Here is a 57671-nt window from a genome sequence, read left to right on the forward strand (position 1 = left end):
GCTCGATGGAATCGATGGCTTCGGAGACTAATTTGACCACAATGCCTAAGTTGAACAAGAACAAGGTGAGCAAGCCCGGTAGGGCGCCAACACCAACCATTGCCACCAAGATGGTTGCATAGACCAAGTCCGGTACAGAGCGCACCACATTGATCACGGTGCGGATAATGCCCCGGCCCCACCGACTGCTATTAGTTGCCTCTGCGGCCCACAAGGTCAATGGCACGGAGATTATCGCGGACAACACCGCACCCACCAAAGCCATTTGTAGAGTTTCCAGCATAGGAAGCCAAGTGCGCGGAAGAAAAGCGAAGTTTGGTTGCAGCATCTGCACGAGCTTGTCTGCACCATTGCGCCAATTAGCAGCGATGGAAGCAAAATCTAGCTCAATGCCACCGAGCGCAGGGCTTGCTGTAGCAATAGTCAAGGCCAGCACAGCCACACAAATTAGATATGTCTTAAATCCGACACGAGGTTTTGCAGGTATGGATAAAGCACTCATTCACGCTCACCCAACAAATCCTTCGCCTGAATGGGACGGCCATAAATAGCCTCAAAATCCGCATCAGTGGCATCAGCGACAAGACCGTCATACACCAACTTCCCGGCGCGCAAACCAATCAACCGTGTGGTGTACTGGCGAGCCAAATCAATTAAGTGCAAATTCACCAGCACAGTGATGCCCTCAGAGTTGTTGATATGTTCCAGGTCGCGCATCACCGAGTGCGCTGTAGGGGGATCCAAACTTGCCACAGGTTCATCAGCCAGCATGACTGAAGGGTCTTGGGAGAGGGCGCGAGCAATAGCCACGCGCTGCTTTTGTCCTCCTGATAAAGCATGTGCACGCACCCATGCTTTATCTAAAATGCCCACTGCATCAAGTGCGTGGAAAGCAATTGATTTATCCTCCGCGGTGGGACGGCCAAGCAGGTTACGCCACCACGCGGTGTGTGCAAAGCGCCCCACCAACACATTGTGGAACACGGTACTGCGTTCAGACAGGTTAAAGCCTTGGAAAATCATGCCTATTTGGCCACGCGCTGTGCGAAGTGTTTTCCCAGACAAGGCATTGATCTGATGTGGCCCCACCGTGACGCTGCCTGCTGTCACCGGAACCAGCCCATTGATCGTGCGGATCAACGTGGACTTTCCAGATCCAGACAAACCAACTATCGCCACCATCTCACCCGGATTAATCGTCAGCGAAATATCATCCAGCGCTTTCGTTCCGTTGGAATATGTCACCGACACGTGATCGAACTCAATAGCCCAAGACCTCGTTGCCACAGGAAGAGCCGAAACATCAGATTTCATGAACGCACACCTTGATCGTTGTAAATGAACTAGTTAGAGAACTTCTTTAAGATCTCGCCATAACGAGTGATCTCATCTTCTGCGGTTTCAGCAGTCCAATCAGACAAACCCACCATGTCGAACATGACGTCCTTGGCTTCTTCAGAAGAATCTGCGTAGTCATCCATCAAGGTAGAAAGCTTTGCCACTAGATCATCAGGGAGAGAATCCGATGCCGCAACGCCACCATTAGGGATCATCTCGGTGTAAGCAAAAGCCACCACCTCTTCTGCAGCTTCAGGAGCCTCTGAAAGCACAGTGGAGCGAGCATCCCAGAAACCGAACGATACTTCTGCATCACCATTGAGTACTGACAACACCGCATTGTTGTTTCCAGATACAGGAACCTGCACAAAAGCAGAATCCGTATCCATACCTAGATCCTGCATGGCAACAATGGGGTACTGGTACCCCGCAGGGGAGGTAGCTGCCTGAAGCGCAACCTTGTCCTCAGCACTAATCTTGCTCAACGCCTCGACTCCTGCAGGGCCTTCTCCTACAGCAGGCTGGTCTTCTTCCTCAATACCATTGCAATACAGCATCTCTACATCAGAGGCCGCATAAGACGCCGCAACCGGCTCATCCTCGCAGTACTTATCCGGGTTGTTGGTATAAGCAACAGCAGAATAAGAGGTGGCACCAAAACGAACGTCGCGGAGAATCAACTCAGCATCATATTGCTCAATAGCGTTATACAAAGAACCCGCATCAGTGATGATCACCTGAGCTTGATCTGCACCCAACGCCTCAACAGTGGCCGCATAATCAGAAGCCACCACACCGTTGACCTCAATGCCCAAATTCTCAGACAAATAATCAGTCAACGGAGCCAAAGCCTCTGCAAGATCTTCACCCTCCGTAGAAGGCACCAAAGACAACGTTATAGATTCTGGCCACGCATTATCAGCCCCAGAAGCTGCAACTGAATCACTATCAACAGAAGAACAACCAGCGAGCGCAAGCGCAGAAACAGCCACCGCAGAAACAGCGGCACACAAAGACTTCGACGGAGTAAACATAAAAACCAGAAAACCTTTCACCAACACGAATGTGACTTTAAGAAATGGACGCCCAGGAAGAAACCCAGGACAGGAGAGGAAGATCAGCGATAGAACGCCCACGCATGGACACCTTCGCCTCTGACGTAGACACAGTCGCACCAACAAGCGCAGTATCCGCACCCAATTGCACTGCAGGCGCTAAATCAAACTCATAAATATCGCCAACAGCCAACACAGGGCCATCCTTTTGAAGCTCAGAAATAATCGGCAACAAACCCGCAGGCTTACCAACCACAAAATGCAACTGATCAAAAAACTCAGCAATACCCCACTGACGCAACAACTCAATAACGCCAGCTGCTGGAGCATTAGTAGCAAGCACCAATCGCGCATGCCCCTTTAACTGAAGAAAAATATCCTCAATACCCCGGACATGCTCAACCGGAGCCTTCTCCGATCCAAGAAGCTCCCGACTACGGCTATACGCAATCGACATCGCACCATCATCAACCCCAAGTTCCGCAGCAAGCTTGGCAACAATGTCATAGCCATCACGATAAGGACTCTGACCATCATCAAACCGCCGAAGCTCTCTTTCCACTCGAACCAGAAAGTCCTTTCCCCCCTCCGGCTCTACACACAATGCATAAGCAAGAACAGGACCATGGCCGACCGCAAGCGTGCCATCGAAATCAAAAACAATACTGGGTGTCACAAAAAGATCCTTGACTAGGGAAGAAATGGACGATGCGTCCACAATAAAACCCAAACATGAACGCAACGTCCAACTTTAAGTAAACTATTCCCAACACCTTCGTAAACACTTAAAGAACCACAACACAAACGCATGAAAAAGCGCGCCGGGCCCTCCCTGCATTTCACAGAGGAAGAGCCCGGCGCGTGCGTATAACTGTTATCTAGAGCCAGTTGTAGCGTGTTGCCTGGTCGAAAAATTCACGTTCATGAACAGATGCGCTTAAAAATGCACGGGCCGCATCAACGCGCTGCGTGTGGCCTGCGTTTTCTAGTGCACGTTCTAAACGTGCGATGGCAGCTCGGGTGCCTGCGATAAATTGTTCACCTGAGTAGGTGTTGAGCCATGCGTGATAGGGATGATCTGCATGGTTTTTCTCTGCAAGCATCAATCCGATTTCCGCATAGAGCCAGTAGCACGGCAATACTGCAGCTACGCCGCAGACGTAATCTTCTGAGTAGGTGCGTGCGATGAGGAAATCGGTATACGCCATGGTGATGGGTGAGGGGGCGGAAGTGTGGCTACCTGCCATATAGGAGCGGTGAAGTTCGGCTTCCACCACAAGGCATTCTGCAGCACTTTGTGCCCATTCCACTTGTGCGATTGATTCCGGGGCGATGGAAGAGAGTCTGGCTAATGCACGTGAATATTGGGCGAGGTATTGAGCATCTTGGTCGATGTAGAAATCGAACTCAAGACGCCGGAGGGAGCCGTCGCCAAGCATGGTGATGAAGTCTGAGCTGTTGATGCTCGCGATGATATCGCCGCTTGCTTCCCACAGCGCGCGCGTGAATGGTCCGGCAGGTTCAATGCGTGGAGCTGGACTTGGCGTTGTGGCGGGCTGAATGAACTCTTCTGGTGAGGCGCCGCTCAGGCGTGGTGCCAGGAGGTGTGTCCAGGGGGTGGTCTCTGCTGCGGCAAGCATGCGCCGTGCCACATGACTGTGATCAACTGGGCCATTTCCGGTGCCCACGGCTAGTTGATCTGCGTGGCGTAAGGCTTCGTTGAGCCACCGGGTGGACCATTCTAGGGCCTTTTCTACGGTGTGGCCGGCCGCCATTCTGGTGGCCAGTGCTGCAGAGAGCGAGCAGCCAGTGCCATGGGAATTGGGCGTGTGTACGCGGAGGTTGTCCACGTGGTGCACTGAGCCATCTGGGCGCACCACCGCGTTGTCTGCCATAGAGCCAGTCAAGTGTCCACCTTTGACAATGACAATCGTGTTGTGGGTGTGGGAGAAATCTCGTGCCTGTGCGATCGCTTCATCCAAAGTGGTGGCAGCGGGGCTCTCACACAATACGGAAAGCTCTGGAATATTCGGTGTCACAACATCGACATGTGCAGCTAGTCGGCGGAGGGACTCTTCCGCATTTGCATCAAGAAGCCGGTCTCCACTGGTGGCGATCATGACAGGATCAAGCACCACCGGACCATGCGCATGCGAGCTTAACCACGCGGAGACAAGATCAATGGTCTCTGCGGAACCCAACATGCCAAGTTTGATGGCATCTACTGTGACATCGGAAAATACTGCGTCAAGCTGCTGTTCTAAAAATTCTAGAGGAGACGTATGGATAGCGCTCACACCGTGCGTGTTTTGTGCCACCAGGGAAGTCACCACACACATGCCGAAGCCGCCGCCGGCAGCAATTGATTTTAGATCAGCTTGCACGCCGGCACCACCGGTGGGATCCGTGCCGGCAATGGACAAGACACGTGGAACTGCGGGGCGTTTCTGAAACGCAGACAGTAATTGCTGCGCTGCTTGGGCAGGTTGGGCTGCGGCCATAATTTCAGAGACCACGCACAATCCATCAATATCAGTAGCTGCAAGTTCAGTTGCATTGTGCAGGCCCACGCCACCAATGGCGACAGAGGCAATACCGTGTTTTTTGGCCACCGCGGCGATCGAAGCGATTCCTGCAACCCCCAACGCAGGTGCTGCATCAGGTTTGGTCTGAGTAGCAGTCACTGGCCCAATACCAATCACATCAGGTAAAGCCACATCTGACACGGCACATTGAGCAATCACCTCATGCAGCTGTCCGAGATTTTCAATGCTCAAACCCAACTCCAGTTCTGCCGGAAGTTGTTGGCGTGCCTGCACATAGGGTGTATCACCTTGGCCAATATGTAGATTAATACCTAATTCCTCGGCGAGATCTAGATAATCATTGATCACTAGTGATACCCCGCGCGCCTGACAGAGCAGTTTCAACTCTTGTGCCGTAGCACGAATCGCGTCCATGGATCCATCTTTATCGCGCAATTGCACCACAGAGACACCACCGTTAATGGCTTCTTCGACAATGCGTACAACACGGTCTGCGCCACCGCCAAGCGTGGGATCAGTAACCAAGTAGAGAGAATAATCCGTCATGTTATGCCTCATACACTTCTACTAAAGAAGCGATCATGTGCACATCAACTTCGTATAACGCATCAATTAAAGCCACCGCATAACTTCCAGGAGCAGAGGCCTGTTGAGCAGCAAGTTGACCTGCCGCGCCCAGATGAGCATGTGCTGCGAGCACCGCATCGTGCGCAGAAATATCTGTTTGCGCTGTCGCACCAAGATACGCCGCAGTCAGCGCACCCAAGGAACATCCAGTGCCAATCACCAGCTGCAGCATCGGATCACCAGAGCGCAACCAGGTAATACGGTTGGTGGACACAATAAGATCTTGTTCACCCGACACCGCAACCACGCCGCCAGTAGCTCGAGCCAACAACTGCGCTGCTTCCAATGCAGCCTCCACAGAATCAGTCGCGTCTACGCCGCGACCACCAGCACCAAGGCCTGCAAGCGCCACGATTTCTGAGGCGTTTCCACGAATTGCGGCCGGCTGCTTATCGACGATTCCCTCCACGAACCGGGTTCGCTCCGACAACCCACCCACGGCAACTGGGTCCAACACCCACGGAGTTCCCGCTTTGTTAGCACCCTGGATTGCCTGAGTCATACCCAAATACTGCTCTGCAGATGGCGTTCCCACGTTGATCAGCACGCCATTGGCTACTGCTGCAAATTCTGCAGATTCAGTTGGAGTATCTGCCATCGCAGGTGTTGCTCCTGCGGCCAACAACACATTGGCTGTTACTTGCATGACCACCGAATTGGTCAAACACTGCACAAGAGGAGTGTTTTGTCGAACAAAAGTTAAAGAATCTAAATACGAGTTAGCCATGTTAAGGCCATCCCTTCGCTAGTACGAGCTAGAGCAGGTTCAACGGGTATGATCTCAGCCATTTCAAGTGGCACCCCGTGCCTGTTAGACACCCTAGCAAAGAAGAGGCTGGGCAAATAACGAGAGCCTGGCTTGGCTTATGTTGTGCCGAAAACAGCACAATTGATGAGCTACTTTTACTGGCTTGAACAGTGCGTGAGTTGGTTACACGCTCGAGGTAGGCCCCGGCTTGCTTAAGATGCAAATTCTCGTTCGATTTACCAAGATTACCGAGGGCGGATTCAATCGGTGGATGCACCAGAATCTCACAGGATTCCCAATAGACCCATATGCACCAAAAATAACCACCCCCAGAGGCCAGTCTAAGCGCTTAAGGGGCACTGTTTGATACCGAATATGCCCATTCTAGATATTCAATCCCTTAAATCAACACAGAGCCATATTGTTAAGTAATTAACTCTTATTTAGCTCACACGAGTGCTATATGTGACATGTCCATGTAAAAAAAACTAAAGCGTGACTTCCTCAGGTGAGGAAGTCACGCTTTAGTTATACGTGCTCCAGGAAATTACTTTCCTTCGAAACGAATGTTATCGCGCAACTCGATTGGAAGATCTGCAGCTGCTTCTTCCAACTCATGGGTGTACTTGGAAAGAGCGGTACGAGCGTGAAGCTGCTGGCGAGTGGTCGCCAGGTTCCAACGTTTACGAGACATTGCGTTCAAGCCCCAGCTAATACCGGAAACGAAGCGGTTGCGGAAGCCAACGAGGAACATGATGTGAACTGCCAACCACAGCACCCAACCAACGAAACCAGTGACCTCAACCTTGCCCATCTTCACCACAGCGGAGAAGCGGGAGATGGTTGCCATGGAGCCCTTATCGAAGTAATCGAAAGCCTCGCGCTCAGTGTTGGAGCGTCCTGCGACCTCTGCTGCGATCTGCTCTGCAACGTACTCGCCACTCTGGATTGCTACCTGAGCAACACCTGGGAGGTTGTTGTAGTTCATCATATCGCCGACAACGAAGACGTTCTTGTTCTCGCCAACAGAAAGGTCTTCGTTAACCATGACGCGACCAGCGCGGTCGGTCTCAACACCAGTTTGCTCTGCAACAAGCTTGCCCAGTGGGGAAGCTGCAACACCTGCGGACCAAATCTTGCAGAAGGACTCGATGGTGTGCTCTTCGCCGTCCTTGGTCTTGTAGGTAACGGAATCAGCATCGACGTTGGTAACCATGGCGTTCAGACGAACGTTGACACCGATCTTTTCCAGGGTGCGCTGTGCATTGCGGCCCAGACGCTTTCCGAAAGGAGGCAGCACCTGTGGAGCACCATCAAGCAAAATGATCTTTGCAGAGTTGGTGTTGAAGTTCTTGTACTCACCGGCAAGGGTGCGGTGAGCAAGTTCTGCCAACTGACCTGCAAGTTCAACACCGGTTGGGCCGGCACCGACGATGACGAAAGTAAGCAGACGCTCACGCTCAGCAGGATCTTCGCAGATTTCTGCACGCTCGAAAGCGCCAATAATGCGAGCGCGTAGCTCGAGAGCATCATCGATGGACTTCATTCCTGGTGCGAATTCAGCAAAGTGGTCGTTACCGAAGTAAGACTGACCTGCACCAGCACCAACCACCAAGGAGTCGTACTCGAAGACGCGAGTGTAATCACCGAGGGAAGCAGAAACTGTCTTGGACTCGACGTTAATGTCGGTCACTTCACCCTTGATGACATTGACGTTTTCCTGAGAGCTCAGGATCTGTCGGGTGGACGGCGCAATTTCACCGGAAGACAAGATACCAGTTGCCACTTGGTAAAGCAGTGGCTGGAAGAGGTGGTGGTTGGTGCGGTCAATCAGAGTGACATCGACGTCTGCCTTGGCCAGGTTCTTGGCAGCAAAAAGGCCACCAAAACCAGAACCGATGACGACGACGTGGTGACGGCCGCCTTCGGGGCGGGTTGGGTTAACTGACATGTTTGTCAAAGTCTCCTGATCGTGGATCTAAAAGCTTCTGCGGTCTGCCCTAAATGCGTGCAGCCGTTTGAGCGCTGTCGTGTTGTGCACGTGTACGCGTTAAACAATAGTCCTTCTAACAGAAACAAACAGGATCGGGTCTTACTTTCTTGTCCGTTCGGAGAAAAACTTGCGGAATTCGCGCCCACTTTCAACAAGTATGCACGTTAATATGGCATATGTCACGTCATATGGAAGATCTTTTTAATCCGTCCCAATAAGCTGTTCTTCGACGCGCCTGCGCCTCCTAGGTACCCCACACACGTACACTGCATTTAGAGTTAGAGCAGCCGAGTATTACGTCGTATTTTTCTTGGCCCAAATCCCACCGGAGGTGCATAAAACGCATGGCAGAGGCACGGTTGCGCCATCTTGAACCTATTGATGTGGAAGAGTGGCCTGGGGTGGCCACAGTGCCAAATCTTGCCTTTTCTGGCGCACGCGCAAAACAGGCAGAATTTCGCTTCGCGAAGGCGTGCAGCAATGCTGGTCTCGAACTGGTGGGCAATGACCCAGATCTCATCATTGATCAAGAAGAATTATTTTCACGTTTAGCCGCATCTGGGTGGTTGGGGCTAGCTGAAAGCTACATGGCCGGCGAATGGCGCACGGATAATCTCGCCGATGTTTTAACAGCTCTTTTGGGTTCAGGATACAAACCTCGCGGAAAACTAGCGAGTGCCTTCACACTGCCCGGACAAGCAGTAGATACTGGCGGTGCGCTACCCAATGAGTTAATTCGGTTAAGTTCTGGTGACGGCATGAGCGCTTTCGGAGGTATCTTTGCCTCTGGTGTTCCCACAACGTTGCGCACTGCCGTAAAAAGTTATGTTGCGGGTGCCGGCCGAAATCGGGAACCCGCTTCTCATTTTGTCGATATCACGAAGATCTCTGAACCCGTTGCAGTGGAACGAGAAGATCTTGGCGAAGCCCAACGACGAGCTGCATCGACATTATTGGATAGCGCAAAAGTCAAAGCGGGAAGCCATGTGTTGGAATTTCCTAGCAGTGGTGGCGCAGTGGCAATTTTGGCTGCACGCAGACAAGCCACAGTAGATGCGCTCACTGCAGATCCAGCACAGGTTGCCGGTTTGCAGGAAACTTTTGTCCTGGCAGGCGTGGAAGAAGATATTCACATTCAGGTATTGCCACAAGCAATTCCTACGCAGCGTGAATGGGGCGGAGCATACGATTCCATTATCGCCATGGAAAAACTTGAAGTGGTGGGCGTTCATGGTTCCAAACGTTTCATTAAAGCAATTGATCGTTTGCTTGCCACGGGAGGCAACGCCGCATTCCAATCTTTAGTGGCCACCGATCAATGGGGACAAGTAAGCACTGAAGCGATCTCCATGCTCAAGGCTTATATTTGGCCAGCACTGCAGTACCCAACCGTTGATGAAGTGCATCAGTTAGTCGACCGGGATTCCTCATTACGCGTGGTGAAAGAGACTCATTTTGCTGGACACTATTTAAAGAGCGTGCAGTTGCAAAAAGAGATTTTTGAGGGTCAGCTACGCGAAGCGGCGGCAGATGGCTTTGATGCCGTCTACCGCCGCATGTGGGTTTATCATTACGCCCTGATCGAAGCCTTGTTACGCCTTGGCTGCCTCAACGCTGTGCAATTTTCCTTGACAACAAGAAACCGAAGGGGGCGTCGATAAGCAAAAATCTTTTAGACCTCTCGGAGGTCGTGGTTTTTGTTTTCCTTCATGGTCAACACTGCAACGAAAGTAATCGCGGTGACAATGATCAGGTAATAACCGACATAAGCCACGGAATACTGGGAAACCAACCAGGTGGCAATAAATGGTGCAATCGCAGCGCCCAAGATAGATGCAACATTGTATGCAATTCCAGAACCCGTGTAACGCACGTTGGTAGGGAAGAGCTCTGGCAAGATCGCAGACATTGGTCCAAAGATCAGACCCATGATGCTCATACCGACCATAAGGAAGATGAAAACGGTGGTCTTTGTTGCAGTTTCTGGATCAAGCAAGAAATTGAACACGGTACCGAACAGCAGCAACAACACAGAAGCTAGAGTTAGCGTGTTTTTACGTCCCCAGACATCGGCTAACCAACCAGAAACTGGCACCATGATGGCGAAGAAAACAATCGTGAGAAGCTGCAATTGCAGGAACTCGAAATAAGGAATGGACAGACCAGTTCCCGCACTGCGGTTACCGATACCGTAGGACAAGATCCATGTCGTGACCAGGTAGAACAAGGTGTAGGTAGACAGCATGATCAGTGTTGCCTGTACCACTGGGCCTGGAGAAGTCTTAAACAGTTCCTTCAGCGGAGACTTAACCTTCTTACCCTGATCAACTGCCTGCTTGAATACTGGGGTTTCCTCCAAAGAGAAACGCACCCAGAGACCAACAGCAATCATCAACGCTGAAGATAGGAATGGCAGACGCCAACCCCAGGTCATGAAAGCTCCATGGAGATCTCCATCTTCGTGAGCAAGTACAGCAACCAAGATCAACATGAAGCCATTGGCTAGGAAGAATCCGAAAGGAGCACCAAGCTGAGGCCACATAGCAGCACGCGCACGGTGGGTAGGCTCAGCATTTTCACCAGCTAAAAGTGCAGCACCAGACCACTCACCACCAAGACCAAGACCCTGGCAAAAACGCATAAGAGCAAGCAACGCTGGTGCGATAATTCCCACCTGATCATAAGTGGGCAAGAGGCCAATCAGAATGGTGGCAATGCCCATCGTGAGCAATGAGCCAATAAGTGTTGCTTTACGACCGACACGATCGCCGAAGTGTCCAAAAACGATAGATCCCAGAGGGCGGGCCACAAAGGCCAAACCGAAGGTAGCGAAAGACGCCAACAAGTTAACTGTCGGGTTGTCGTTGCTTGGGAAAAATAGGCTAGGAAAAACAACAACAGCTGCCGCAGCGTAGGCATAAAAATCATAAAACTCGATTGTTGTGCCAATCGTGGACGCTGCTGCAACCCGACGTTTAGTTTTCTTGTCAATCACAAGAGCTGCTGGCTGGCCGTTCGTTTCAGATGCCGCTAAACCTGCAGAGTGATCAGTTGTGGTCACGAGTCTCATCGCCTCACACAAAATAGATTCCAATAAATACCTATGCGATGTTTCCATAGCCATTTCCCAGAGTCAATCTCACATGTTGGAAATAATTCCAGAATGATTCCATATATTGAGACAATGGAGGGTATGGTTATGGATATAGTGTTGAGTTTTTGAGGGAAACCAAAAATTTTAGGAATGTTAGATAAGCGCTTTGGCTGGGCAGTTTTTCTAGGTAGCTGCACTGGAAAAGCAAAAAGTGCTGCTTACCGAGATGATAAACAGCACTTCAAGATGAAAAATTATTTAGATGGCTCCACAGGAGGCAGAGAGGACCAAGGGAAGTTGATCCACTTATCGGTCTCGCGCCACACATACTCTGGCTGGAACACACTGTTTGGTTTGTGGTAAATAACTGCAGTGCGTACTTCTTCTACCTGATCACCAAGGAAGTCACGAACTAACTCAAGGGTCTTACCGGTATCTGCAACATCGTCTGCAACAAGCACACGCATGCCAGAAAGATCGATAGCCTTTGGAGTTGGAGGCAACATCATTGGTTCTTCCAAGTGCTCGCCGATGTCAGTGTAAAACTCAACATTAATCACCGATACATTCTTAATTCCCAGTGCATAACCAAGTGCACCGCCAATTAGAAGACCACCGCGTGCAATGGAAAGCACACAATCTGGTTTGTAGTCATCGATGATCTCTTGGGCCAGCTCCCGCATAGCTGTTCCGAACAATTCATAGGTCAGGATCTCGCGTTCCTCTATCATGTTTACATATCCTAGTCGGGATCCTCATGGATTCTGCAATATGATCAGTGCTTACTTGATTTCTGCGTAAGTGTATATAGAATCGACTAAGCCCAGACGTTGTATCAGTTTGGTGCCATCACTTCCATTTCGAAGGGGAGTAGTTCCATACAAAGGTGAAAAATCGTTTTTGTGTGAGGTATGTTCGACATACTGGAGTGAGATTTTTGCTCACACCCGGCATACCACCTGAAGCTTTTAGACTGTTTCAGGCGAGCGAGACCTTCGGCGTACACTTCGCCGGGGTCTATTTTTCTGCCCCAGGCACGGCTCATAGGAGAACCATGCCCTTTGCACAAATAATGCTGCTTTCCATTGGTGTTGCCGCCGATGCGTTTGCCTGTTCAGTTGTTCGTGGCACTGTCATCAGAGTAAATCTTTTTAAACGTGCCCTGGTCCTAGCTGGTATTTTTGGGGTCTTCCAAGCAGTAATGCCGTTAATTGGATGGGTAATTGGCCGTTTTTTCGCAGAGATTACATTCATCGCAGAAATTGACCACTGGATCTCATTTGGCCTTCTAGGTGCCGTGGGCGCAAAAATGATCTGGGATGCATTTCATCTTGAAGAAGACGAAGCCATTATTGACGATGGAAGTATCCAATTCAAACCAGCCATTATTCTTGGCTTAGCTACCAGCATTGACGCTTTAGCTGTTGGCATGGGACTTGCCTTTGTAGAACTGTCCATTGCTCAAGTAGCTTTCGCCATGGGAATTGTGACGTTCATCTTGTCACTTGTCGGCGCCTGGATTGGTCACCATGGCGGCGGAAAATTCGGAAAATGGGTCACTGTCTTGGGTGGCATCATCCTCATTGGAATCGGCGCAAGTATCGTCTTCGAGCATTTGTCCGCATAGCTATCCATATAGGTTAAGGTGCACGAAGTGGGAAAAATTGTTGAAATATGGGATCGCTTTCAGATCCCGTTATATATTTTGGCACTCTCAATTGGAGCTGTAGTGGGATTGCAGTTCCCTAGCGCTGCTTCTGTATTTGAAGCTGGAATTAACCCAACTTTGATGGCTTTGCTCTACGCCACCTTTTTGGGAATTCCCCTGACGAGAATTCAGGAGGGCCTACAGGACTTAAAGTTTCTTGCGCTATTACTTGCCGTGAACTTTTTAGCAGTACCACTCGTAGCCTTTGTTTTAAGCCGTTTTATTGCAGCTGACGAGGCACTCCTCATGGGCTTTTTGCTTGTTATCCTTGCGCCTTGTGTGGATTATGTCATTGTATTTTCGGGGCTGGCAGGTGCAGCGCACAGCAAGTTACTTACTGCTACGCCAATTTTAATGCTTGCCCAGATGGTGCTGATACCGATCTTCCTCACGCTTTTTATTGGCCCAGAAACCCTTGGCGCCATAACGCTTGGCCCATTTTTTGAAGCGTTCCTTCTTCTAATCATCATTCCGCTTATTTCAGCTGCTATAACGCAGTGGATAGCAGGGAAGTGGCAGGTAGGACGAGGTATTACCTCGGCTAGTGAATCCTTGATGGTCCCTTTGATGATGCTGACACTATTTCTCGTGGTGGCCTCGCAGATAGCTACATTACGTGGACAATATTTTCACATCATGCAAGTAATCCCGCTGTATGCAGCATTTTTATTAATAATGCTCCCCATTGGTATTGGCGTATCTCGATTGGGCGGTTTGGGGGTTGGAGAAACTCGAGCGCTGGTATTTAGTGGAGCCACGAGAAATTCTTTAGTGGTACTGCCTTTAGCATTATCACTCCCGCCAGGCTTTGAAGTAGTTCCTGTTGTGATAGTTACTCAAACGCTCGTTGAACTTATCGGAATGGTTATCTACGTGCGTTTTATTCCCTTGACTATCCAAGAACCTAGACCTATAGGTAACTCTCAGGAATAGGGTAGTCCTAGAGCAGAAGATCGGGATAGAGTGGCATAGTCATTTAACACATAAATACATCATCAAGAAGGGTGGAGGACCCGAGCACGTGAGTCTTTCAAGCAAAGCTAAAGGAATAGTTGCAGCAATAATCGCTGTCTGGATCGTTGCAATGGCAGGAATAGTGGCACTGGCCGCTAGCAATAATGCCGACAAGACCTTCCCGACAGCAGGTGCACTCGAACAAACTGTTGCAACATTTGATCAACAAGGCTTAAATATCTCCGCCGTCGCATTATCGGACATTTATGGTGAAGAGTATGTCTCTGCAGCGATTCTTTGTGAAGGTACGCCTACAGCAGCTCTTGAGCAATCAATTGGAGTTGATCTTGCAGAACTCAACCTAGATGAATCTGGAGTTCCAGCTGGAGTGTCCTATCTGGCATTAGCTAATCAGTCTGGGGAGATCGTCTTCGACAAGATCGATCGTGCAAATCTAGATCTGTGTGCAACTCCGCTTAATGGTGCATTTAGCGCTTATTCCTTAATGCCTGTGGCCAAGGTCGGCGAAAACTCTTGGGCGCTTGCTAGTTAATTTTTATAAGTAAGGCATCGTAATATCAAGCCCGAACCGACAAGAGATATTGTCTGTTCGGGCTTTTCCGTATCCCATTCACTGACATAATTTTGTCAATGTGACGATATGGGGTGGAGTGGTGTTGCATGTCTGAAATGGCCGTGAAAGGCGATAATTGGGCTCTAGGTGCATTCCGGGAATAATTAGCTGGATATTTCGTCACATTCCTGATTCGTCACAGAAGCCTTTACGTCACAAGTCCAGATTCGTCACATGCGCAGATTGCTGCCGAGATGCGAATCCTTGAATGTGTTGTGAGAGGCTCGGGGATTGAGAATCTTTGAAGCATCGCTCTTAAAATTCTTGGAGAATCTGCGTGCCAATATTTTGCGGTGAGGTGAATCTGCGCGGGAATTTTTTAATCGTGCCACGCATGCCTGAAATCTTTCGCGGCGGAGATGCCGGGCGAGAAAACTAACCATGAAATATTGCCGACGTAGGGCAGAGCCCCTTCCCGGCAAAATGACATAATGTACATTATCGGACAATTGTTAAGATTATTCAGATTGGCGGGGCTTGGTCGGGTTTCCTGGGTTTCCGTATGTTTCCAAGATTTTCTCCGGTGGTAAGTTAAACCGCATGACCTTAACGCTCGTGAAATCAACTCTTGCAGCACTTCAAGACCTTGAGGATCCAAAGATCTTGGCGGTTAACCAACGCCACGGTGATGATCATGCGGTTAATCTCACTAAGCTTCGAGCAATCGCTAAAGATCTGAAAAAGGATCAACCTTTAGCTCGCGAGCTTTGGCGTACAGATAATTCAGCCGCACGATTGGTCTCATTGCTAATTTGCCGCCCTAAAGAATTTGATGTGGATGAGCTTGATCTGATGATCCGCCAGGCACAGACACCGAAGGTTACAGATTGGCTGATTAACTATGTTGTTAAAAAACATCCACTATGGAATGAGCTTCGACTCCGATGGTTGGACGATGAATCGGACAACGTTGCCGCTGCCGGCTGGGCGCTCAATACCCATGCCGTTATTACTAAACCGGATATCCTGGACGATTCGGCAATTCTTGACACTATTGAATCTTTCATGAAAAACGCTACACCTCGCACTCAATGGTCCATGAATGAATGTCTAGCTCAAATAGGTATTCATCGCCCTGAGCTTCGTGCTCGTGCACTTGATATTGGTGAGCGGCTTGAAGTGCTGAAAGATTATCCAACACCGCCTAACTGCACGTCTCCATTTGCTCCAATATGGATTGAAGAGATTGTTCTTCGGCAAAGCAAATAGACCTATTCCCTACCTTTATTTCGTCACATTGACATAATATCCCCGGTTTGTGGGCACCCAAAACACCAGCTAACCTTGTATTTCCTACCCGCGTGATAAATCTGCACTAAACCTACTAATGCACAACACGCATGATTAGCTTGATTTTCCTTTAGCACCCTAAAGACTCCTTAAAACCCTAACGATCATCAAAGGGTTCTTAAAATATCACTGGCATTCGAGGATTTCGGATGTTTCATCAATAGACGTTAAAAGAGAGATTTTCGTGTCACAGACAGTTTCCGCCACTCAACAAGAGCCGTTGAGTCCCACCGGCGTACTGGCTTCATTTAAATTCGCATTGAGCAGTCCGCGTAGATTCCGGACGGAAGTTATAGCCGGTTTAGTCGTTGCACTGGCGCTTATTCCAGAATCCATTGCTTTTTCTGTCCTGGCTGGCGTTGACCCAAAGATGGGTCTTTTTGCTTCGTGCATCATGGCCATCACCATTGCATTTACTGGTGGCCGTCCGGCTATGATTTCCGCGGCTACGGGTGCCGTGGCGCTAGTTATCGCACCCGTTGTTCGTGATCATGGCGTGGAGTATTTCCTGGCCACAGTAATTTTGGCCGGTATCATCCAGATTGGTTTGTCAGTACTTGGCGTAGCAAAGCTCATGCGTTTTATTCCGCGCTCAGTAATGTTGGGTTTTGTTAATGCTTTGGCGTGCCTCGTGTTTTTCGCTCAACTCCCCCATTTGTTTAATGTTCCGTGGATGGTCTATCCGCTGTTTGCCGTGGGTATTGGAATCATGGTGTTGTGGCCGCGTATCACCACTGTGCTGCCTGCTCCGTTGATTGTTATTGTCGCGTTGACTGCGATTGTGTGGATCTTTGGAATTTCTATCCCTAATGTCTCTGACCAGGGAGAACTTCCTTCTTCTTTGCCGGAATTCCTGATTCCTAATGTGCCATTCACGCTGGAAACGCTGCAGATTATTGGTCCATATGCTTTGGGTATGGCACTTGTTGGCCTCATGGAATCATTGCTCACTGCCAAATTGGTGGATGATATCACTGAGGTTCATTCAAATAAATCTCGTGAAGCAGCTGGCCAAGGTATCGCGAATATCATCACTGCATTCTTAGGCGGCATGGGTGGTTGCGCAATGATCGGTCAAACAATGATCAATGTGAAAAACTCTGGCGCACGAACCCGCTTATCTACATTCCTGGCCGGAGCATTTTTGCTGGTCTTGGTCGTGCTTTTGGGCGATATCGTGGGACGCATTCCCATGGCAGCGCTGGTCGCGGTCATGATTATCGTTGCGATAGACACTGCTGATTGGCACTCCCTTAATCCACGCACTTTGAAGTTCATGCCGTTGAGCGAAACCATCGTCATGTTTATCACGATTATCGCTACATTGGCTACCGGAAACCTGGCAGTGGGTGTCATCCTTGGTGTGCTGAGCGCCATGGTCATGTTCGCGCGCAGGATCGCCCACCTGGTGTCCGTGGATCGCACCATTGACAACAACATCAGCACCTATACGGTGAAGGGTCAGCTGTTTTGGGCATCATCGAACGATATGGTGTACTCCTTCGACTATTCCGATGACGCTGACCAGATTATTATCGATCTCACCGCCGCAGAAATTTGGGATGCCTCAACCGTTGCCACTTTGGACAGCATTATTCATAAATATGCTGTCCGCGGCAAAACTGTAGAAATTATTGGGCTTGATGGCCCTAGCCGCGATAGGCTTGAGCGCCTATCAGGCAAGCTGGGTTAGAAGCCCGCTTTTCGACGAACCCCTGCACCCAACTTGCCCCTCATCACTAAGAAGGTTGCACCTCGGCGGTGTACTCTCCGGTACCATTGTCGATCCAGCTGATTACGCCAGACGCAAATTGCTGGGTCCAACCATTATCGGTTGCTTCTTCTGGTGCGGTGGGTAGTCCCACAGATGCGGCAAGTCCACCTTCGTTGATCCAGGATTCACCAATCATGCCAACGAGAGGCTGAGCTCCGCTCTCTTCAGAATTAGCGATGTATCCTTCTGGGAAAGTTACAAGAGCTTCACCGTTGGCCCCTTCTTCAACGGATTCTGGGATACTGAAACCAGCCTTTTCCGCAGCTGTGACAACTGCCGTCGGAATGCTGATCATAGAACCATCAGCGCTTTCTACCTCTGTGGATTCGCCACCTGCTGCAGGATCATCATCTGTACCTGAGCTTGGGCTGGCATCACTTGTCTCTGCACCGGTGGTCTCGGAAGATCCAGTGGCATCATTGATTGCTGATCCCACTGCCGAGGTGCCAGAGCTTGCGGCATCAGATGCACTATTGGCTGCATCTTCGGCTTCAGAGCAAGAGACAACTCCTAGGGATAGTGCGACAGCAGCTGTTCCTGCGAGAATTCTGGTACGCAGTTTCTTATTTTGAAGAGTAATCACGTGCTTCTGCCTTTCTCAAAAGGGATAACAACAAAGTCCATTGTCAGTAATTAACTGGACTAGATGCCACCTTTTTGAGAGATCTTTAATATATAGAGATTGATCCGTGACCTTAATGAAACTTAAGAAACTATAAAAAGTGCTCTAAATCACTATTTTAATTGCCCTTTAGCAGGACAAATGAAAACTCCCCACGCCAAAGTTCATAAATGAAGATGAACTGGACACGGGGAGAGAAAAACTCGGCGTAATTTATGTGTTGCGTTGTTTTTCAACCTCATCGCGGGTTTTATACGCAGTCCATAATTGCCAAGCACTCACAGCGATGAGTAGCACACCGATGAGTCCGAAAATCCATTGTGATTCCCATAGGACAAATCCTGTGAAGCCAAGCAGAATAATAAGCCTGAACCAAAGAGCCGGAATCATCCGTGATGCCATCATGGTTATTTCTCCATCACGATGCGAACGTTAATTTCGCCGGTTTCGTTGATCTTCGCTGCAACAAATTCTGGGGTTTCTACACCAAAATCTAGACGGTTGATCTCGATATCAGAAGCAATGATTACTTGGTTTCCAGTGCGCAGCACGTCGAAGGTAGGCTCCACTGCTTTGGACTTACCGTGAATAGTCAGTTCACCAGGGATAACAACCTGGGCGATTGTTCCGGTATCCGGAAGTGCGGAAAGATCCACAGCATCGGTGACCTCAAAGGTAGCTTCTGGGTACTGATCGGTGTGGAAAAGCTTCATGCGTACATTGATATCGCGTTTTTCCTGATCAGTGGAAATATGGGTCATATCCACAGTCATTAAACCTGAGGTCAATGTATTGTCCTCGATGATCACTTCACCAGAGACATCAATGGTGGATCCTGAGGTAATTTTTTCTTCACCAGGAAGAATTTCCGCAAAGGTAAAACCTGCTGAGGTGGTGTTAGGGATGTTTCCATGCACGACATTCCAGGTGCCATTGACATCAGTAGATGCAGGTGCTGCACCATCGGCGTGAATACCTTCAGTTTTTACACCTGGACCCATGACTAACTGGTAGAGCGTGGGGCCGACCGCGACCGAAGCTAATCCTACGATGAGGATGACAAAGACAACGATAATTAATGTACGGAATTTAATCAGTGGGCTCTCTGTGCGGCGCTCGGCGCCGGCGGGTTTCTTAGAACCGTTACCCTGCATGTTGCTCATTACCTCAACTTCTCAATATTTCGAGCTAATTCCACCATCTCCTGGCACAGTTTCGCGATATCGCGAGCATCTTCCCCATCATTGACAGCTGTGGCGATATCTTCGGCGGCGCACCGGAGTTCAAAGAGAGAATCTTTGAGTTCACTCGCCCGATCAGGCGACATAATCACTGCTTCTGCGGGAATACTTGTGCCGGAGACATTGTTGCGTTGTTCGTAGGCTCGTTGCCTACATGCTTGGCTGCAGTATTTCCTGGGACGTCCTCTACCAGTAGATGCGACGTCTTTGCCGCACCAGGAACACGTCGGTGTTTGCTGGTTTGGATTCAATTTCTGCACCCCCAACACCTTAGTCGATTGTCTCCCATACAACGATTCGGGGCTTTTCGCTATACTGATAGGTCTGATCACATTTCAAGGACATGGCAGCGTGTCGTTTTATTTATACCCAACCGGGTAAACTGTGTGAGACGAATTCTTTTGCGGCTACTTGAAGGCCGCATCCTAGAGGGCAAAGGACTGATACCTAGATGGCAGATCGCGTTCTTCGTGGCAGCCGCATGGGCGCCGTGAGCTACGAAACTGACAGGGACCATGATCTGGCTCCTCGCCAGCTCGTGAAGTATAAGACCGAAGACGGAGACATCTACGAGGTCCCCTTCGCTGATGATGCAGAAATTCCTGAAGAGTGGATGTGCAAGAACGGTAAGCTCGGTACCCTCATGGAAGGTGAGGGTGTTGAGTCTAAGCCGGTTAAGCCGCCACGTACTCACTGGGATATGTTGTGCGAGCGTCGCACAATCGAAGAACTTGATGTGCTGTTGGAAGAGCGCGTTGAGGCCCTTCGTAAGCGTCGTCGTAATGCAGCAAAACTGTTGAAGGCTCAGCAGGAAGCTGAAGAAGCGGAAAAGGCAGAGGCTTAAAAGTCTTTGGTTAAGATTTAAAAAAACTCGGTGTGAATATGATTCACACCGAGTTTTTTTATTATGCAAGCCAGCTGTTGTTCTTCTTGAAGTGTTTCCACTCGTAGTTCATCAGACCAAGCATCTCTTTGGTGAGTTCCTTGGCTTGTCCACCACGGTGCTTTGCGCCCCACTTAGTTACTTCAAGTAGGGAGTCTTTGACAAAGCTGCCATCAAGCTTAGATTCGCCGATTTCGCGTTCGGTGAATGTGATAGGAACTTCGCGAACATCAAAGCCAAGCTCGACGGAGCGGTAAGCGATTTCCACCTGGAAGATGTAACCAGCGTTGGAAAGGTCCTCGAGAGGAAGAGCTTCCAGCACCTCACGTCGAAAAGCGCGGTACCCTGCGGTCATGTCGGTGAGGCCGGCGCCGAGCGCCACGTTGATGTAGACGTTGCCGCCCTTGGACAAGAGCCAGCGGTTCTTAGGCCAGTTAACCACCTTGCCACCTGGGATGTAGCGGGATCCGATGACCAGATCCGCGCCGTTGGCAATTTCAGCGAGCAGCAAGTGCAGCTGCTCTGGTGCGTGGGAGCCATCAGCGTCCATCTCGCAGAGTACCTGGTACTCGCGCTCTAAGCCCCACTGGAAGCCAGCCATGTACGCTGCGCACAGGCCGCCCTTGCCTTCGCGGTGTAGGACAAAGATGTGGTCATCGTTAGCTGCAAGCTCATCAGCGCGATCACCGGTGCCATCAGGGCTGTTGTCATCCACGACAAGAATATGAACCTCAGGAGTTGCTGTGCGCACACGTTCAACGATAAGTGGAAGGTTTTCCAGCTCGTTATACGTTGGAATGATCACCAGCGTCGTAGCATCTACTGCCTCACTGCTCATTTGTGTTGACCTCCTCGTCCCTGAAGGGACGTTAATTAAAAGCTATTTCGCTTTTCGACGATTTGTGGCTGGTTTTTTCGAAGATGCCTGTTTGGCACCTTTTACAGACTTTGAATGGTTATTCATCCGAACGGCAAATAATCCAGCTAGGCTTCCAATGATAACCAACAGCAATTCAACATAGAAACCCACGGTTGCTGCAAGTGTAACTGTTTGCTTCAACGGGATGGTTTCTGTCAAGGTTGCAGCTTCAAAAATTCGAGTATTTTGAGAAACACTTCCATCCGGGTTCACAATGGCTGAAACACCCGATGTAGCTGCAACAACCACTGCCCTATCAAATTCGATGGCACGCATTCGACTCATCGCTAATTGTTGATAGGTCATATCGGTAAAGCCAAAGGTGGCGTTGTTTGTGGGAGTGGTTAAAAATTCAGCCCCGTTAGCAATGGCATCGCGTCCGGCACGGTCAAAAATGACTTCATAACACGTCATAATTCCCACGACTACCCCGCGGCCCAAATTGGCGACGTTCATGGTGACTACTCCGCTACCATCTCCCGGCTGGAAGTTTCCTGCTGCATCTACATAAGGGGAGAAAATACGTAGAAACTCCCGAAACGGCATATATTCACCAAACGGCTGCAAAAACTTTTTATAGTGATAATCAGTGGCGCCTTCATGAGGATCAAACACCTGCATGGTGTTTCTCGGACCAACCTCATCAAGCGTGATCGTGCCCACCAAGATTGGTGCCTGGGCATGATCAACAGCATTGTTGATAATCGTTTGCGCCTGAGCATCAGTAAAAGGATTCACATCAGAAGAATTCTCTGGCCAAATAACCAAATCCACCTGATGATCTAGGTTGAGTGTTTCTCGCGCATGGTTTGCCAAAACAGCTCGGCGTTGCGCATTAAAATCCAACCCCATACGTGGCACATTGCCCTGGATTGCTGCGACTTCAATGCTGTCAGTTCTCGTTCCTGGACGATCTACATACAACGATGAAGCCACCCCAATGATGATAACGCTGGCAGTGACTGCTGCACCCACCAAGCGTTTTTTGGAGATAAACATCAAAGCGACACCAACTGCGGCAAGAACCGTGGCAAAAGTGACAAATGCAGCGCCACCTAGCGCCACTAGGTTAGCCAACGGACCATTAATTTGTCCCCACGCCAGACGCACCCACGCAAAACCACCAAAGGGCCAGGAACTACGCAAGTACTCAACCGCAACATACATCGCCGGAAACAAGAAGACTTTCCAATCTTTCCACCGGCTAATAGCCACGCCGAACGCTCCAAGAGCAATCGAATACAGAGCTTGCACAACCGCAAGCGCAATATACGGTAAGTTGCCCACGAACTCACCGATCCATGGCAACAACAACAGATATGCCACTAAACCATGAACAAAACCCAACAACATACCTTGTTTGATGGTTGGACCTGTAGAAAGGCGTTGTAAAAAGGGTGCGGTCTCGCCTTTCTTCATGCGCTTTTTTGGTGCTCCAACTTGCCATGGAGCAAGCGAAGCAAAAAATAAGGCGATACCGATAATTCCGGCGATGAACCAACCAGTGGGCTCATAGGAGGCAAAGGTAAAAAGCCCACCCAAAACAGCAAGGGCGAGCCGGAAAGATAAAATCACTTATTTTTCACCATCGGATTCATCATCTTCAGGCTTGTTCTTAGGCTGATTATTGGGCCTATTGAAATCTTCTGGTTTTAGGTCTGAAGTCCAGGTTTGGATCTCTTCTTCATCAAGCACAATTGGATCAGCTGCTGGTTGGGCCTCAGGATTAAACGCTGCTCCAAAGTTTCCATACGAAGCTTGGGTTCGATATCCATTGACTGCTTCAAAGCCTCGCACACCCATGTTTTCAATGGCGCCACGCAAACGCTTGGCCAACATTTTGCGGAAGAGCGCTCGGGTAGGTGAAAAAATAAACAGCAGGCCAACGATAGAAGACACAAAACCAGGCATGGCCACCAAAATGGCACCAGCTGCGGTAAGACCAATATTGCCGGCGATTGCCCCAGCACTTCCCTGTCCGGAAGCCTGATGAATGGCGGCACTTCTACTAATACGACGAAGTTCTACACCGGCAAGGAGAAGTCCACCGATGAAGAATAAAGCGAGGAGACCCAAAGCCCAGCCGAAGCCGAGCCACATAACGACACCGATAAAGGCGAGGATCTCAATGATGAAATATGGAATTGCTATTGCTGCAGGCACATGCCCCACCATACCTTTTGCCGTTGCTTGAATGGGAACTATCTCCACCTCTGACATAGAAAAGGGAATTTTCGTCTGATGGATCAACTCATAATCTGGGACAGGTGCTGAGATGTCCTTGTGATGCAAATCCTCGTTCCATATGCCTGGTGAGTTCAGATTCGGAACGAAGATTTGCAGCGTACCCTCGGCAGGATGCAAATCCTCGTTCCACTTTAACGGTTCAGAGGCATCTGGAACGGATCCTTGCAAAGGGAATCCACAGTTAAGGAAAACTGCGATTACATGCGAAAACCATGATCCTTTGTATGGGCTTCTGAGCCCCTTAGAGTCTTGTATCCACACTAATAGTCACTGGAGTAATCTGACCTCTTAAATCACCTATCAGACAAGATGATCCATCAACCAGCCGGAGTACTTTTCCAGGTTTTTAAAATAGGGCCCAAAATGATTCAGTCCGGTACGCCCTGGCACTCGGGGAACCTGCGATTCATGCCACGTTAACGATGCTCCCTTAGCACTCCATTGATCGCGCAGCTCACGAATAGGTTCAATGGGTAAGACATCATCATTGCGGGATCCCCACAGCAGCACTGGGATTGTTGGCGCGATTTGGCCAAGTTTCTGTTTCTCAAATTCTGCAACAACTCGTGGGAGATCATCAAGGATGTCAGCGAGCGGCTCTCCCCGATTAGTCCACGTACTGGTTGTGCTGTATCTGCTTCGAAGGAGGGAACCACCCGCACAGGTGGTGATATTGCTGAGTACATCGCTTTTTCCACGGGAGTTGAGCACGGGCATGATTTCATTGAAGAGCTCAGGAGCACTGGCTCCCAAGCCTGCGATGGCATAGGCAATCACCCCGGTGAGCAATCCCCCATCAACGGTTTTTAGAACACTGAACAGATCTACCGGCGGAGCTCCCACAACAGCGGCCCGTGGATGCAGTTCAGGGGCGTAATCGTGGAGTTGCGCGGCCCAGCCAGTTGCGCCACCGCCTTGGGAAAAGCCCCATAAACCTAGCGGTGCCTCCGGTGACAGGCCTAAGTGCCAGCTGGCGAGGACGGCGTCGAAAAGCGATTTAGCTGCGGCAATGGAATCGCAATAATATTGGATTCCGGCACTTGGGTCGCGGGGATAATCAATGAACACCACATCCATGCCGTGTGCCAAAAACCAGAGGATGACGGGCAGTTCATAGGCCACGATCGCATCGAAAGGCCTGCGGTAGAAAAAGTTGAGGCCGATTGCGCAGGTATGTGAAGGGTCGCAGTGTTGCGCAACACCTTGGGTGGATGGTGCCATCGCAATGACGGGGCGTGGTCCGCGAGTCCAGGGTTGGGCAGAAAATAGGACGGCGCCGGTCGCGGTGATAGCTCGGCCTTGAGAATCGCCAGTGATGTATTCAAAACGGTAGGAACTCGCAGGGTTGGGTTCACCCCGAGCTCCCAAAACTTTCAAGGACGCAGCGTTTACTAAAGTGCCGTGCGCTAAATCGGGTGTCCGTATTACCGCACCAAAATCTGGCACGTTCTCAAAACCAGCTGTCCGTCCCGGACGAGGTGATATTCCCAGCACGCGCCGGGTTACTGCAGCTCCGCCTTGGTGGAGTAATGGTGACAGGGTTCTCCACGTTGCGTGCATATTTCCGGATCGAATGACCACAGTGTCATCGAGGAGTTCATAGCCCATAACCGCCAGGATAGTGGGAAGCGTTTAGAATTACGCCCATGGTAAGCAACTTGGTTTTTCAATCCGTATCCGTTGACGCTGATGTTTCTGTGGGCACGATTCACTTCCCTGCTGGGCATATTCGTGCATCCGAATGGGAAAATTTAGCGGATTGCGCAGAACATGAGGGCGATGGCGCGATTTATCTAACGTCGCTGGCGCAGTGCCACATACGCGGTATCAGCGCGGCCACGGAAGTTCAGCCTTCCGCGACAGTGGTTGCCACACCTGGGCATTTTGTTGAGCTTGCCACTAAGCTTGCCGGCGCAGTGCGCCGCGAAATCACCATCGGGTTGGACGCTGGTGACGGCGCTATTTTAAGCCAGCGCTTCGACCTGGCTTTTTTGCTTGTCGACGCCTCCTTCCATCTCCACATCAACGGCCTTCCTACTCATCACGCCGTTGCCCCAGATAGCGTGGTCACGGTTGCTCAAGAGCTTTCACAGGCGACAGAGCTATCAATGCAGCCAGTTGCTGCGTTGTGTACTCCAGTTGCACCTGTAGCTATTTCTACTCTCGAGAAAAACCCCGCACCGATTGGTTGGTTGGAACATGATGGTGTGGTGTCTTTAGGTGCTGGTATTCCAAGCGGTCGAGTGGAAGCTCGTTTAGCGCGTTTTATTGCTGCTATCGAGGCCGATACTACGATTACCCCATGGAATTCGCTGATCATTCATGATTTACACGAAGGCGTTGCGGAACAAGTGGTGAAGGTTCTCGCTCCCATGGGGTTAGTTTTTGATGCTAATTCACCGCTTCTGGAGACACCGGCTTTGTAACCCGCCATTGATGCACATCGGTATTATCAATGCGGATATGTTTAATCACTCCACCGTATTGCTGGTGCAGTGCATGCACGATATTGATGGTTTCTTGGGTTGATGCTTGCGCAATAAGTTTTCCACCGGGGCGCAGCATCATCCATGCCGTTTCAGGAACCAGATCAATGGCTAGTCCCCTATTCATAAAGATCGCATGAGGGCTTGCTGATTCAGGGCCTTGCACATAACGGATATCTTTAAGTGCTTTCGGTGATAATTCATCTTTGACACTTAATGTGGAGACCCCGCTTCTGCGGGCATTGCGCACACTTAATTCACGGTGCGAAGCGAAGCTAATGGCCTGAGCCTTATGGCCAGCGGCGCGTAGCCAATCACAAGCAACAGCTGCTCCGCTATCGCCAAACGTCCACAGCGTTTGCCCCTGAGTAGGCTCTAAGGCTGTCACTGTTAAGGCACGAAGATCCGCATCGAGCACATCGCCTTCGAAGGGTGCACGTGGAATAGCTGGCCTAGCTCCAACCGCAATCACGTTAAGAACAGACACAGCTACCGGTGGGTGAACCGCAGTGCCGTAAGCAATCTCCTCATCGCTACTGCCCAAATCACTTAAGACAGTAAGTGGAGTCTCCCCCAGCCCGAGTTCCTTTAACAACGTAGCTACTTGTGCCGTGCTGAATTCATCTTTGCCCAATACTAAAAACTGCGCACCAGATTCAATAATCGGAATAAGTGCTTCGATAGGCTCATGACCTAAAGAAATAACTCGCGTGCGGTTGAGTGTCCAGCCCAAGCGTGCACACGCTAAAGATGCTGAGGAAGCAGCCGGAATAATGGTGAGGCGATCCATGCCCAGTACGCGCACCATAGCTGTACCAACACCATAAAACAGCGGATCACCTGAAGCTAAAACCGCCACATGCTGGCCGAGGAAATCCTTAAACAGCGCTTCCAAATCAGGCTGTTTGGTATTGCCTGGCCACGGGCGACGCTCTGCACGAATAGAATCTGGCACGAGATTGAGCTGGCGCCAAGATCCGATAACCACCGAGGCACGTTGCAATGCTTGTTGCGCTTTGAGGCTCAATCCTTCAAAACCATCAGTTCCAATACCAATGAGTGTGATGGATTCTGCAGGCTCTCGTGGCGCTGTCGCTTGAGCAGGATCTTGGGAGTCCCCGACTACAGCAAAATGAGTGCGCTCATGTCCGCGGTCTGCGCTGGTAGCTGAGTGTGGTGCTGGCATCGGTTGGCTCATATCCACTCATTGTAGACAAACACCTGAGAGGCATGGTTAATCTCTTAAAGAGTGCCGCCATAAACTATGGCGTTCTTGCCTGTGTTCTTTTCGGTGTGGAGGGTTTACTGAACCCCGGACGAGCTGAATATTCAAGATTTTCCAAACGCGGACAGTTGATTTCTTGAGCTTTTGACCTCTGCAATAGCGCCACTCCGAGAAAACGCTGCCCCCCCTTGATTCTAGTACCATCAGTAGTACTATATAAAATATGGTGAAACGCATCGAAGATCTCATCAATAAGATGCGAGATTCTCCCAAAAATGTACGTTTTACGGAGTTGGAAAAGGTTTGCGATCACTTCTTTGAGAAACGCCGATCACAGGGAACCTCACATCGAACTTATAAGACACCCTGGGTGGGTGATCCTCGCGTTAATATCCAAAATGATGGGGGAAAAGCTAAGCCCTACCAGGTGCACCAAGTTCTCCAAGCCGTAGAAAAATTGCAGAACCAGAACTTATGAAAGGAAGCGTCTCGTATTATGAATTCTGAAAAATATACCTACCAGGTTTCCTGGTCCGAGGAAGATCACGAGTACGTCGCCACCGTACTGGAATTTCCTTCCCTCTCCTGGTTGGCATCTACGCGTCAAGAAGCAGAAAACGGCTTAGTCAGCCTAGTTTCCGAGATTTTGGAAGACATGGTTGAATCTGGAGAAAACGTTCCAACTCCCCTGGGTGAGCGTTCCTATTCTGGAAAATTTAACGTCCGTACCTCACGTTCTCTTCACCGCAAGCTAGTAATGGAAGCTCAAGCGGAAGGCGTATCGCTTAATACCTGGATCAACCAAAAACTCGCCTCTGCCTGATGATGATTTTGCTGTGATGCATCCGCCACATGCCCCCTGGCTCTCTGTATAAAACTCCAGAGAGTCAGGGGGCATCGGGCATCACCATCTGCCCGTTCCATAATCAGGGTGCCGTAACTGATCCATTATTGTTCTGCCGCTCAAAATCTATGGATCTTATCTGCACCCAACTAACTAGCGAGGCATCTTTCGCCAGATAACTCGAGGCACAAGACGCATAATCCACGCTAGTACTCGTAAACGGCCAGGAATCCACAGTGTCGTGCTGGATTTCTTCGTGTGATAAGCATGCACAACTGCCTCAGCGACATCGTGTGGATACACCGACATTGGTGCAGGGCTCATACCTTCTGTCATGGAACCAATCACAAAACCAGGTCGCGCAATAATCAACCGCACTTTAGTGCCATGCAGTGCGTCTGCCAGTCCTTGGCAAAATGCATCAAGTCCAGCTTTTGTGGATCCGTAGACATAGTTCGCCCTACGTGCACGCCATCCTGCAATTGAGGAAAATGCAACGATCGCGGAGCCACTTTCCTGTGCACGGAGCTTCTCTGCAAGGACCGTGAGCATGGAGATCTGTGCAGTGTAATCCACTGTCGCGATCTCTATCGCGTGAGATTCATCAGATTCGGCGGTCTCTTGGTCACCTAAGATGCCAAAAGCAACCACCGCTAGAGAGATCTCTCCTGATTTTTCTTGGGCTTGGGTGATCAGCGTGCGGTGAGTCTCGAGTGCGGTGGCATCAAAGTGAAGGACATGAACTTGAGCTGCTCCACGTTCCTTCAATTGTTGCACCAACCCGTGGACAGCTTCAGGCCGTCGAGCGGCTAAGACAACGTCTTGGCCTGCACACGTCAGTGTGGCGATCTCACCGGCGATATCTGAAGTTCCGCCCAGAATCAGAATGCTCAACGCAATTCCTTTGGCTGGTTGTTCAAGGTTTCGCAGCCGTTCTCAGTCACCACAACGATATCCTCGATGCGGGCACCGTGGATACCTTCGATGTAGATACCTGGCTCAATAGAAAATGCCATTCCAGCTTCCAAAACCAAGGTATTACCCGCCATGATGAAAGGCTCTTCATGTGTGGAAAGGCCGATGCCGTGGCCAGTGCGGTGAATGAAGTACTCACCGTATCCTGCTGCCGCAATGTGATCACGAGCTACTGCATCAACAGATTCTGCAGTTACACCAGGGCGAACATGCGCTACAGCAGCAAGCTGTGCCTCGTAGAGGACTTCGTAGAACTTAGAGAACTCAGGATCTGCAGCTTCTGGATTACCGCCCACGATATAGGTACGAGTGCAATCGGAGTGGTAGCCAGTGCCGAAGGTGCCTCCGATATCGACAACCACGATATCGCCGTTACGTAGAACACGATCAGAGAAGCTGTGGTGAGGGTTCGCACCGTTAGGGCCAGAGCCGACGATGATGAAGTCCACAGCGGTGTGCTCTTCAAGGATCAACGCATTGAGCTGTTCTGCAACCTCTGCTTCGCTGCGTCCATCTTGAAGCAATGCTGGAACCTTGGCATGGACGCGGTCAATAGCGGCACCGGCACCACGAAGCTGGTCAATTTCTGCCTCGTCTTTAGAGACAAAGAGCTCTTTAAGCACCTGCACAGCCAGTTCCATACGGCACGAAGATCCCACCAGATTCTGGATCGGGATCAAATGATCAGCAGTAATGGATGATCCAATACCCAAAGCCTTAAACTCTGATGCCCTCAAAGCCTGAACCGCCAACTCGTGGGCGTCTTCGCCGTCAACCCATCCTTGGACAGTGATATCCAGATCAGGGACTGCAGAAAGTGCCAGATCGCCGCGGTCAACGGCAGGGAGAATGATGCTGGCTGTGCCCTGTGCTGGAATAACCAACGCAGTGAGACGCTCATGGGTGGAGATCCAACTGCCAGTGAGATATGCCAGTTCCGCTCCCGTGCCGATGATGAGGCCATCAAGACCTGCTGCGCGTGCGCCTTCCTGCGCGTGTAAAAGTCGTTCTGCATATACCTGGGAGGGAAAATTAGTACTCATAAACTCCAACCCTAGTAGCCTAGGCAGGTGTGCGATCAAACCACACTGTCAGAATCAGATCTGCTGGCCACTACGCTAGCGGTTTATTAATCACGGAAAAGCACGTCACAGGCCTCTTAAGCCTTCGAGAAGGCCAAATTTCAGAACGTGCCACATTTATTCTCACAGCGGATCATTTTCTGCGCACTGCTGGATCCGTGATCTCTATCCGAGGAAAAAATTTCAGTGCCACGGCTACCCAGAGCTTGTCTGTCTTTGGTACAGATCTGGGTTTGATCAAAATTGATGGAAAAGCACCCACCATGCAGCTTCCGCTTATCTCAAATAAACCCTTGTGTATAGGCATGAAAACCACCACCTTTGGTTTTGGTGGTCTGCCCTCTGCCACAGTGCCAAAAGAAATTAGCGGCCGAGTTATCTCAGCAATCCGCTACGGAGTATCCCGAAATCGCGCCACGAGAGTCCAGTACGGTGCCTTGATCTTCAATTCCCCTCACAAGGCCGTGAAAGGTGATTCCGGCGGACCTATCCTGGTAAAAGGACAGGTCGCCGGAATTCAATCAATGATCTCTGATCCTGGCGGCTACAACACTGGAATAGCTACAGCTGCCTCATTAACCCAGCATATTCCAGCTATAGCTCACGCCATGGAACTCCTGAAACAGGACTAAACCACCACCTTAAGAACCAATCGCTACAACACCACGCCTAATCGCATCGATAGCTTGGCGTGCAGTCCTGGTGGTGTCCTCTGCATAAGCAGTTTTGGCAATTTGTTCCAGCAAATCAATAACCTGGCGGCACCAACGCACAAAGTCACCAGGAGTAAGCTCTGCACCATTTTCCGCAGCAGCAGCCATACAATATCCCAGTGGAGCGCCAGAAGCCCACTGATGAATCGCAGTAGCAAAACCAGCTTCAGGCTGACGCGTAATCGGCAGTCGGTGACGTTTCTCATCATCTACCAACTCACCCCAAATACGCTCCACGCTATTCATAGAATCAGCCATGGCCTCTGTAACAGCTTGTGCTTCCCCACCAGTTTCCCGACGGTTCTCAAATGTACACATGCTCACCACACCGGCGAGCTCAGCAGGATCAAGATTATCCCAAATACCGCGCTTCAAACACTGCGCAACCAAAAGATCTGTATCGCTGTGGATCTTAGCCAAACGCTCACCCTCATCAGTGATCACTGGGTTAGTTGGATCTGTGTAATCCACATAATCCATTTCACTCAACAGCGATAAGATGCGCTCAAATGTCCTACCCAGTGTCTCTTTAGCCTTATCCACATTGCCCGTGAGCTTCGACAGATCACGCTCTTTACGGATCATGCGCTCCGCAGTACGAGCCAAATGCTCCCGATCAGGCCAATGATGTGCCTCATGATCACGAATAGCATTACGCAACGTAGTTACAGTTTCAGAAGGTCGGACACGAGCAAATTCGCGCATCTTATTAGGTCGCTTGAAATGCTCACGTCGGAATTGTTCTTGGACGCGCCGGGCATGGCGTCGTGGCTCTTCAATTGCCTGGCGTGTCAGACGCATATGTCCAATGGCAATGGGCGGGTTGGTGAAGGATTCTGCATCAATGCGACCAGACCAGCCTGATTCGGTGGTGATCCATGGACGCGGGTCCCTGCTTTGATTCGCTGGTGTCATCACCACGGCCAAGACGGGACGCTTACGCCCAGGCATCGCGATAACATCGCCAATTTGCAGTTTGGCCAACACACGAACGGTTTCTACATTGCGGTCTTCGAGGCTTTGTTTACGGTTGAGTTTTTCTTCCTCATTGAGTTCGCGTCGCAGCTGCATATAGTCCACAAAAACATCAACTGCGTCTTGGTCTTCGCGTACCGCAGGGTTGGTAGCAGTGATCTCCTTGTGTAGCTGGGCACGAAGTTCTGCCACCTTGGCTTCTGCTCTTTCGATTTCACGAACATCGCCCACAACAGAACCATCTGCTTGGAACTGTGCGAAAGATTTTTCCAACAGGCGCAGTGATGGCTCATAACCGATGGTCTTGAGCAGATTCACCGACATGTTGTATCCCGGCTGGAAGGTAGAGACCAAAGGATAGGTGCGCGTAGAGGCAAGACCTGCCAACCACCGTGGATCTAGCGCTGGTGACCACTGCACCACAGCGTTACCCAAGGTATCGATGCCTCGTCGACCAGCACGACCGGTCAGCTGAGTGTATTGACCTGGAGTCAGATCCACATGGCCTTCACCATTGAATTTGACCATTTTTTCCAACACCACGGTGCGCGCTGGCATGTTGATGCCCAATGCGAGAGTCTCAGTAGCAAAGACCGCACGCACGAGTCCCTTAACAAAGAGCTCTTCCACAATATGCCTAAACGCAGGCAACATTCCGGCATGGTGAGCTGCAAAGCCGCGCATGAGGGCAGCACGCCACTGTTTGAAGTTCAGTACCTGGAGATCTTCTTCAGGGATACCGACAACACCGGCGTCAACAATGCGTGCGATCTCTTCTGCTTCAGCCTGATCAGTGAGTACCAATTTGGACCGCAGGCACTGGAACATCGCGCCATCGCATCCTGCGCGAGAGAAAATAAAGGTAATCGCGGGAAGCATGTTGATGCCCTTGAGGATGCTCAGCACTTCAGGTCGGCCCAGTGGCCTGTGGCGATCTTGTTCCCGGGGCTTGCCCGAGCGTGGTTCTGGGCTATCGCCCTTACTGCGCGCGCGAAAACCTTCACCGGAACGATAAGCGGAACGCCCCTGCTCGCTTTGCGGCTTGTTGAGACGATCAATAGTGGCCTCAAGCTGCTTATTCACTCGGCCATCAGTACCTGGTTCAAACAGCGGCATGACTTTGCGCTGCACCATCATGTACTGATCCAGCGGAACTGGTCGGTGATCGGTGACAATCACGCGTGTATCACCGCGAACAGTAGTCAGCCATTCACCGAACTCTTCAGAGTTGGACACGGTGGCAGATAGTCCGATGATGTTTACGGAATCATCCAGGTTAAGGATGACTTCTTCCCACACCGCACCTCGTGAGGCATCAGCAAGGAAGTGGATCTCATCCATCACCACGTGGCTCAGGCGCTCTAGCGCAAACGAGCGTGCGTAGATCATATTGCGCAGCACTTCGGTGGTCATGACAACGATGTCTGCATCATGGTTGATGGATACATCACCAGTGAGCAAGCCGACGGCATCCGAGCCGTGTTTCGCGACTAAATCGTGGTATTTCTGATTGCTCAGTGCTTTGATCGGGGTGGTATAAAAGCACTTTGTCCCTCGCGATAATGCGAGGGACACTGCGAATTCTCCAACGATGGTTTTGCCGGCGCCGGTGGGCGCACACACTAACACACCGTGGTCTTCTTCGACGGCCTGGCAGCCTTTGATCTGGAAGTCATCCAGATCAAAACCCAGATCCGTAACAAACTCTAAAAGATGGGTGCCCTTATCGGCAGAAAAACTCATGCCTCTAAGGGTACCTGGCTAGGTCCTAGAGCACGTCACCGAAGTCGGCGCGCCCAGTCTTATAGCTTATCGACGCCTCATTGCTGGGATTATTCATCTCGGAGGGAGCCACTGGTGTAGGGGTGCTCACCGGGCGTGGTGCATCTTCTCCACCTGATGATGTATCTAGTGGAGATGCAGAAAGATCATCACTATCCAACCATTCTGGACGTTTCTTCGCACGACGTTTGTCATTGAAACGACAGAATTGAATAGCCAATTCCACCAGCACAGTCAGAGACAATGCCAACACCAGCATGGTGAATGGATCTTGTCCTGGAGTCATGAACGCCGCGAAAACGAACAAGATCATGATGATCATACGTCGTTTGTCCTTGATGGCGTCATAGGTCAAAATTCCCACAACATTGAGCATGCCGATGACCAATGGAACCTCGAAGCTCACACCGAAAATCATGAGCAAGGCAAGAAGGAAGTTGAAATACCTTTCACCGGTTAGTGCTGCAGCTTGAGTATCGCCGCCAATGGTCAGCAAGAATTCCAAACCATAGGAAACAACGAAATACGCAAGAACTGCGCCACCGACAAAAAGTAGCACTGCGATAGAGACAAAAACGGCAGTATAGCGACGCTCATTTTTCATCAAACCTGGGGTGATAAAACCCCAGAGCTGGCTAAGCCACACAGGAGATGCCAGTACTAGACCGACTAATGCCGATACTTTAAGACGCAGCATGAAGGGATCAAAGGGACCAGTTGCCAGCAAACGGCATTCATCAGATTCACTAAATGCATAGCGGGCTTCGGCAGGCAAAGAACAATAGGGATCTCGCAGCAGCTCACCCAATGTGGGAAAAGAAAGGAACGAAGAGTCGTACCAAATGAAGCCCACAACTGTGCCGATAAGAATTCCCGCTAAGGAAATCAGTAGACGGCGCCGAAATTCTTTGATGTGTTCAACAATGGACATATCTCCTGTGGGAGACTTTTTCTTCCGCTTTGACAGAACTCGCCGGGGACGCTTAACAACCTCGGCGTTGGTTAACTCAGACAATTTTCTTTAACGTCCTACCCGCGCTCTAAAAATAAACTACGACGCACCGCAACAAAGAGTGACTGTTACGGTGCGATGACATGAACTTGAATGGCTCTGAAAACTTAGGCAGAGCGGTTTGGATCTTCGTAGTTCTGACGGTAGTCAGGAGCCTGAGGTGCTTGAGGTGACTGAGGAACCTGTGGGTTCTGAGGCTGCTGGACCTGCTGGACCTGCTGGCCCTGGTAGTGCTGCTCGAAGTTTGGCTGCTGCACAGGCGCAGGCGCCGTGATTTGATTTGGAGCAACCTGGTTTTGTGGCTGCTCTGGCGTCTCATCGTCCTTGTTCATTTCTTTAACTTCAGACTTAAAGATGCGCATGGAACGGCCGATGGAACGTGCTGCATCGGGAAGCTTCTTCGCGCCAAAGAGCACGATGATCAGCAGAACAATGATTCCGATTTCCCAAGGTCCTAGGGACATGTGGTCTACTCCAAATTCACATAAAACAAGCTTTTTACCTCTAAAAAGCGGTGTGATCACGACTTTTTAGAAATAAAACTTGTATAACAGATAACGTTGCGTCTTACTCTGGGTCTTACTCTACGTCACGATCATACGCTGACAAACCATTAATAGCCTTTTGGTTTATACATTTTTTAAGATCTTTTGGCGCAATTACTTTCAGATGCTCAGCATGACCGATAGCGAAGCGAATGAACCACTCCCTAGAGAGCAGGGGAAAGACAACGGTGTACCAACGGCTACCACTGCTGTCGTGGTGTGGTTCCGCATCGGTAGCGATATACATAGCCATATAGTTGGCGAGCCACATAGCATCCTCGCGCAGCAAAAATGTCACAATATCGGATGCTTTAGCAAACTCAAAAGGATCTGCAGTAGATACTTTTAAACCTTTGCGCGGACGTACGGCAGCCACATCTAAAAGGATAATATCGTGGATGCGATCGAGCCGGAATGTCCGCCAATCCGCTGCCTCTTGTTCCCAAGCTTTGATATATGTCTCACCTTCATGGGTGAAGATATGGCCGGGGCTCACGTTTCTGATACTCGTGTTATCTGATTTATGTGAATGGTACTGAAAGCTCACTTGCTTATGTTGATCCATTGCTTCACGGATTGTGCTGAGTGTTTCTACTCCGAGGTCTTCACCGGTGGAATCAAAAACAGTGGTCGCGTGCTCCCCCATGAGTACACGTAATTTTTGCGCAGCAGTTACTACTGCGTCCTGTTGCGCAATACCCGGGAGTGATTCCAAAGATTCTAAGGTTAAGAGTAAGACACCAGCTTCAGTTGGTGTGAGGCGCAAGGGTTTATCCATGCCTTGAGCATTATAGATTTTTACTTGCTTGAAATCGTGTTCCAACTCCACTAAATCACCAGGTAAAAGCCCCGGTAGGCCACACATCCATAACCGGTTGAGGTCTTCCATGATTTGGGTAGGCGGTTGGCCCAAATCACGCGCGGCCTCCATGACTGTGCGTCCTTTATATCTGCTGAAATAGGGCAATAAATTTAACTGCCGTGCCAGATCACTGACTTTATTCGAGGATTTTGGCATCACTACACCACTTCTTTTTGCACAGCACGCAATAACGCAATGACATCATCGATGACATCTTGAGGGTGTACAACAACTGCTTCTGGCGCATGTGAGGCTGCCGTGCGCACCAGCCAATCGCGATCTACATCTTCTAAAAACCACGTATCTCGTTCAGGAGTTTTGACCCCTGCGGCGCGCAGTTCCACTGCGCGGCCGGGTGTGATGTGCAGGGTGGCGTCGATAAGCACACTCTTTTTACGCAGTTGTGCCCGCACCATATCTTGGAGGTTTAGGCCATCTGGCATAGGGTTTTGAGCTTTTGCCTCGAGGGTGATGTCAGAAATACGCGTGCTGCGGAATGTGCGCGGTGCGTTGCGGTCGCGGTCGAAGCCGACAAGATAAATGCGGTCTCTTTCTGGGACAAGCCCCCAGGGATCCATGCGGCGAGTTGTCGGTGGTGCGGTGCGAGACCCTTGATAGTGGAAACTAATGCTTCTACCAGTGTGTCGAGCTTTAATAATCGCATCTAGCGTTTTCGCAGAGAGCGATCCTAAATCTCCTGCGTTGGTAATCGCCGTGGATGTGGTGAGATCACGGTGTGCACCGCCTGCAGCCAATTTCGTCCACCCAGAACGCGCGAACGCACCAAGTTCTTGATTCTGGCCCATCTCACCTGCCATCCCCAACACGGCGGCTTCCTCAGCTGTGAACTCCACTGAGGGAAGCTCATAAGAATCCTCACTTAGCCGATATGCCTGCTGGCCTTCAGCAATGCCGGATTCAATGGTGAATTGCTCAATGGGCACACCGACGCGACGTAAATAAGCGAAATCTCGCTGCAGTTTTCGCCGAAAAGCAATATCGGAGAGACCTTTATAATCGCCCACATTGTCACGAATCCACGCCTGGGTGAGAAATTTTCGTGAGTAGGATGTGGCACTTAAAAACGCAAAAGTCAGGTTGATCTGGCGTTCTAGATCTTCCTTCCGATCCGACATGAAGGCCTCCGAAGTAAGCGCGGACTAACTGCGATAGCTCTCCGCATGGGTGGTCATATACTCAATTAACTGATCGACCTCGGAATTATCTACGGCAAAGGGATCGCCCAATTCCACAGATTGCGGCTCTGGACGATTAACTTTGTGACGCATCCAATCAACAGTTACTGGTGCTCCCAGCTTATCGGCCGTCTGAAGAATCCGCCCGCGCAAATGCGCTCTTGTGGTATTTGGAGCTGTGTCTACAGCGGCATTAATTGCTTCATCTGTAGTCCAGCGTTTAATCATGCCACGATTTTGCAGCACGCTGAATAGGCCTCTGCCTGGGCGGATATCGTGATAGGTCAGATCGATCTGTGCGAGTTTGGCATCTTCGAGGCTAAGACCTCCACGCTGGATAAAACGATCAATGAGCTTTTTCTTAATAACCCAATCAATCTCAGTATCTACGCTGCTGAAATCTCCGGACTCAATTGCTTTGAGCATGCGCCCCCACAGATCAAGCACGCGCGCCATCTCTGCATTTGAGGTGCCAGAAAATTCAGGCTCGCGGCGGTGCTCAATCCACCGAGAAGCATAATCAAACATCAATTGCTGGATCTGCAATGCGGTCATGGTCGTGCCATCTTTCAATGAAAGCACGGTGGACCCAGTGGCATCGCGGGAAATTTCCCTAATCGATGCAATATCGTTGGTGAGCTCTACATCCGGCAGGCCGAAATCAGCTTCGATCATTTCCAAGATCAACAAGGTGGAGCCTACTTTAAGAGCAATGCTGGGCTCGGCCATATTTGCATCGCCGACGATCACATGGAGCCTGCGATAAGAATGGGAATCCGCATGAGGCTCATCACGGGTGTTGATAATAGGCCGTGATCTAGTTGTGGCACTTGATACGCCTTCCCAGACGTGATCAGAGCGCTGCGAAATGCAGTAGCCCACTGGGAATGATTCACCCTTATCTGCAGGGTTGGGGTGATGGATTCTGCCGGCACCGCAAATAAGCTGACGAGTAATCAGAAATGGCATGAGGCGTTTGCCCAATGCCTTTAACGGCATCGAGCGGCCAACAAGGTAGTTTTCGTGGCAGCCATAAGAGTTGCCCACGGAATCAACATTGTTTTTAAACAGATACACCTGGCCGTCAATACCATCCTTGGCCAGTGCCTCTTCGGCAGCTACAGCCATGCGATCTGCAATAACATCACCAGCTTTTTCATAATTGATCAGCTGGGTGAGGCTATCGCATTCTGCGGTGGCATATTCGGGGTGGGAACCCACATCTAAATACAGGCGTGAACCATTGGGAATGAAAATATTAGAACTGGAATACTTCTCCACGATGGGACGAAACATTACTCGAGCTATCTCATCAGGACGAAGCTTTCTGGACTCACCATCAGTGCAGGTGATGCCGTATTCCGTCTCAATTCCCATGATTCGGCGCGTTAATGCGGATTCCACAGCACTCACAGGGACTACTCTCCACCCTTTTGCACATAGGAGCGAACGAATTCTTCGGCGTTGTTTTCCAATAGGCCATCAATTTCATCCAGGAGGCTATCTACACCTTCGGTGTTGATCTGAACTTGTCCAGAGGCCTGGGTGGATTCCTCGGCGTTATCATCGTCGCGCCCACCGCCAGCGGTGATTTGGGTTTGCTTCGCGCTCAAAATACTCACTCTCCTGCCATAAAGCGGTGTGCTTTAGCGTTACACCTTGTGATGCCTCCGTGAAGGGGCACTGCTGCCACACACCTTGTAACTAACTACTACTTAACGTTAATCCATCACACGTTAGCGTGGTTACATGGGTAGTTTTAAGGGGTTCCACTCACCCCTGAGGGAATTCTAGGGATCTCCCCTAACTCCTACCCTAGCTACCGCCGACTGAGATCAGTGAGTTTTGTTAGTGCTGCGTTTTCTAAACCCTTCACAAGCTCATCGATGGAGAAAGAATTATCCACCAGCGCGCCTACCTCTGCCTGTGTTAAAGAATCCAACCCTTGGGTGTGTACGCGATATTCTCGCGCCGTGGAGGTTCTCACAATAAGGGACTCCCAGTTGGCCGCACTCACGCAGTCACCAAATTTATCCATCACACGCCCTCGGAAAAATGCGCGCGAATCACTCGGTGGTGTTGCTGCTGCGTGAGCGATCTCTTCAGCAGTGCATAAAACGTTCATGCGATTTTTAGATACCAACGCGTGATAAAGACTCTTCTTCGGGTCGATATCGCTGTATTGAAGATCAATCAGCATCATCTTTGGATCTGTGATGGCTAGCCCACGGGATTCAAAAGAACGAATAAGAGCAAGCTTTGCGCTCCAATCAAGCAGGTGGCTTGTCGATAGCGGATCAGCCTCTAAGAGATCCACCACTTCTGCCCACAGTGCCACAACGCGCTGATCAATAGCGGATTCCACAAAAGGTAGCACCTGCTGAAGGTAGCGCCTCAAGATCTCGATGGCAGTGAGTTTTTCCCCATGAGCCAAAGTGAGTTGATGGGTCAGCGTCAGATCATGGGAAACTCTTGTCACTTCACGCACGGAATTTTTCAGCTTGAGCTCGGAAAAATCCACACCTGCTTCAATAGCATCAAGCACCAAAGAAGTCATGCCGAATTTGAGGAAATTCGCAGTCTGCGACATATTTGCATCGCCGATAATCACGTGGAGACGTCCCCAATGATCTGCATCAGTGTGTGGTTCATCGCGGGTGTTGATGATGCCACGGTTCAACGTGGTTTCCAGTGAGATTTCTTGTTCGATATAGTCCGCGCGTTGGCTGATCTGGAAGCCAGGTTTATCTCCCTGCTGTCCTAATCCCACACGCCCTGCGCCGATAATGATTTGCCTGCAGACAAAAAATGGGATGAGCGCCTGGGATAGGACGTCAAAATCAGTGGTGCGAGCATAGCGATAATTCTCATGTGCGCCGTAGCTAGCGCCCTTGCCATCAACGTTGTTTTTGTAAATTTTCAGTGGTGGGCAGGGATCGTGTCCATCAAGAACTGACCTATTTTGGCTACTAAATCCGGCGACATCGGATACTGCCTGCATGAGAATATGATCACCGGCAGCGTCATAGACCATGGCATCCCACGCATTGGTGACCTCTGGTGAGGAATATTCCGGATGTGCATGGTCAACATAGAATCGTGCGCCGTTGGGAACAAAGACATTTGCCACACCAATGGCATGGGGATCTACTACTGGCGCTTGGTGGTAGCGACGCAGATCAAAGCCACGGCTATCGCGCAGTGGTGATTCCTGTGCATAATCCCAGCGCACGCGGTGCTCACCAAAGCCTCTTGCCGTGGAATACGCCACGACAGCATGAGTAGAGGTGACAATGGGGCTCAGGATTGGTGCGGAAGGCGTGGAGATACCGTATTCGGTTTCTGATCCCATAAAACGTGCCATATTAAATAATCACCTCTGCGTGAGTAACCTGCTTGCCTTGACGTCCCGTAATCCGCGACCATTCATCTGGATTTGAGGTGTTGGGAAGGTCTTCGCTCTGTTGGTTTTCATCGTCGATTGCTTGAATAAGCTGTGCGACTGTTAGCCCAACACTGGTGCCGTCGATATGCGCTTTAATGGCGGTCTTTTTAGCGCGATCGACAATATTGGCGATCATCGCACCAGAGACAAAGTCATGGTAGTTCAGTGTTTCCACGGAACCATCAATAAGGGTTAAACGGACATAGGGGCGCGGAGTAAATAGGTGCGCCACGGAAGCATCAATAAGTTCTGCTGCAGGTGCTGCGAGAGGAATAGCATCAGTGATATACCTGGTGAAGATATCGCGAGCGCCTTGTTCATTAGGGCGGTTGATACGAATCTTGATATCCAAACGGCCTGGGCGCAGGATAGCTGGATCAATCAGTTCTTCACGGTTGGTCGCACCCACCACAATGACATTGGACAAATCTTCCACACCATCAAGCTCTGCCAGCAGCTGAGGCACCACGGTAGTTTCCATATCAGAGCTGACACCTGAACCACGGGTGCGGAAAATTGATTCCATCTCATCAAAAAAGATGATCACCGGACGGCCATCGCCAGCAAGTTCTCGGGCGCGTTCAAAAATCACCCGAATTTGACGCTCGGTTTCACCAACGTACTTATTCAGCAGCTCTGGGCCTTTAACATTGATGAAATAGGACGTGCCGGCTTCACCAATACGCGTAGACAAAGAATTGGCCACAGCTTTAGCAATCAACGTTTTTCCGCAACCAGGAGGGCCATACAACAACACGCCTTTAGGAGGATGCAGGTTATACGCGCGGTACATTTCCGGATGTGAAAAGGGCAGCTCAACGGCATCTTGAATCAGTTCAATTTGATCATCCAGGCCACCAATATCGTGATATGAGACATCCGGAGCTTCCTCCAACGCTAATTTGGAGATCTCCGTCTTAGCAATGGCCTCAAAAGCATAGCCCGCTTTGCGGTCTACAAGCAGCGTGTCACCGGGGCGCGGCAGCTTTGCCGTGCGATCCATTAACGGCCCAGCAAGCTTAACGACGCGCTCCTCCCCTGAGCGATCCGATACCAGAGCCCGATCGCGACCGATCATTTCCATCAGCGTGGCTAATTCACCGGTCTGTTCAAAATCGCAGGCTTCCAGAACCTGATTGCCTTCACCCAAACGCACCTGCACTCCCGGCATTAAATCCGCAGCGCACAGCATGGGAGACACAGCAACCCGCATGCGGCGTCCCGCGGCGAAAATCTCTGCAGTGGATCCATCCTTCGATGTTTCCAAAAAAGTTCCATACACAGATGGCGGTTGAGCCATATCTTCCAACTGAGAAAACAGCACAGACAATTTGTCTCTAGAAGATTTCAGCATCTCAGCAAGCTTGGAGTTACGTGATCCAAGATCAGAATTAGTGCGCTTTAGTTGGCGCACCTCATCTGATAACCGGGACAACTCCTCCCGGTTGAAATCATTAAACGAGTGAGATGATGAAGAATCAGTTGGTGAACTCATGCCCACCACTCTAACCCTTCACCTTCACCGCTTAAGTAGTTTTTATCGACGAGCCTTACGCTGTGGACGAGGTGGCTCAACGCCATCAGCTAAACGCCTGGTCAACACCAAAAACGCAGTGTGGGCATTCATGCGGTGTTCCGGACGTGTTGCCAGTCCCTCCACCTTCCAATCGCGCACCAAAGATTCCCATGCACGAGGCTCAGTGAAGCACTTCTGCTCGCGGATGCCTTCCATGACCTTCATCAACTGCGGAACAGTCGCAACATAAGTCATGAACACGCCACCTGGGATCAACAGATCCTTACAGGTCTCTAGCATTTCCCATGGCTCCAACATATCCAAAATGATGCGGTCTACAGGGCCACCCAAATCTTCAACGGTAACTTCTTTTAAATCTCCGAGACGAGGATCCCAGGTAGCAGGACGCTCACCGAAGTACTCCTCCACGTTAGACACCGCATATTCGAGGTGATCTTCACGAATCTCATAAGAGATAACATTGCCCTTTTCACCCACAGCACGCAGCAGCGCCATGGACAGTGCACCAGAACCAGCACCGGCTTCCAGCACGCGAGCTCCAGGGAAGATATCACCCTCCACCAGAATCTGAGCGGAATCCTTAGGGTAAATAACCGCAGCACCACGAGGCATACTCAACACATGATCAACCATGAGGTGACGGAAGCACAGGTAATCAGAACCCATGGTGGAATGCACAACAGTGCCTTCATCCGCACCAATGATGTCATCGTGAGCGATTTGTCCACGGTGTGTGTGATAGCTGGTGCCTGGTTCCAAAATAATGGTGAAGTGGCGTCGCTTCGCGTCAGTAAGCTGCACGCGATCGCCCGCTTGGAACGGACCTGAGTAGGGCATGAGAGCCCTCACTTTCTTAAATAAATGGTCTTGGCTGAACTCGGCGTTAATTTACCAGATAGGCTTCCAAGGCTTGTTCAAACCACAGCAGATCCTTCACTCCCGCCATTTCACGCGCAGAATGCATGGACAACAACGGAATGCCCACATCTACTGAATCAATGCCCAAACGAGTCGCACTAATCGGTCCAATAGTCGATCCACACGGCACATCATTATTCCCCGCAAACACCTGATGCGGCACGCCTGCACTTTGGCACGCGCGAATCCAGATACCAGAGGTCACCGCATCAGAGGTATAACGCTGATTAGCATTAACCTTCAGCACCGGTCCCCGACCAATAATCGGATAATTAGCCGGATCATGCTTTTCTGGATAATTAGGATGAATCGAATGCGCTGCATCAGCAGAGACCATAGATGAGCGGTTAAACATCCGGCGACGCTCATCCTCATCCGCACCCAAAGCACGTGCCGTGCGATTTAACACATCCTCCAACAATGGCCCACCTGCACCAGAGGTGGAATTACTCCCCACTTCTTCATGATCAAAAGCAGCCAAGACCAAAATATCGGAACCGGCATCTTCAGAATGGGACGCAGCAATCAACGCAGTCATTGACGGATGTACACTACTCAAATTATCCAACCGACCAGACGCCAAGAAATCACCATGCGCACCAAAAATCTCCGCATTCTGCGTCGCAACAGTAATCAAATCATGGCTGACAATATCCGCTGGATCCACCCCAGCAGCACCCACAATCACATCCAAAATAGTGACATCAGGCTCCCCAACCGCAAAGATCGGCTGCATATGTCGCTGCGGATTAAGCGTTAATTGAGAATTAACAGTCCGATCCAAATGAATAGCCACATGAGGAATACGCAACACCGGTCCGGTATTAACAAGCTTCACGGACCCGTCGGCAAGCACAATGCGGCCAGCTAGCGCCAGCTCGCGATCCAACCAGCTCGCCAGAATTGGCCCGCCATAGACCTCCACACCCGCTTGCTGCCAACCATGAGAACTAAGATCACCACGCGGCTTGAGCTTAAAACCCGGAGAATCCGTATGAGAACCAATGATCCGGAACCCAGATTCTGGCGATGCATCCTCCGGCACCCACCACGCCACCACAGCGCCCCCACGCACGCTTACATGCCCACCAGGACGCGCATCCCACTCATCAGTATCCTCCTGACGAATAAAGCCCTCACGGATCAGCCTGCGCTCTACTGTCGCAGCTGCGTGATAAGAACTCGGACTCAAGGCAAGGAAACTTAAGAAATCATCGGTTACATGCATAGAACAAGGGTAGCCACAATACGCTTCCCCGCGCAGGCAGTTGCCCGCGACCACCCCAAGAACCGTTAAAGTAGGCACCATCATGAGTAGTTCAATTGACGCCCCGAAGAAAAAGCCCCGCCCCCTAGCGCTCTCACCATCACGCGCCGGGGACTATCAGCAGTGCCCCCTGCTCTACCGTTTCCGTGCTATTGATCGCTTACCCGAACCTAAGACTGTGGCACAGGTCAAAGGCACCTTGGTGCACGCAGTTCTAGAGCATATGCACAAACTTCCCCGCGCAGAGCGCGATTACCCAGCCATGGTGAAACAACTCAAACCAACCTGGGCACAGATGTGTGAAGAAGATAGCGAACTCAAGGACTTAGTTCCCGAAAGTGATCTTTATGATTTCCTGGTGGAATCTCGTAGCCTTCTGCGTGGTTATTTCGAGATGGAAAATCCCCAAGGCTTTGACGCCACGGAATGTGAAATGTACGTAGATACCGTATTGCCCAACGGTGTTCCTGTACGTGGCTTTATTGACCGTGTTGATACAGCGCCTTCTGGCCAAATCCGAGTTGTAGATTATAAAACTGGCAAGAAGCCAAAGCCACAATGGAGCCAGCAGGCTCAATTCCAAATGCTTTTTTATGCCTTGGTCTATTGGCGGATATTTAATGAAATCCCGGCACAATTGCGGCTGATGTACCTCAAAGTCAATGACTCAATGTTCTTGACACCATCACCGGAGCAACTGGAATTCTTCGAACGTGATCTCGGAGAACTGTGGACAAAAATCGAAATGGATGGCAAGGCTGGCCATTTTCGAACAAAAACATCTAAATTATGCGGTTGGTGCCCACACCAAGCTTTGTGCCCAGAATTTGGTGGAGTGCCACCGCAGTACCCTGGCTGGCCTGGCAGTACAGCAGACTAACCTAGTCAGAAGTCAACCTAAAGATTGATATTTTAATGATAGTCGAAGCGACTAGGGAAAATGCTGGTTAGGGACGCTTTACCTGTGTTGCGTGGGAATCAAACAGGGATATCATTTGTAAGAAGAACCTCTCCAAACCATTCTTTTTATAAGTTTTATCCATATTAGAAACTGATCCCACCATCCAGGGATCTTAAGATCCGCGAAAGGAGTGTTCGTGGTAGCTCCGCAGTCCCGGAAACCGCAGCACCCTGGTGAAATTTTAAGTGAAAGATTCCTCGCACCCCGCGGAATCAGCCACTATGATCTAGCCAAAACTCTTCATATCGCCGAAGCAACCATCAGTAATTTCGTTGGAGGTCGCTCTGACCTCACCGTTGGCCTCGCAGTTCGCCTCTCCCGTGCATTTGATCTCAGCACGCAGGAATGGATTGCCTTGCAAAGAATGTTTGATCATTCACACCGTCAATCTGCATAAATTAAAAATACCCGCGTCTCCAGGTTAAGTATCTGCGGACGCGGGTATTTCCATCACAACTAGTGTTGGGCTCGTCTACTCAACACCACAAGATAAAACACGCTAGCCAGTACAATCACTGCAGCAAGAGCTCCGAACATAACGCTGTAACCAGTAGCAGCAACCAGTGTGCCCAACAGGATTGGACCAAGACCAACTCCAATATCCGTAAAGAGGAAAAGCGTGGAGATTCCGGAACCCACCTGATTACTTGGAACTGAACTCACCGCAATTGCCTGAGCCGCCGGCATAATTGTTCCGTAACCCAACCCTGTAAGCGCACCAGCGACAACAACATGCCAATCTTCGGTAGCCAAAGACATGAGCACCAAAGCCAAAGCAAAGCTAATCAAGCCGAAATAAATAACTGGATTATCGCCATGCTTATCTTGAATACGTCCAAGGAAAAAGCGCATGACCAGCATGGCAACCGCATAGGCAATGAAGAATAAACCTGCGCCAGCAGTAAGTTCATTCTCCTGCGCAAATCCATTAAGGAAAGTAATCACACCTGCATATGCAAGACCAATAGCTAGCATGAACAAACCAATTAGCGCGACGGCCGGGTGTACAACAGTCTTAATAGACCAAGTAGCTTTCATGCGTCCCTGCTCAGCAATTTTAATGAACTCAGGTTTGCGAATGAATAGAGTCAAAACTAAACCGACAAGGTTTGTGCCGACAGTGATCCAAAAGAGCATGTTGTACGTGAAATCTTCAATAACGAACAACGCAATCGCAGGACCAAAAGCTGTGGCCAAAGTAGAGCCGAGTGCGAAATAGCCAGTACCCTCTGCCCTACGCTCTGCTGGAATAACTGACTGCACCAAAGCCATCACTGCAGTAGAAGCCAAGGAATAAGAAAAACCGTGGACTAAACGAACTGCAATGAGAGCTGGCATGGATGCTGCCGGAATATAAAACAGTGATGCGATTGTGCCTAAAGCAACGAAAATCAGAAGGATTTTCTTCTTTCCAAAACGATCCGCTGCCCAACCTGCAAAAATTCGCGCCACGGTTGCGCCAATAACAAAAGCACTAGCTGCAAAACCGCCGGCAGTCTCGGAGACTGCAAAGCTTTCCATCGCATATAGCGCCATTACAGTGATGAGGAAATAAAAGCCCAAGTACTGCGTGAGGTTAACCAGCCAACCCAAAATAAATGCCGGAGTGAACAAAGCAGTCGGTTGCGATGAGTGGGCTTTGATATCCGTTCGTGCTGTTACTGCCACGTAATCCTCCTATTTGATTGAATGGCTGAATAACTTAAAATTCAAAAATTTAAAACATTCTTTAAGTATTATCCTATTGCATTATACAAATCTGCAGGTTAAAGGACAATCATTGTCTTGAAAGACCCATTCAAAAACAAAATTGATTCAAGTCACATATAAAGCACATTATTTTTGGTGGCTGCTCCCCAGTTAGAATCAGGGCTGTGTATCGACCTAAATGTGGTGTCTTCAAGCGTGCTTAGTCGGTATTACGGCGTAGCAGAGCCAAGACCAGACCAGGCAACCAAAGAGCCGCTGAAAAACTAAGTTCTTGGTCGCGCTGTCCGGAAGCTCGGTTTAGGTACCAAACAGGGCAACCAAGATTCCTGATTTCGCTTGAGCTTTGGTCACCCAGTCTGGTTTCGTTCTGACTAGCGACAAATCTTCCCCAAAGCCATGAAAAAGCGCCCTCCCAGAATCGCTGCTAAGCGCCTTTGAGGTTCACACTGATACAAATACTCATTAAGAAAACCTCACGGCTTTAAACGAGCGTCTAATCCAAAATTGCTTCAAAAAAGCGGGGTGAAGGAATTATTCCTTCACCCCGCTTTTTTACAGATCCATATTATGCGTCCAAGTAGAGCCTTCCACGGAAAATTGGGTGCATGAGGTTTTCCTTAGACAACACAGTGTCCAAGGTCTTCTCATCCATCAGATTCTTTTCCAAGATGAGTTCACGAACGGATCGGCCAGTTTCGGCTGCTTCTTTACCGATCTGGTCTCCGATATCGTGGCCCAAGAATGGGTTGAGGTAAGTGATAATTCCAATAGAGTTATCAACATAGGAGCGGCATACTTCTGCGTTAGCAGTAATGCCCACAACACACTTTTCACGAAGTGTCTTTGCCGCATTGCCGAGGATGCGCAGGGACTGGAACAGTGATTCACCGATCACTGGTTCCATAACGTTGAGCTGCAGCTGCCCAGCCTCTGCTGCCATGGTGACAGTGAGATCATTGCCAAAGACCTTGAAGCAGACTTGGTTAACTACTTCAGGGATTACTGGGTTAACCTTCGCTGGCATGATTGAAGAACCTGCCTGACGTGGTGGCAGATTAATCTCATTGAGGCCAGCTCGAGGTCCGGAAGATAGCAGGCGGAGATCGTTGGAGATCTTGGACAGCTTCATCGCTGCACGCTTAATAGCTGAGTGCGCATGAACATAAGCACCAGTGTCTGAAGTAGCTTCAATGAGATCTCGAGCAGATTTCATTTCTAAGCCAGTGACTTCAGACAGTGCTGCTGTGACCTGGTGGCGGTATCCAGCAGGTGTATTCACGCCAGTACCAATTGCCGTTGCGCCAAGGTTTACCTCGAGCAAACGGTTAGCAGCTTCACGGAGCACTGATTGCTCTTCAGCAAGGTTATGTGCGAATGCCTGGAATTCTTCTCCAAGGCTCATTGGTACAGCATCTTGCAGCTGAGTACGCCCCATCTTGATGATGTCGATGAATTCATTGCCCTTTTCGCGGAATGCGACCTGCAATTGATCGATTTCTGCGATGAGAGTTTGCAGCCCTGCATAAATTCCCAGGCGGAATCCTGTTGGGTAGGCATCATTGGTGGACTGGGACATATTGACATCATCCATTGGATGCAAGATGTCATATTCACCCTTATCGTGGCCCAAATATTCCAAAGCCAAGTTGGCAACTACCTCATTAGTATTCATATTAAGTGAGGTCCCTGCACCTCCCTGGAACACATCAATGGGGAATTGATCCATGCAGCGACCTTCAACCAGAATCTGATCACATGCCCACACGATTGCTTCAGCTTTTTGAGCAGGCAAGGTGTGGAGACGGCGGTTGGCTAGTGCAGCGGCTTTTTTCACCTGAACCATGCCACGAATGAAATCTGGAACATGGTTGATGGTGGTGCGTGAAATCTGGAAGTTGTCTACGGCGCGAAGGGTGTGCACACCGTAATATGCATGGGAGGGAACTTCGAGCTCACCCAAGAGATCCGATTCAATACGGAACTTCTTGTTCGTCGTGATTTTTGCATCAATCTTGGCGCCAGATTCAGCAGCGGCATCCACAGACGGTGTCTTATCCTTGGCGATCTGGTTCTCGCCTTTCACGTCCTCTGCTGCTTTTGAATCATTTTTGACTTCCGCAGAAGACTTATTGCTCGTCCTAGACATGTACTGCCTCTCACAAGTTGAAGAAAATCCGATGGTGCTCTGGACAATCTTACGTACTTGTGAGAGGCAGTGTGGCGCTTCTAGCTATATTTCGGGGGTAATGGAAAAACTAAATGCGTGCGATGCGGATTTCAGAAGCCAAAATAGCTTCTGCACCAATGCCAGCGAGCTTATCCATGATGGAGTTTGCAGAGCGACGTGGAACCATGGCGCGCACTGCAACCCAGTTATCACGAGCAAGTGGTGACACAGTAGGACCAGATAGACCTGGGGTGACTTCAGTAGCAGCCTCCAAGTTATCGCGATCAACATTGTAATCAAGCATGAGGAAGTTCTGAGCATGCAAAATACCCTGGATACGACGCAAAAGGATTTGCTGTTCTGGAGTGACCTTCTCATCCTTGCGGCCAACGATGACAGCTTCAGAGGTGCAAAGTACTTCACCGAATGGAGCAAGCCCCTGCTGGCGCAAAGTGCGACCAGTGGAGACAACGTCAGCGATAGCGTCTGCAACGCCAAGCTTGATGGATACCTCTACTGCGCCATCGAGGCGAAGCACCTCAGCGGAAAGGCCACGTGCAGCGAGATCATCGCGCACAAGGTTTGGATAAGAGGTTGCAATGCGCTTACCATCGAGCTTTTCAATGCTCCACTCCTCATCAGCTGGACCAGCATAACGGAAGGTAGAGGAACCAAAGCCGAGGGAAAGTACTTCATGGACATCAGCTTGGGAGTCACGAGCCAAATCGCGGCCGGTGATACCCAAATCAAGCTGTCCACCAGCTACGTAGATGGCGATGTCTTTAGGACGAAGAAAGAAAAATTCAACGTTGTTTGCTTCATCCAAAACGTTAAGAGACTTGGAGTCACCGCGGCCAGCGTAACCAGCTTCAGCGAGGATTTCCATAGCGCGCTCAGAAAGTGAGCCTTTATTTGGAACTGCGATTTTCAACATGATTGCTTTAAAACTCCTACAGGTTCTTGTAGATATCTTCAGGCTTCAGGCCACGAGCAACCATGATGACTTGAGTCCAATAAATGAGCTGGGAGATTTCTCCAGCTAGCTCTTCATCGGTTTCATACTCGGCTGCGATCCAGACCTCTCCGGCTTCTTCGATGACCTTCTTGCCCAGATGATGGATGCCCTTGTCTAGGGCGTCCACGGTTCCAGATCCTTCAGGGCGGGTCTGAGCACGGTTAAGAAGTTCTTCATACAGCGAGTCAAATGTCTTCACTCGGTACATTCTTCCACACAACAGTTATGAATGTGTGTTTGGGGAGGTAATAGTTGAATAATTTCACTCCCCCTACCTGCTTCTATTTTACGATCCCCGCTGGTGCGATCTCTTCGTACCACCGTGTGACCATTTCTGCGGAGACTCCGTCAAAAGTATTTGCGCCATGAAGAGAGCGTAAAGACACGACTCCTTCGGGAGCCTCTACTTCTTCTGGGTGCAAACCAATGACACGGCAACCTGCAGTAACTGCGCCGACCATGCCGTTGTAGGAATCTTCAAAAACAAGACATTCAGATGGATCAAGGCCTACGCGACGTGCGGCTTCAAGGTACATATCCGGAGCAGGCTTAGGAGAAGGAACTTCATCTCCTGCGATTGAGCCAATAAAGAATTCATTACCCACTGCTGCAACAGAACGGGTAGCAAGATCACGCTCAGTGTTCGTGGTAACCAGCATTGGGATATTTAGTGCTTTAAGTTCTGTGAGCAGTTCCGTTACGCCTGGATTCGGCACGAGGGATTCGTCGAAAAGCTCATGAACCCGGGCAAACATGCCTGCCCGGTAGCGCGCATAATCCGCGTCGCTCAATGTAATACCTGCGTGCTCTGCGCATAGACGCATCGTGCGCGGCAGGCTCGAACCAACGGTGAGCTCCCGGAGCTCCGGGGTGAGACGGCGTCCCATGGCTTCACTGAGCTCGTAGGTAGCAATGCCCCACTGCGGCTCAGAATCCACCATTGTGCCGTCCATGTCCCAGAAAATTGCCTTAATCATGCCGTCAACCTTAGCTAAACCGGCGTGATCTGCAATGGCAGGGCAAGTTTTCTCTGAAAAAGTGCTAGACGTTAAAGTACTTCGCCTCTGGATGATAAAGCACAAAAGCATCAGTCGACTGCTCTGGGTGCAGCTGTAGCTCTTCCGACAACTCAACTCCGATGCGCTCAGGCTCGAGCAATTCCACCAGCTTCACACGATCTTCCAGATTCGGACATGAGCCATAACCGAAGGAGAAACGCGCGCCACGATAATCAAGATCAAAGAACTTGGACTTATCTTCCGGATCAAAATCTGACACGGAGGCACCATCGTTGAGCTTGAGTTCACTGCGCACTCGGGAGTGCCAGTACTCCGCCAACGCCTCAGTGAGCTGCACACCAATGCCATGAACTTCCAAGTATTCGCGGTATTCATTGGCAGCAAATAGCTCATTGGCGAAATCTGCAATGGGGTTACCCATGGTGACCAATTGGAACGGCATAACATCTACATGGCCGTCCTGGATCGCCTGTTCACGTGGGCGAATGAAGTCTGCGATGCACAAGAAGCGTCCGCGCTGCTGGCGTGGGAAGTTAAAGCGCATACGCTCTGCCGCATGAGGATCTGCGGATTCCAAGATGACCACATCATCACCTTCGGCAACGGCAGGGAAATATCCATACACCAAGGCGACATGGTCCAAAATGCCTTCTGATTTCAGGCGATCCAACCAGTAACGCAAACGTGGACGGCCTTCAGTTTCGACCAATTCCTCGTAGCTTGGCCCGTTGCCACCACGTGCAGATTTTAGACCCCACTGCCCCATGAATAGAGCTCGTTCATCGAGGTTTCCTAAGAACTCAGCCAGTGGGAGGCCCTTGATGATTCGAGTGCCCCAGAATGGAGGCGCTGCAGTTGGAGTGTCAATGGAAACATCGGAGCGCTCAGGAACAACGACAGGTGCAGCATTGGCTTTGCGTTCTGCAGCAATCTTGCGGGAACGCTCATTACGCGCCTTGCGCTCTGCCTTCTTCTTTGCCTGCTCAATGGCTTCTGGCGAGTTCGGATCTAGTCCTTCGCCACGCTTTTCAGCCATGACCTCATCCATGAGCCGCAAGCCTTCGAAAGCATCACGCGCATAATAAACATCGCCCTTGTAGACCTCATTGAGGTCATTTTCTACATAGGTGCGAGTCAGTGCAGCACCACCTAAGATGACTGGGTATTCAGAGGCACCCGCATTATTCATCTCCTGAAGGTTGTCCTTCATCACCACAGTAGATTTCACTAGCAAACCAGACATGCCGATAACATCTGCGTTGTGTTCCTGGGCTGCTTCTAGCATGGCTGATAGTGGCTGCTTGATGCCAAGATTAACCACGTCATAGCCGTTGTTGGACAAGATGATATCCACCAGGTTTTTACCGATATCATGCACATCACCCTTCACCGTAGCAACGACAATCTTGCCTTTGCCTGCAGTTTGTGCAGATCCAGTGGATTCTGCTTCTTCCTCCATGAAAGGCTCCAAATACGCCACTGCAGTTTTCATGGTTTCTGCAGATTGCAACACGAATGGCAGCTGCATTTGGCCAGAACCGAACAGTTCACCAACTGTTTTCATGCCGTTGAGCAGGTCTTCGTTAATGATCGCAATAGGAGATTTCTCCTTCATGCCTGCTTCTAGATCATTTTCGAGACCATTTTTATCGCCATCGATGATGCGCTGCGCTAAACGCTCGAACAGCGGCATGGCAGCTAGTTGTTCTGCACGTGCGTCTTTAGCATCGGCGGCGGACACGCCTTCAAACAGCTGCATGAACTCTTGTAGCGGATCATAATCCTCGGTGCGGCGATCATAAACCATATCGAGAGCAACTTCTCGCTGACGATCATCGATGCGGTTCATTGGCAAAATCTTGGAGCTGTGTGCAATAGCCGAATCCAAACCGGCCTCAATGCACTCATTGAGGAAGACAGAGTTCAACACCTGGCGTGCTGCAGGATTAAGGCCAAAGGAAATATTGGACAGGCCCAATGTCGTGTGGATATCTGGGTAGCGCTTTTTCAGCTCACGGATTGCTTCAATAGTTTCGATACCATCGCGCCTCGTTTCTTCCTGACCGGTAGAAATCGGGAAGGTGAGACAGTCAACCACAATGTCATTGATAGCTAAGCCGTAGCTACCAGTGATATCGGCGATAAGACGTTCGGCGATGCGTACCTTATGTTCTGCAGTACGAGCCTGGCCTTCTTCATCGATGGTCAAGGCCACCACAGCAGCACCATGTTGCTTCACCAATTTCATAATGCGCTGGTATCGCGACTCTGGACCGTCTCCATCTTCAAAGTTGACGGAGTTGACGATGCTTCGGCCACCCAGGTGCTCTAGACCAGTACGGATAACCTCAGGCTCCGTGGAGTCAATCATGATCGGCAATGTAGAGCTGGTGGCAAGCAGTGCTGCAAGCTGTGCCATATCCGCAGTGCCATCGCGACCTACATAATCAATACACAGATCAAGCATGTGGGCGCCATCGCGGGTTTGCTGCTTGGCAATATCCACGCAGGCTTCCCAATCGCCGGACAGCATCGCCTCACGGAAGGCCTTGGAGCCATTGGAGTTGGTGCGCTCACCAATCATGGAAATGCCGGTCTCTTGAGACAACGGCACTGAGGAATAAAGCGATGCTACAGAGTCCTCTTCCTCCACGTTGCGGGAGGCCTGCTTGACTGGACCTGCGGAAATCTTGGTCAGAGCGGATTCTTCTTGTTCCGGGATTCCCACCACGGCATCTCGCACTGCACGAATATGTTCTGGTGTGGTGCCACAGCAGCCACCTACCATGGACAGGCCATATTCGGAGACGAATCCAGCCAGCGCCTGCGCCAAATCCTCAGCCTCCAGTGGGTATTCTGCACCGTTTTTACCCAGCACGGGAAGACCCGCGTTAGGCATCACAGACACAGGAATATCGGCATGCTTGGACAGGTAACGCAGGTGCTCGCTCATCTCATCTGGGCCGGTGGCGCAGTTCAGACCAATCATGTCGATACCCAGTGGCTGCAGCGCTGTCAACGCGGCACCGATCTCAGAACCCATGAGCATTGTTCCGGTGGTCTCTACAGTGACATGGCAAATGATAGGAAGCACAGCGTTGAGTTCTTCCATGGCATCTTGCACGCCATGCACTGCAGCCTTCACCTGCAGGAGATCCTGTGCAGTTTCAATCAAAAACGCATCTCCACCACCGTCAATGATGCCCAGAGCTGCTTCTTTGTAGTGTCCGCGGAGATCAGAATAAGGAGCATGGCCTAGTGACGGAAGCTTGGTGCCTGGTCCGAGTGAACCCACCACGAATCGCTTCATGCCATTTCGGCCTGGCCCCATTTCATCAGCGACTTCCCTCGCCGCTGCAGTGCCCTTATAAGCAAGCTCGCGACAACGGTCAGCGATATCGTAATCCGCCAAGTTGGGAAGATTGCAACCAAAGGTGTTGGTCTCGACAAGATCGGCGCCTGCTTCAAAATATGCGCGGTGGATATCCTTCAAAACATCAGGACGAGTGTGGTTAAGAATTTCATTACACCCCTCCAAATCGAGGAAATCCTTTTCCACATCTAGGTCAAAACCTTGAAGCTGAGTGCCCATGGCGCCATCGCCAATCAACACGTGGTTTGCCAACGCCTCTAAAAACTCTGAGGTACGAGCGTTGTTGTGGGCTGAGGAAGTAACTGAAGTAGACATTGTCTAGACAGCTTAGTACGGAATAGGAAATTACCGCATTTACTTCCTTAATTTTATTTTCTCCAACTACTTAAGACTCGGCTGCATGTTTCTTAAACTGCCTATATCCTTGAAACTTAAATCCGTCCATCTCCCAAAAAGATCGAGGACTAAGCCATGACTGAATCCGCTCCAACACCCAATTCAGGTGGAATGTCACCCGAATCCATTCTTAACGGCACCGGAACATCATGGGATCAATGGTTAAAGATTCTTGACGATACAAAAGCAACAGCATGGAACCATGCTCAAATTGCCAAATATTTACTCGATAACTTTGAGGTCAGTGGCTGGTGGGCTCAAGGCATAGCGATTGGTTATGAGTATGAACGTGGCATGCGCGAACCTGGCATGACTAGTGATGGATTCGCGGCGAACGCCTCCAAAACTCTCAATTTGCCAGTAGAAAAAGTGTGGAAATTCTTTGGTGATGATGAACTGCGCGCCCAATGGCTCGAGCCAGATCTGTTGCTAAAAACCTCAGCTACTGAGCCTAAAACTTTCAATGCCAAGTGGTTGGCTGATGATTCCAGAATCAGCGTAAATTTCACTGCTAAAGGCGAGAATAAATCCAGCTTCGGGATCCAACATCGACGACTGCCAGAACAAGGCCAGATTGCGGTCATGAAAGCATTTTGGAAAGACCGCATTAGCACATTAGTCGAGCTATCTAAGCAACTAGAAGAGTAATAAGTTTCCTCATTCCAAGTTGCGGGTTTATTGAGTGTCTCTTAGCCGATGTGCAAGACAAGGCGGAGCTCAGCAAAAAGATCTGGACGGATGCGATGTCGGACCACTCGCCCTTCAGGTATGCGTTCCAAGAAGCCGGCTTCAGTCATCTTCTTTAAATGATGTGAAATCGTCGGTTGGCTTAACTCCATTAGCTCTGTGAGTTCGTTGACGCTGACTGGCCCGCATCCTCCCGCTGCCAATTGGGACAGGATCCGCAGACGAACTGGTTCGGAAAGCACCTTAAATAGGTCGGCGTACCTCTCTGATTCATCGCTACTTAAAGGTCCTGTGGAGAGCGCGCAGCACTCAGTTAGGTCAGTCAATGCTAGAGGTTGTGCGGTCATACGACCACTATATATTGACGGGCGTCGATATTGGAGTAATTTAATATCGATGAACATCAATATGTTGAAAGGTAACGCATGACAGCCTCTACCCTGTCTACCCCTACCCAAATCTCTTTTTTAGATAAATACATTCCCATCTGGATCATCTTGGCGATGGCATGCGGTCTCCTTTTAGGTCGTAATGTTCCTGGACTAGCCGATTCACTGGGAGCCATGGAAATCGGCGGAATTTCCCTACCGATCGCCTTCGGTCTCCTAGTAATGATGTACCCACCACTTGCCAAAGTTCGCTACGACAAGACAAAACAGATTGCAGCCGATAAGCGTCTGATGAGCGTATCGATCTGTCTCAACTGGATCATCGGTCCAGCTTTAATGTTCGCACTTGCCTGGGCATTCCTGCCAGATCAGCCAGAACTACGTACCGGTTTAATCATCGTGGGGCTTGCACGATGCATTGCGATGGTCTTGGTCTGGTCTGATATGTCCTGTGGTGACCGAGAGGCAACGGCAGTACTTGTAGCAATAAACTCGGTATTCCAAGTAATCATGTTCGGTGCTCTTGGCTGGTTTTATCTGCAGCTGCTGCCATCATGGCTAGGGCTAGAAACCACTTCAGTCACATTTTCATTTTGGTCAATTGTGACGTCAGTACTCGTATTCTTGGGGATCCCGCTTCTTGCAGGAGCACTCTCGCGCATTATTGGCGAAAGAACAAAGGGCCGAGACTGGTATGAACGGAAATTTATCCCAGCCATTTCTCCCCTTGCATTAATTGGGCTTCTCTACACCATTGTTTTGCTGTTCTCACTGCAAGGAGAGCAAATTACTTCCCAGCCATGGACTGTAGCTCGTCTGGCATTGCCACTGGTTATCTACTTCGTTGGAATGTTTTTAGTGTCGTTAGCAGCGGCCAAACTATCCAGCATGAGCTATGCACAGTCTGCTTCAGTTGCCTTTACCGCTGCAGGTAATAATTTTGAGCTTGCCATTGCCGTTTCCATTGGTACTTTTGGCGCAACGTCCGCTCAAGCCCTAGCTGGAACCATTGGCCCATTGATTGAAATTCCAGTTCTTGTGGGATTGGTCTACGTCATGCTGTGGCTAGGGCCAAAGCTCTACCCTGGCGACCCAACACTGCCACCAGTCCACTCAAACCATTAATTTCCCGAAAGGGAGCAAACCCATGAACAAGCAACATTCAGTTCTCTTCATATGCGTTGGCAATGGAGGAAAATCTCAAATGGCTGCAGCATTAGCTCAAAAACATGCCGGCGAGACTTTAGAGATCCATTCTGCGGGCACTCGACATGGAACAAAACTAAACCAGCAATCTATCGAAGCTATTTCAGAAGTAGATGCTGATATGTCACAGGGGACACCTAAAGGCATCGATCAAGACTTAATTAAACGCGTGGATCGCGTAGTTATCTTAGGCGCCGATGCTAAATTAGAG

General features: G+C 50.1%; 53 protein-coding genes and 1 riboswitch (2 of these 54 only partly in view). Of the genes, 15 read left to right on the forward strand and 38 right to left on the reverse strand.

Annotation, left to right across the window (positions count from 1 at the left end; translation table 11 throughout):
* From phnE to ccrud_RS07105, 7 genes are all read right to left on the reverse strand, one after another.
* A protein-coding gene (gene phnE, locus ccrud_RS07075; protein ID WP_066565617.1) for a phosphonate ABC transporter, permease protein PhnE crosses the window boundary here: on the reverse strand, nt 1–502 show its 5' portion. Its footprint begins 296 nt before the window's first position; only the first 502 of its 798 coding nucleotides appear in the window; the start codon lies at nt 500–502; its stop codon lies beyond the left edge, outside the window.
* Nucleotides 499–1314 (reverse strand): phosphonate ABC transporter ATP-binding protein, encoded by an 816-nt coding sequence (gene phnC, locus ccrud_RS07080; protein ID WP_066565623.1) that lies wholly within the window; start codon nt 1312–1314, stop codon nt 499–501. The genes phnE and phnC overlap by 4 nt, the downstream gene beginning before the upstream one ends.
* A 29-nt stretch (nt 1315–1343) precedes the next feature.
* Nucleotides 1344–2372, reverse strand: a complete 1029-nt coding sequence (gene phnD / locus ccrud_RS07085; RefSeq protein ID WP_066569680.1) for a phosphate/phosphite/phosphonate ABC transporter substrate-binding protein — start codon at nt 2370–2372, stop codon at nt 1344–1346.
* Nucleotides 2373–2409: 37 nt separating this feature from the next.
* The gene (locus ccrud_RS07090; protein WP_245670394.1) at nt 2410–3069 is read right to left on the reverse strand and encodes an HAD family hydrolase; all 660 of its coding nucleotides are present in this window, start codon (nt 3067–3069) and stop codon (nt 2410–2412) included.
* 202 nt (nt 3070–3271) lie between these two features.
* Nucleotides 3272–5485 carry a bifunctional hydroxymethylpyrimidine kinase/phosphomethylpyrimidine kinase gene (locus tag ccrud_RS07095; protein ID WP_066565625.1) on the reverse strand — a complete coding sequence of 738 codons (2214 nt, stop codon included), beginning with the start codon at nt 5483–5485 and terminating at the stop codon, nt 3272–3274.
* Between the two features lies 1 nt (nt 5486).
* A complete protein-coding gene (gene thiM / locus ccrud_RS07100) occupies nt 5487–6293 on the reverse strand; it encodes a hydroxyethylthiazole kinase (protein WP_066569682.1) in 807 nt (268 codons plus the stop codon).
* Nucleotides 6287–6381, reverse strand: a riboswitch (TPP riboswitch). (Overlaps the previous gene by 7 nt.)
* A 480-nt stretch (nt 6382–6861) precedes the next feature.
* Nucleotides 6862–8265 (reverse strand): NAD(P)/FAD-dependent oxidoreductase, encoded by a 1404-nt coding sequence (locus ccrud_RS07105; protein ID WP_066565629.1) that lies wholly within the window; start codon nt 8263–8265, stop codon nt 6862–6864.
* Nucleotides 8266–8651: 386 nt separating this feature from the next.
* Between ccrud_RS07105 and ccrud_RS07110 the strand changes: the two genes are divergently transcribed.
* On the forward strand, nt 8652–9968 hold the full coding sequence (locus tag ccrud_RS07110) for a cyclopropane-fatty-acyl-phospholipid synthase family protein (protein ID WP_066565632.1): 1317 nt from the start codon (nt 8652–8654) through the stop codon (nt 9966–9968).
* An 11-nt stretch (nt 9969–9979) separates the two neighbouring features.
* Here the strand turns inward: ccrud_RS07110 and ccrud_RS07115 are convergent, their stop codons facing one another.
* Both ccrud_RS07115 and ccrud_RS07120 read right to left on the reverse strand, forming a co-directional pair.
* Nucleotides 9980–11368, reverse strand: coding sequence for an MFS transporter (locus ccrud_RS07115; RefSeq protein WP_066565634.1), 1389 nt, complete (start codon nt 11366–11368; stop codon nt 9980–9982).
* Nucleotides 11369–11655: 287 nt separating this feature from the next.
* Nucleotides 11656–12132 (reverse strand): phosphoribosyltransferase, encoded by a 477-nt coding sequence (locus tag ccrud_RS07120; RefSeq protein WP_066565636.1) that lies wholly within the window; start codon nt 12130–12132, stop codon nt 11656–11658.
* 323 nt (nt 12133–12455) lie between these two features.
* On the opposite strand from ccrud_RS07120, the gene ccrud_RS07130 reads away from it, so the two are divergent.
* The 5 genes from ccrud_RS07130 to ccrud_RS07150 all read left to right on the forward strand — a co-directional run bounded on the left by ccrud_RS07130 (nt 12456) and on the right by ccrud_RS07150 (nt 17680).
* Nucleotides 12456–13028 (forward strand): manganese efflux pump MntP, encoded by a 573-nt coding sequence (locus ccrud_RS07130; RefSeq protein WP_066565638.1) that lies wholly within the window; start codon nt 12456–12458, stop codon nt 13026–13028.
* A 27-nt stretch (nt 13029–13055) separates the two neighbouring features.
* On the forward strand, nt 13056–14042 hold the full coding sequence (locus tag ccrud_RS07135; RefSeq protein ID WP_066565639.1) for an arsenic resistance protein: 987 nt from the start codon (nt 13056–13058) through the stop codon (nt 14040–14042).
* Nucleotides 14043–14130: 88 nt separating this feature from the next.
* The gene (locus ccrud_RS07140) at nt 14131–14616 is read left to right on the forward strand and encodes a hypothetical protein (protein WP_066565641.1); all 486 of its coding nucleotides are present in this window, start codon (nt 14131–14133) and stop codon (nt 14614–14616) included.
* 621 nt (nt 14617–15237) lie between these two features.
* A complete protein-coding gene (locus ccrud_RS07145; RefSeq protein WP_066565644.1) occupies nt 15238–15906 on the forward strand; it encodes a DNA alkylation repair protein in 669 nt (222 codons plus the stop codon).
* 340 nt (nt 15907–16246) lie between these two features.
* Nucleotides 16247–17680 (forward strand): SulP family inorganic anion transporter, encoded by a 1434-nt coding sequence (locus tag ccrud_RS07150; RefSeq protein ID WP_211271336.1) that lies wholly within the window; start codon nt 16247–16249, stop codon nt 17678–17680.
* Between the two features lie 46 nt (nt 17681–17726).
* Here ccrud_RS07150 and ccrud_RS07155 read toward each other — a convergent pair whose 3' ends face one another.
* The 4 genes from ccrud_RS07155 to ccrud_RS15215 all read right to left on the reverse strand — a co-directional run bounded on the left by ccrud_RS07155 (nt 17727) and on the right by ccrud_RS15215 (nt 19893).
* Nucleotides 17727–18344 carry an LGFP repeat-containing protein gene (locus ccrud_RS07155; protein WP_074025457.1) on the reverse strand — a complete coding sequence of 206 codons (618 nt, stop codon included), beginning with the start codon at nt 18342–18344 and terminating at the stop codon, nt 17727–17729.
* A gap of 252 nt (nt 18345–18596) precedes the next feature.
* A complete protein-coding gene (locus ccrud_RS07160) occupies nt 18597–18788 on the reverse strand; it encodes a hypothetical protein (protein WP_066565645.1) in 192 nt (63 codons plus the stop codon).
* Between the two features lie 2 nt (nt 18789–18790).
* Nucleotides 18791–19546, reverse strand: a complete 756-nt coding sequence (locus tag ccrud_RS07165) for a YceI family protein (protein ID WP_066565646.1) — start codon at nt 19544–19546, stop codon at nt 18791–18793.
* A complete protein-coding gene (locus tag ccrud_RS15215; protein ID WP_082868797.1) occupies nt 19546–19893 on the reverse strand; it encodes a hypothetical protein in 348 nt (115 codons plus the stop codon). The genes ccrud_RS07165 and ccrud_RS15215 overlap by 1 nt, the downstream gene beginning before the upstream one ends.
* A gap of 182 nt (nt 19894–20075) precedes the next feature.
* On the opposite strand from ccrud_RS15215, the gene ccrud_RS07170 reads away from it, so the two are divergent.
* Nucleotides 20076–20468, forward strand: a complete 393-nt coding sequence (locus ccrud_RS07170) for an RNA polymerase-binding protein RbpA (RefSeq protein ID WP_066565647.1) — start codon at nt 20076–20078, stop codon at nt 20466–20468.
* A 61-nt stretch (nt 20469–20529) separates the two neighbouring features.
* Here ccrud_RS07170 and ccrud_RS07175 read toward each other — a convergent pair whose 3' ends face one another.
* The 4 genes from ccrud_RS07175 to ccrud_RS07190 form a co-directional block, all read right to left on the reverse strand.
* Nucleotides 20530–21345 (reverse strand): polyprenol monophosphomannose synthase, encoded by an 816-nt coding sequence (locus ccrud_RS07175; protein WP_066565650.1) that lies wholly within the window; start codon nt 21343–21345, stop codon nt 20530–20532.
* Between the two features lie 42 nt (nt 21346–21387).
* The gene (gene lnt, locus ccrud_RS07180; protein WP_066565652.1) at nt 21388–23001 is read right to left on the reverse strand and encodes an apolipoprotein N-acyltransferase; all 1614 of its coding nucleotides are present in this window, start codon (nt 22999–23001) and stop codon (nt 21388–21390) included.
* Nucleotides 23002–23589, reverse strand: a complete 588-nt coding sequence (locus ccrud_RS07185) for an FxsA family protein (protein ID WP_066569686.1) — start codon at nt 23587–23589, stop codon at nt 23002–23004.
* A 384-nt stretch (nt 23590–23973) separates the two neighbouring features.
* A complete protein-coding gene (locus ccrud_RS07190; protein ID WP_066565653.1) occupies nt 23974–25281 on the reverse strand; it encodes a lipase family protein in 1308 nt (435 codons plus the stop codon).
* A gap of 38 nt (nt 25282–25319) precedes the next feature.
* Here ccrud_RS07190 and ccrud_RS07195 point away from each other — a divergent pair, with 38 nt between their 5' ends.
* On the forward strand, nt 25320–26099 hold the full coding sequence (locus tag ccrud_RS07195; RefSeq protein ID WP_066565654.1) for a hypothetical protein: 780 nt from the start codon (nt 25320–25322) through the stop codon (nt 26097–26099).
* On the opposite strand, the gene cbiE is transcribed toward ccrud_RS07195, so the two are convergent.
* The gene (cbiE, locus tag ccrud_RS07200; RefSeq protein WP_245670185.1) at nt 26065–27357 is read right to left on the reverse strand and encodes a precorrin-6y C5,15-methyltransferase (decarboxylating) subunit CbiE; all 1293 of its coding nucleotides are present in this window, start codon (nt 27355–27357) and stop codon (nt 26065–26067) included. The two genes, ccrud_RS07195 and cbiE, sit on opposite strands and share 35 nt — an antisense overlap.
* A gap of 523 nt (nt 27358–27880) precedes the next feature.
* On the opposite strand from cbiE, the gene ccrud_RS07210 reads away from it, so the two are divergent.
* Complete coding sequence (locus ccrud_RS07210) at nt 27881–28207, forward strand: type II toxin-antitoxin system HicB family antitoxin (RefSeq protein WP_066565658.1); 327 nt, start codon at nt 27881–27883, stop codon at nt 28205–28207.
* 174 nt (nt 28208–28381) lie between these two features.
* Here the strand turns inward: ccrud_RS07210 and ccrud_RS07215 are convergent, their stop codons facing one another.
* Nucleotides 28382–29122 (reverse strand): SDR family oxidoreductase, encoded by a 741-nt coding sequence (locus tag ccrud_RS07215; protein WP_066565660.1) that lies wholly within the window; start codon nt 29120–29122, stop codon nt 28382–28384.
* Nucleotides 29119–30246, reverse strand: a complete 1128-nt coding sequence (locus tag ccrud_RS07220; RefSeq protein WP_066565664.1) for a M24 family metallopeptidase — start codon at nt 30244–30246, stop codon at nt 29119–29121. Before ccrud_RS07220 ends, ccrud_RS07215 begins: the two co-directional genes overlap by 4 nt.
* 29 nt (nt 30247–30275) lie before the next feature.
* Between ccrud_RS07220 and ccrud_RS07225 the strand changes: the two genes are divergently transcribed.
* Complete coding sequence (locus tag ccrud_RS07225; protein ID WP_066565669.1) at nt 30276–30917, forward strand: S1C family serine protease; 642 nt, start codon at nt 30276–30278, stop codon at nt 30915–30917.
* Nucleotides 30918–30926: 9 nt separating this feature from the next.
* Here the strand turns inward: ccrud_RS07225 and ccrud_RS07230 are convergent, their stop codons facing one another.
* From ccrud_RS07230 to ccrud_RS07280, 11 genes are all read right to left on the reverse strand, one after another.
* Nucleotides 30927–33716, reverse strand: coding sequence for a DEAD/DEAH box helicase (locus ccrud_RS07230; RefSeq protein ID WP_066565670.1), 2790 nt, complete (start codon nt 33714–33716; stop codon nt 30927–30929).
* A gap of 25 nt (nt 33717–33741) precedes the next feature.
* Nucleotides 33742–34686, reverse strand: a complete 945-nt coding sequence (gene tatC, locus ccrud_RS07235; protein WP_066565672.1) for a twin-arginine translocase subunit TatC — start codon at nt 34684–34686, stop codon at nt 33742–33744.
* A 188-nt stretch (nt 34687–34874) separates the two neighbouring features.
* Nucleotides 34875–35231 (reverse strand): Sec-independent protein translocase subunit TatA, encoded by a 357-nt coding sequence (gene tatA, locus ccrud_RS07240; RefSeq protein WP_066565676.1) that lies wholly within the window; start codon nt 35229–35231, stop codon nt 34875–34877.
* A gap of 115 nt (nt 35232–35346) precedes the next feature.
* The gene (locus ccrud_RS07245) at nt 35347–36330 is read right to left on the reverse strand and encodes a helix-turn-helix transcriptional regulator (protein ID WP_066565677.1); all 984 of its coding nucleotides are present in this window, start codon (nt 36328–36330) and stop codon (nt 35347–35349) included.
* A 2-nt stretch (nt 36331–36332) separates the two neighbouring features.
* Nucleotides 36333–37310: a helix-turn-helix transcriptional regulator gene (locus tag ccrud_RS07250; protein ID WP_066565678.1), complete on the reverse strand. Its 978-nt coding sequence runs from the start codon at nt 37308–37310 to the stop codon at nt 36333–36335.
* Between the two features lie 24 nt (nt 37311–37334).
* The gene (gene pafA / locus ccrud_RS07255) at nt 37335–38747 is read right to left on the reverse strand and encodes a Pup--protein ligase (RefSeq protein ID WP_245670407.1); all 1413 of its coding nucleotides are present in this window, start codon (nt 38745–38747) and stop codon (nt 37335–37337) included.
* A gap of 41 nt (nt 38748–38788) precedes the next feature.
* Nucleotides 38789–38983, reverse strand: coding sequence for a ubiquitin-like protein Pup (locus ccrud_RS07260; RefSeq protein WP_066569689.1), 195 nt, complete (start codon nt 38981–38983; stop codon nt 38789–38791).
* A gap of 206 nt (nt 38984–39189) precedes the next feature.
* Nucleotides 39190–40734 (reverse strand): depupylase/deamidase Dop, encoded by a 1545-nt coding sequence (dop, locus tag ccrud_RS07265; RefSeq protein WP_066565682.1) that lies wholly within the window; start codon nt 40732–40734, stop codon nt 39190–39192.
* A 1-nt stretch (nt 40735) separates the two neighbouring features.
* Nucleotides 40736–42319: a proteasome ATPase gene (gene arc, locus ccrud_RS07270; RefSeq protein ID WP_211271291.1), complete on the reverse strand. Its 1584-nt coding sequence runs from the start codon at nt 42317–42319 to the stop codon at nt 40736–40738.
* Nucleotides 42320–42352: 33 nt separating this feature from the next.
* Nucleotides 42353–43189, reverse strand: a complete 837-nt coding sequence (locus tag ccrud_RS07275; protein ID WP_066565684.1) for a tRNA (adenine-N1)-methyltransferase — start codon at nt 43187–43189, stop codon at nt 42353–42355.
* 46 nt (nt 43190–43235) lie between these two features.
* Nucleotides 43236–44498 (reverse strand): M18 family aminopeptidase, encoded by a 1263-nt coding sequence (locus ccrud_RS07280; protein ID WP_066565686.1) that lies wholly within the window; start codon nt 44496–44498, stop codon nt 43236–43238.
* Between the two features lie 82 nt (nt 44499–44580).
* On the opposite strand from ccrud_RS07280, the gene ccrud_RS07285 reads away from it, so the two are divergent.
* Together ccrud_RS07285 and ccrud_RS07290 are read left to right on the forward strand one after the other, a co-directional pair.
* Complete coding sequence (locus tag ccrud_RS07285; RefSeq protein WP_066565687.1) at nt 44581–45417, forward strand: RecB family exonuclease; 837 nt, start codon at nt 44581–44583, stop codon at nt 45415–45417.
* A 217-nt stretch (nt 45418–45634) separates the two neighbouring features.
* Complete coding sequence (locus ccrud_RS07290) at nt 45635–45895, forward strand: HigA family addiction module antitoxin (RefSeq protein WP_066565689.1); 261 nt, start codon at nt 45635–45637, stop codon at nt 45893–45895.
* Between the two features lie 59 nt (nt 45896–45954).
* On the opposite strand, the gene ccrud_RS07295 is transcribed toward ccrud_RS07290, so the two are convergent.
* From ccrud_RS07295 to metH, 6 genes are all read right to left on the reverse strand, one after another.
* A complete protein-coding gene (locus tag ccrud_RS07295; protein WP_066565691.1) occupies nt 45955–47166 on the reverse strand; it encodes an MFS transporter in 1212 nt (403 codons plus the stop codon).
* A 607-nt stretch (nt 47167–47773) separates the two neighbouring features.
* Nucleotides 47774–49354, reverse strand: coding sequence for an aspartate ammonia-lyase (aspA, locus tag ccrud_RS07300; protein WP_066565695.1), 1581 nt, complete (start codon nt 49352–49354; stop codon nt 47774–47776).
* A 109-nt stretch (nt 49355–49463) separates the two neighbouring features.
* A complete protein-coding gene (gene hisG / locus ccrud_RS07305) occupies nt 49464–50309 on the reverse strand; it encodes an ATP phosphoribosyltransferase (RefSeq protein WP_066565696.1) in 846 nt (281 codons plus the stop codon).
* 16 nt (nt 50310–50325) lie between these two features.
* Nucleotides 50326–50598 carry a phosphoribosyl-ATP diphosphatase gene (locus tag ccrud_RS07310; protein WP_211271292.1) on the reverse strand — a complete coding sequence of 91 codons (273 nt, stop codon included), beginning with the start codon at nt 50596–50598 and terminating at the stop codon, nt 50326–50328.
* Between the two features lie 73 nt (nt 50599–50671).
* Nucleotides 50672–51367 (reverse strand): HAD family hydrolase, encoded by a 696-nt coding sequence (locus ccrud_RS07315; RefSeq protein ID WP_066565699.1) that lies wholly within the window; start codon nt 51365–51367, stop codon nt 50672–50674.
* Between the two features lie 64 nt (nt 51368–51431).
* Entirely contained in the window at nt 51432–55097 is a 3666-nt protein-coding gene (metH, locus tag ccrud_RS07320) for a methionine synthase (RefSeq protein ID WP_066565701.1), read from the reverse strand.
* 156 nt (nt 55098–55253) lie between these two features.
* On the opposite strand from metH, the gene ccrud_RS07325 reads away from it, so the two are divergent.
* The gene (locus ccrud_RS07325; protein ID WP_066565707.1) at nt 55254–55826 is read left to right on the forward strand and encodes a hypothetical protein; all 573 of its coding nucleotides are present in this window, start codon (nt 55254–55256) and stop codon (nt 55824–55826) included.
* A gap of 41 nt (nt 55827–55867) precedes the next feature.
* On the opposite strand, the gene ccrud_RS07330 is transcribed toward ccrud_RS07325, so the two are convergent.
* Complete coding sequence (locus tag ccrud_RS07330) at nt 55868–56212, reverse strand: ArsR/SmtB family transcription factor (RefSeq protein ID WP_066565709.1); 345 nt, start codon at nt 56210–56212, stop codon at nt 55868–55870.
* Between the two features lie 78 nt (nt 56213–56290).
* Between ccrud_RS07330 and arsB the strand changes: the two genes are divergently transcribed.
* Nucleotides 56291–57379, forward strand: a complete 1089-nt coding sequence (gene arsB, locus ccrud_RS07335) for an ACR3 family arsenite efflux transporter (protein ID WP_066565711.1) — start codon at nt 56291–56293, stop codon at nt 57377–57379.
* Between the two features lie 22 nt (nt 57380–57401).
* Nucleotides 57402–57671 carry the 5' portion of an arsenate-mycothiol transferase ArsC gene (locus tag ccrud_RS07340; protein ID WP_066565713.1) on the forward strand. The gene runs 153 nt beyond the window's last position, so only the first 270 of its 423 coding nucleotides appear in the window; its start codon is at nt 57402–57404; its stop codon lies off the right edge, out of view.

The sequence above is a fragment of the Corynebacterium crudilactis genome, assembly GCF_001643015.1.
In the GTDB taxonomy this organism is placed as follows: Bacteria; Actinomycetota; Actinomycetes; order Mycobacteriales; family Mycobacteriaceae; genus Corynebacterium; species Corynebacterium crudilactis.

What these genes read in the sequence shown, in the direction of transcription:
- phnC (WP_066565623.1), bottom strand. Translation starts at nt 1,314, where the DNA reads ATGAAATCTGATGTTTCGGCTCTTCCTGTGGCAACGAGGTCTTGGGCT.
- phnD (WP_066569680.1), bottom strand. Translation starts at nt 2,372, where the DNA reads ATGTTTACTCCGTCGAAGTCTTTGTGTGCCGCTGTTTCTGCGGTGGCT.
- ccrud_RS07095 (WP_066565625.1), bottom strand. Translation starts at nt 5,485, where the DNA reads ATGACGGATTATTCTCTCTACTTGGTTACTGATCCCACGCTTGGCGGT.
- thiM (WP_066569682.1), bottom strand. Translation starts at nt 6,293, where the DNA reads ATGGCTAACTCGTATTTAGATTCTTTAACTTTTGTTCGACAAAACACT.
- ccrud_RS07105 (WP_066565629.1), bottom strand. Translation starts at nt 8,265, where the DNA reads ATGTCAGTTAACCCAACCCGCCCCGAAGGCGGCCGTCACCACGTCGTC.
- ccrud_RS07110 (WP_066565632.1), top strand. Translation starts at nt 8,652, where the DNA reads ATGGCAGAGGCACGGTTGCGCCATCTTGAACCTATTGATGTGGAAGAG.
- ccrud_RS07120 (WP_066565636.1), bottom strand. Translation starts at nt 12,132, where the DNA reads ATGATAGAGGAACGCGAGATCCTGACCTATGAATTGTTCGGAACAGCT.
- ccrud_RS07130 (WP_066565638.1), top strand. Translation starts at nt 12,456, where the DNA reads ATGCCCTTTGCACAAATAATGCTGCTTTCCATTGGTGTTGCCGCCGAT.
- ccrud_RS07145 (WP_066565644.1), top strand. Translation starts at nt 15,238, where the DNA reads ATGACCTTAACGCTCGTGAAATCAACTCTTGCAGCACTTCAAGACCTT.
- ccrud_RS07160 (WP_066565645.1), bottom strand. Translation starts at nt 18,788, where the DNA reads ATGATGGCATCACGGATGATTCCGGCTCTTTGGTTCAGGCTTATTATT.
- ccrud_RS07165 (WP_066565646.1), bottom strand. Translation starts at nt 19,546, where the DNA reads ATGAGCAACATGCAGGGTAACGGTTCTAAGAAACCCGCCGGCGCCGAG.
- ccrud_RS07170 (WP_066565647.1), top strand. Translation starts at nt 20,076, where the DNA reads ATGGCAGATCGCGTTCTTCGTGGCAGCCGCATGGGCGCCGTGAGCTAC.
- ccrud_RS07175 (WP_066565650.1), bottom strand. Translation starts at nt 21,345, where the DNA reads ATGAGCAGTGAGGCAGTAGATGCTACGACGCTGGTGATCATTCCAACG.
- ccrud_RS07190 (WP_066565653.1), bottom strand. Translation starts at nt 25,281, where the DNA reads ATGGGCTATGAACTCCTCGATGACACTGTGGTCATTCGATCCGGAAAT.
- ccrud_RS07195 (WP_066565654.1), top strand. Translation starts at nt 25,320, where the DNA reads ATGGTAAGCAACTTGGTTTTTCAATCCGTATCCGTTGACGCTGATGTT.
- cbiE (WP_245670185.1), bottom strand. Translation starts at nt 27,357, where the DNA reads ATGAGCCAACCGATGCCAGCACCACACTCAGCTACCAGCGCAGACCGC.
- ccrud_RS07210 (WP_066565658.1), top strand. Translation starts at nt 27,881, where the DNA reads ATGAATTCTGAAAAATATACCTACCAGGTTTCCTGGTCCGAGGAAGAT.
- ccrud_RS07220 (WP_066565664.1), bottom strand. Translation starts at nt 30,246, where the DNA reads ATGAGTACTAATTTTCCCTCCCAGGTATATGCAGAACGACTTTTACAC.
- ccrud_RS07230 (WP_066565670.1), bottom strand. Translation starts at nt 33,716, where the DNA reads ATGAGTTTTTCTGCCGATAAGGGCACCCATCTTTTAGAGTTTGTTACG.
- tatC (WP_066565672.1), bottom strand. Translation starts at nt 34,686, where the DNA reads ATGTCCATTGTTGAACACATCAAAGAATTTCGGCGCCGTCTACTGATT.
- tatA (WP_066565676.1), bottom strand. Translation starts at nt 35,231, where the DNA reads ATGTCCCTAGGACCTTGGGAAATCGGAATCATTGTTCTGCTGATCATC.
- ccrud_RS07245 (WP_066565677.1), bottom strand. Translation starts at nt 36,330, where the DNA reads ATGCCAAAATCCTCGAATAAAGTCAGTGATCTGGCACGGCAGTTAAAT.
- ccrud_RS07250 (WP_066565678.1), bottom strand. Translation starts at nt 37,310, where the DNA reads ATGTCGGATCGGAAGGAAGATCTAGAACGCCAGATCAACCTGACTTTT.
- pafA (WP_245670407.1), bottom strand. Translation starts at nt 38,747, where the DNA reads ATGGGAATTGAGACGGAATACGGCATCACCTGCACTGATGGTGAGTCC.
- dop (WP_066565682.1), bottom strand. Translation starts at nt 40,734, where the DNA reads ATGGCACGTTTTATGGGATCAGAAACCGAATACGGTATCTCCACGCCT.
- ccrud_RS07275 (WP_066565684.1), bottom strand. Translation starts at nt 43,189, where the DNA reads ATGCCCTACTCAGGTCCGTTCCAAGCGGGCGATCGCGTGCAGCTTACT.
- ccrud_RS07280 (WP_066565686.1), bottom strand. Translation starts at nt 44,498, where the DNA reads ATGCATGTAACCGATGATTTCTTAAGTTTCCTTGCCTTGAGTCCGAGT.
- ccrud_RS07285 (WP_066565687.1), top strand. Translation starts at nt 44,581, where the DNA reads ATGAGTAGTTCAATTGACGCCCCGAAGAAAAAGCCCCGCCCCCTAGCG.
- aspA (WP_066565695.1), bottom strand. Translation starts at nt 49,354, where the DNA reads ATGTCTAGGACGAGCAATAAGTCTTCTGCGGAAGTCAAAAATGATTCA.
- hisG (WP_066565696.1), bottom strand. Translation starts at nt 50,309, where the DNA reads ATGTTGAAAATCGCAGTTCCAAATAAAGGCTCACTTTCTGAGCGCGCT.
- ccrud_RS07310 (WP_211271292.1), bottom strand. Translation starts at nt 50,598, where the DNA reads ATGTACCGAGTGAAGACATTTGACTCGCTGTATGAAGAACTTCTTAAC.
- ccrud_RS07315 (WP_066565699.1), bottom strand. Translation starts at nt 51,367, where the DNA reads ATGATTAAGGCAATTTTCTGGGACATGGACGGCACAATGGTGGATTCT.
- metH (WP_066565701.1), bottom strand. Translation starts at nt 55,097, where the DNA reads ATGTCTACTTCAGTTACTTCCTCAGCCCACAACAACGCTCGTACCTCA.
- ccrud_RS07325 (WP_066565707.1), top strand. Translation starts at nt 55,254, where the DNA reads ATGACTGAATCCGCTCCAACACCCAATTCAGGTGGAATGTCACCCGAA.
- ccrud_RS07330 (WP_066565709.1), bottom strand. Translation starts at nt 56,212, where the DNA reads ATGACCGCACAACCTCTAGCATTGACTGACCTAACTGAGTGCTGCGCG.
- arsB (WP_066565711.1), top strand. Translation starts at nt 56,291, where the DNA reads ATGACAGCCTCTACCCTGTCTACCCCTACCCAAATCTCTTTTTTAGAT.